Origin of the sequence: Collinsella aerofaciens (assembly GCF_040920445.1) — a bacterium.
Classification (GTDB): Bacteria; Actinomycetota; Coriobacteriia; order Coriobacteriales; family Coriobacteriaceae; genus Collinsella; species Collinsella aerofaciens_BH.
In genome coordinates, this window is sequence record NZ_JBCOTQ010000009.1 from 1 (window position 1) to 54,832 (window position 54,832).

A 54,832-nucleotide genomic window follows, 5' to 3' on the forward strand; every position below is an offset into this window, starting at 1 on the left:
CCCTGCACACACACCACATCCAGGTTGGCGGCGCGACCACCCACGACGGCAACCACCGGTTTGCCATATCGCTTGGCGCGGCGAGCCACACCCACCGGTGCCTTACCGGCGGCGGATTGCTCATCCATATTGCCCTCACCCGTTATGACCAGATCGGCATCGCGCACGCGCTCGTCAAACCCCACGAGATCGAGCACCGTCTCCACACCCGAGCGCAGCTTCGCCCCGAGCGCCAGCAGCGCCGCGCCCAAGCCACCGGCAGCGCCCGCGCCGGGCACGCCGAGCACCGAGCCAAATGTCCGCGCACCCTCGGGCACGCGCAACAACCCCTGAGCCCGCACCCCGATAATCGCCGCATCGAGCAGGCGGCCGTAGCCGACCATCCAGCTGTCGTACTTGCCCAGGGCCTCGGCATCCCCCGTCGGCAGACCCTTCTGTCCACCGAACACTGCCAGCGCACCGCGGCGCCCCACGAGTGGGTTCTCGACATCAGAAAGCACCACGACACGCGCGCCGTTCAGCGCCCGAAGCGCTGGCGCCAAATCAACGCTCGCAACCTGCTCAAGGCCGGCAAGACCGGGGGCGACATCGCAGCCCTGGTCATCGACCACACGCGCGCCCAGCGCCTGCAGCATACCGGCGCCACCGTCGTTGGTGGCGCTGCCGCCCAGACCAATATAGAGTGTCTTTGCGCCCGTGCGAACCGCGCGAAGCATGAGCTCGCCCACGCCATAGGTCGAAGCCGCAAGTGCCGCCGATTCCGTGCAAGGCGAATACCCAATACCCGCCGCCTCGGCCATCTCAATTACAGCCGAGTCGCGCTCGTCGTCCACCAGCATCCGGGCAGACACGCGGTCGCCCAAGGGACCTGCCACCTCGCAGGTCACAATCTCACCGCCGCACGCGGCAACGGCATCGAGCGTTCCCTCGCCACCATCTGCCAGCGGCAATGTACACACCTCGGCATCGGGCCAAACGCGGCGCACGCCTTCGGCAACCGCCGCTTCCGCCTGCGCGCTCGAAACGCTGCCCTTAAAGGAGTCGATCGCCAGCAGCACACGGCGGGGCCGGCGGCACGCAGGACCAAAGTCAACCGCCTCAACGGCGATATCTTCGGCACACGCGAGCGCCTCGGCATGAGCGGTATGCGCCTCAAGATCGGCCCCACAACCGCAGCCAGCACCATCGGTGCCACGCAGCCCACTAAAATAGTCACTCAACACCTCACGACACTCGTCTGCCAGCACGCCGGCATGTACGTTAAACCGATGATTCAAGCGCGAATCGGCATTCAGGTCATACAGCGAACCCAGCGCGCCCGCCTTGGCATCACTCGCGCCATACACGCAGCGCCCCACGCGCGCGTTGACCATAAGGCCCGCGCACATGCAGCAGGGTTCCAACGTCACATAAACCGTACAGTCGAAAAGGCGCCAGCGGCCAAGCGCCTGGGCAGCGGCGCGCACGGCCGCAAACTCTGCATGAGCCGAAGGATCCTGATCGAGCTCGCGCCGATTGTGCGCCCTCGCGACGATCTCGCCGTCGCGCACCACTACGGCCCCGATGGGCACCTCGCCCACCGCCGCGGCGGCTCGCGCCTCGGCCAGCGCCTCGCGCATGAACTTCTCGTCGATTTCGGTGATCGTCATCGTTCGCCTTCCCTGTTGCAAATTCAAAACGATGCTATCATTACGACTCACGGAGAGATGGCAGAGCGGTTGAATGCGGCGGTCTTGAAAACCGTTGAGCGCGAGAGCGTTCCGGGGGTTCGAATCCCCCTCTCTCCGCCACCTTAGTGATTCACCGGCGTCATGGTCCGCTCAAACAGTGCATCGACCACGTCGGCCATCTCGGGTCGACGCTCAAGATCGTGGCCCGATTCCCACCAATTTGTGAACAACCGAATAATGCCACCGGCGATAAACTCAGACGTCGTCTCGAGTGACACGGGGGCCAGGGCATCCTCGGCAAGCACGTTCATCACACGCTCGCGGATGGAGCGGGCAATGCGGTCGCAAATAACGTTGGTCAACATGCCCGACATGCTGCTTGCCAAAATGTTATCCATGAGCCGCTCGTGCGCCAGAATCAAATCCATGGCATCGTCCAAAATCGCGTGCCGAAGCGCGCGCACGTCCTCGGCAGATACCACGCCGGCCTCATCGGGCTGTTTTTGCGGCAAGCCCGACATGAGCTCATCGATATAAAAGGCAAAGTAATCGTTCTTGTCGCGAAAGTGCTTGTAGAACGTCGTGCGGCGAATCATGGCGCGGTCGCACAGCATGGCAACCGTCAGGTCCTCAAAACGATGCTCCTCGAGAAGCTCGGTAAAGGCATCGAACAGGGCGCGGTAGGTTTTCTTGATGCGAAGGTCCACTGGTATCGCCATCCTCAGGGCAAAGACAACACTCGTCAATCTGTCGCATATCTTACACCTGTACCTCGCGCGCTTTGCCCCGGTGCCGACCCCGACGAAAACACAACGCTTACCGGAAAGTTCGGCACGGCAAAACGTTGCGGGTATACTAGTAGCGTTATACCAACGGCAGCTGGCGCATGCCGCCGCGGCCATTCGAAACGGAGACATCATGCTTCCCGTCATCATCGGCATCGTTGTTGTCATTGTGATTGCCTGCGCCATCGCCGGCATCTACAACAACATGGTCACCAAGCGTAACCGCATCGATAACGCCTGGCAGAACATCGATACGCAGCTGCAGCGTCGCAACGACCTGATCCCCAACCTGGTCGAGACCGTCAAGGGCTACGCCAAGCACGAGCAGGAGACGCTCTCCGCCGTGATCAGCGCGCGTAACACCGCCGTCAAGGCCACCACGCCCGAAGCCAAGATGGAAGCCGACAACGTGCTGACCGGTGCGCTGCGCCAGCTCTTCGCCGTAGCCGAGGCCTATCCCGATCTTAAGGCAAACACCAACTTTACGCAGCTGCAGGCATCGCTCGAGGATACCGAGAACAAGATTAGCTATGCACGCCAGAGCTACAACGACTGCGTGCTCAGCTACAACAACGCCATTCAAACGTTCCCGGCTGTCATCTTTGCCGGCATCTTCCAGTTTAAGGAGCGCCAGGGCTTCGAGGCCGCCGAAGCCGCCCGCCAGGCACCGACCGTCAAGTTCTAACAAATCCTCAGCGTATCCTTAATTGCGTATATGCATAAACCGCCCCGTCGAATGCATACTTCGACGGGGCGGTTTCCTTTGTTGTGAAGGTCCCCCTCTAAGCACCGTGCATTTTTAGGAGTATTCAACATAACCAAGGGCTTCGGGCGCCACGGTAAATGCCAAAGACCGCGAATATCCCTGCAAATCAAACGCTGCCAGCCCATACCCCCGCCCATCATTCGTAGGAAACATCGAGAAATCCCGATTTTTCGCCCGAGATCGGTATGCAGGGGCCTTCGATTGCAGAATACTCGCAAAAATGCACGTCGCCACCACCCCCACATGGCGCGAAGCAAAATAAAAGCGCGGCCTAAAAGGCCGCGCACCATCTTTATTCAGATTAATCATTGCCCGTTGTGACATCGCCGAACCCGCAGGGCAGAGAACAAGTTCCCTCCCGGCGCACTCCGCAGGACGCAAGAAGCCCTCGCCGCACGAAGTGCGCAGCGAGGGCTTCTTGCATGTCCGAGGACGCGCCGGGAGGGAACTTGTTCTCTGCCCGGATAGGTAAGACAAATTACGCGACGGTGTAAACCCAGTTGTGCTTATCCTCGACAGCACCGGACTGGATGCCAGTCAGGGTCTCGCGAAGCTTCTTCATCACAGGGCCAATCTCGGTGTAGCCAGCCGGGAAGGTCACAGTCTCGTCGGCGCCGTAAACCTTGTTGTCGATCTCGCCAACCGGGGAGATGACGGCAGCGGTGCCGCACAGGCCGCACTCCACAAAGGTGCCGGCCTTGACCTCGGCCCACTCGACGGGACGCTGGTCAACGGTCATGCCCAGGTCCTGAGCAACCTGAACGAGCGAACGGCGGGTGATGGAAGGCAGAATGGAGTCGGTGTGGGACTGCGGAACGACGAGGGTGCCGTCCTCCTTCACAAACAGGACGTTAGCGCCACCGGTCTCCTCGACATAGGTGCGGGACTCGGAATCGAGATACAGGTTCTCGGCATAGCCCTCGCGGTGAGCCTCCATCGTGGGCTTGAGGGACATGGCGTAGTTCAGGCCGGCCTTGATGTTGCCGGTGCCATGCGGTGCTGCACGGTCATACTCGGAAACGCGCAGCTTGACGGGCTTGAGGCCACCCTTAAAGTACGGACCGACCGGGGTCACGAGAATGCGGAACGTGTACTCAGGAGCGGGAGCCACGCCGATCACGTCACCGGAGCCGATCATAAACGGACGCACGTACAGGGTCGCGCCGGAACCGAAGGGCGGAACCCAGGCGGCGTTGGCAGAAACGACCTGCTTGACGGCCTCAACGAACTTGTCCTTGGGGAACGGGGGCATCTCGAGGCGCTGCGCAGAGTTATACATGCGCTCGGCGTTCATGTCGGGGCGGAAGCAGACGATGCTGCCGTCCTCGGCGGTGTAGGCCTTCAGGCCCTCAAAGACCTCCTGGCAGTAATGGAAGATGCCGCCGCACTCGGAGACATGCAGGGTGTGGTCGGTGGTCAGGCCGCCCTCGTCCCACTCGCCGTCCTTCCAATGGGCCTCGTAGCTGTAATCGGTCTTCATGTAGCCAAAGCCGAGGCTACCCCAATCGATATCCTTCTTCTCGACAGTCATATGTCGCTCCTTACATACACAGTTGCAAACTCGCGAACCCGCACGCAAGGACCGAGGCCGGCCGCGTCGCAACGTCGCACGCCCGGAGCGTAGAGCCGGACGGGACACGCGAACAGCATCAAAGCCGATGGCACGTCGATTCGCATGCACGAGATTGTACTCCGCACGCGCGTCGGATAAAACGCTTTTCTTTAACTAAGTAAAGTATTTTCATTTGACCGAAGCAAAAGGGCCCGCCACCGTAAGCGGTGACGGGCCTCAACTGTACGGTCTGCGCGCTGGCTCGAGCTAGGCGTTCTATTTACCCAGCTTGGCCTTAACCAGACCGACCACGGTCGGGATGATCGACACGGCAACGATGCCGATAATCAGCAGCTCAAAGTGCTCCTGCACAAAGGGAATGCCGCCAAAGAAGTAGCCCAGCAGCGTAAAGACCGTCGACCAGGTAATGCCGCCCAGCACGTTAAAGACGACAAAGTTGCGCCAGTGCATGCCGCCCATGCCAGCGATAAAGGGCACAAAGGTGCGGATAAACGGGAAGAAGCGACCCAGGAAGATGGCCAGGTGACCCCACTTGTCCAAGAAGTCCTCGGACTTTTTGATGCGCTCGGGCGTCATGGCCTTGACCTTGCCCGAAGCGATGATCTTGCGGCCAAAGAAGTGACCGATCATAAAGTTGCACTGATCGCCCAAAATGGCAGCGGCCCATGCGGTGGCCAGAAGCGCCACGATGTTAAAGCCGCCGTTGTGGGCAAAGAAACCCGAGGCGAACAGCAGCGAATCACCGGGAAGGAACGGGAAGAACACCACGCCCGTCTCGATAAAGATGATCAGGAACACGCAGCCGTAGGCCATAAGCGGGCCGGCGGCGATCCAGCTGGCGATCGCGGTGCGCGGGTCCTTAAGCAGCTCGGCAATAAAATTGATGAAACCCATGAAGTAAAACCTCTCAGTTGTGGGCGCGGATACGTCCAAGTTGACCAGTATACGGTTGCGGTGCCCCCTCGTGCGCAACCCCACAAAAGCATGACTCCATTACCAGCAAGTTTGCATAACTGACACTTGTAGCGCAAAGCCGCCAAGATTGTCCTTTTTAATCCCTAGCGAATCGCTATACTTTATTGAATCGCATTGCCATGGCGCTAAGGGAGGGCGGCCGGTGAGCTTTATCAATACCATTCGCGAGGACATCAAGACCGTCCAGGCGCAGGACCCCGCCGCGCAAAACGGTCTGGTCATCTTTCTTTCCTATCCTGGCCTGCACGCCAAGTGGAACCACGTGCCCGAGCACTGGCTGTGGGAGCACGGTCATCGCTCGCTCGCCCGCGTGCTCTCGCAAATCACCCGCCACATCACCGGCGTCGAGATTCACCCTGCCGCGCAGATTGGCAAGCACTTCTTTATCGACCACGCCATGGGCGTCGTCATCGGCGAGACCACCATTGTGGGCGACAACTGTGTGCTCTACCAGGGCGTCACGCTCGGCGGCACCGGCAACGAGACCGGCAAGCGTCACCCCACCCTGGGCAACAATGTCACGGTGGGCACGGGCGCCAAGGTGCTCGGCAACATCCGCATCGGCAACAACGTCAAGATCGGCGGCAACTCGGTCGTCGTTAAGGACGTCCCCGACAACTGCACCGTCGTGGGCGTGCCGGGACGCATCATCAAGCGCAACGGCTGCCGTGTGTTCGAGGAGAGTTTCGACGCCAAGCAGCATCGCGAGTACATGCCCGATGACGCCGCCGAGCAGTCCGCCCTCAACCGCCAGGGCATCACCGAGAATGCCCGCCGCGTCAAGGAACTCGAGCGAGAGGTGGCCGAGCTCAAGGCCCTCGTCGCCAAGCTCGTGGACGAACGCTAGGAACGCAAGCGGCACAAAACGACATCGGCATCAACGCAAAGGCGCGCCAGGGAATTCATCCCCGGCGCGCCTTATTTGTGATGTGGCAAAGAGACTGTCCCTTTGTCACATTATGCGAACTGGCTCAGATAGAGGTCGGCGTAGGCACCCTCGGCAGCCAGCAGCTCCTTATGCGTGCCCTGCTCGATAATGTTGCCGTGATCCATGACCAAGATCAGGTCGGCGTCCACGATCGTCGACAGGCGGTGTGCGATCACAAAGCTCGTGCGCCCGCGCATAAGCGCATCCATGGCACGGCCGATGGCAAGCTCGGTACGCGTGTCCACGCTTGAGGTCGCCTCGTCCAGGATGAGAATCGCCGGGTTGTTGAGCAGCACGCGTGCGATGGTCAGCAGCTGACGCTGGCCCTGGCTGATGCTTTCGGCATCGTTGGCCACGCGCGTGTCGTAGCCCTGCGGCATGGTGCGCACAAAGAAGTCGACCTGCGCGGCACGAGCCGCGGCCACAATTTCGTCGCGCGTTGCCTCGGGGCAGCCGTAGGCGATGTTTTCGGCAATCGTGCCGTCGAACAGCCAGGCGTCCTGCAGCACCATGCCAAACTGCTGCCGTAGCTCGCCGCGATCCATGCGGCTCGTATCCACGCCGTCGAGCGTAATACGCCCGCCGTCAATCTCGTAGAAGCGCATGAGCAGGTTGATGAGCGTCGTCTTGCCTGCGCCCGTGGTTCCCACCACGGCAATCTTCTGGCCCGGCTCGGCGGTAAACGACACGTCGCGCATAAGCGGCTTGTCGGGCGAATAACCAAAGCGCACATGCTCAAAGGAGACGCGGCCCTCCACGCGACCCGGCAGCTTGGCGGCCTTGTCCGGCAGCGGATCGGCCTCCATCTCGGGCTCATCGAGCAGGTCGAACACGCGCTCGGCGCTCGCCAGCGCGCTCTGCAGCGAGTTAAAGGTAAACGACAGCTGCGTCATGGGCTCGGACGCCTCATAGATAAACTGGAAGAACGCCTGGAACACGCCGACGGTCATATGCCCGGCAACCAACATGCTGCAGCCCACAAGCGCAATAACGATCTGCGCCAAACGGCCGATAAAGCGCACTGCGGGGCCGACAGCATTGATCATAAAGTCGGCCTTGGTGCTCACACGAGCCAGTTCCTTCGAAGCCTCGTGCACCTCAGCGGAGCTCTGACGTTCGCGGTTAAACGCGCGGATCACCAGACGGCCCGAATAGCCTTCCTCGACCGCACTCGTAATCTTGGACACCCACTCCTGGCGCTCACCGGTTACGTCATGCGTGCGGCGCGAGACGACCTTCGTCACCAGCAGCGACAGTGCCGTAAAGAACAGAAAGACGAGCGTAAGCTGCACGCTGAACACGAACATCACGCTCACAGCACCAACAACCGTGCCGATCGACACGAGCAGCTGCAGCAATCCGCGCTGCATGCTCTCGGACATCTTGTCCAGGTCGTTGGTCGCGCGGCTGACGACCTCGCCGGGACGATGCGCGTCAAAAAAGGCAAGCGGCAGACGGTTGAGCTTTTGTGCGATGCGGTTGCGTAGGCACAGGTTGAGGCGTTCGGCAACGCTCGACATCAAAAAGCTCTGGAGCGCGTAGAACGAGGCAGCGGCCGTCCAGATCATAAAGTAGATGAAGATGGTCCTGCCGCAGTTCTCCCAGGTGATGTTGAAGGTGGTGTCGTTGGCAAACGCCACCTGAATGTGGCTCCACAGCTCATCGATCACGCGGGCGCTATATGCCGGCGCAGCAGTGTTAAAGATGGCATAGAACACAATGCTCGCGAACACGATATAGAAGCGCCAATGGTCGCCGGCAGCCTCGCTCCACAGGCGGCGCACCGTCGCCCAGGTATCTCGAGGCGTCTCGTCCTCGTCTTCATCGTCCACGTCGCGCATACGCTCTGCCTCGGCGCGGGCGCGCTCGTCCTCGGCACGTTCGTTTTCCTCGTAGAGCGCTTGGCGGCGAGCCTCGCGCTCGGCTGCAGCCTTGGCGGCGTCATCCAGCTCGGGTGCCACGGCAGCCGTTTCCTCGACCAGTACCGCGGCAGCGGCGTCATCAACGCCGCCCTGCTTCTTGAGCTCCTCGGTCATGCTACTCACCTCCCTTCATCTGCGATTCCGCGATGGCGCGGTACACCTCGCAGGTTTCCATAAGCTCGCCATGCGTGCCCAAGCCCACAACCTCGCCATCCTTGAGCACGACGATCTGGTCGGCGTGCAAGATCGTCGAGATGCGCTGCGCGATGATGAGCACCGCAGCGTCACGCGTCTCGTCTTGCAACGCATGACGCAGGGCGGCATCGGTCTTAAAGTCCAGGGCCGAAAAACTGTCATCGAAGATATATAGATCGGCATGCTTCATGAGCGCGCGAGCAATGGCCAGGCGCTGGCGCTGGCCGCCTGAAAAGTTCGTGCCGCCCTGCGCCACCGGGGTATCGAGCCCCTGCGGCTGATCGAGTACAAAGGTGCTCTGGGCAACCTCAAGCGCGTGAAGCATGTCGGTCTCGGTCGCGTCCTCGTTGCCAAAGCGCAGATTACTTGCCACGGTGCCCGAGAACAGCCACGCCTTCTGCGGCACATAGGCGATGTGTCCACGGATCTCATCTTGCGAAAGCTCGCGCAGATCGACACCGTCCAGGCGAATGGCGCCCTTGGTGGCATCGTGGAAGCGCAGCAAGAGCTTGGCCACCGTCGACTTGCCCGAACCCGTCGAGCCGACGATTGCGGTCGTCTGACCGCGACGACAGGCAAAGCTCAGGTCGCACAGGGTGTCCTCGTCGGCATCGTCAAAGCGAAACGACATGTGGTCGAACATGGCCACCGCATCGGCTTCGTCTTGGGGCTCGCGCGCCCCGTCATCCAGCGTGCGCTCGCCATCGACGATGCTCGGCTCAATCTCCAACACCTGCTGCGCACGGTTCAGGCACGCGGCAGCACGCGGAAGCGTCAGCACCACCATCTGGGCCATCATCACAAAGAACAGGATCAGAATTGCATACTCCAGCACCGCCGAGATACTCGCAATCTGCATGGCGTGGGCGCCTACGCGGTTGCCGCCCACCCACAGCACCGCCACCTCGGCGATGTTCATCAAAAAGAAGCTTGAGCTGTCGAGGCCCACAAACAGGTGGTTGACTTTGATGGCGTTGGCGGCGTATTCGCTAAACACCTCGTCCAGACGCCGTTCCTCGTGGCGCTCCTTGTTAAACGCACGGATGACGCGCACGCCCACAATATTCTCGCGCAGTACCACGTTCATGCGGTCGATAAAGCCCTGTAGGCGCATAAAGATCGGAGCCGCGTTGGCAACCGTAAAGACCGCCGCCACCAGCACAATCGCAACGACTACGCCCAGAAGCGTGCCCATGGCGGGATCGATAAACCAGGCGAATATGATGCCCGCCACAGCCAAAAACGGCACGGGCAGCACCAGCTGAATCGTCTGCAGAATCGCCTGCTGAATCACGTTGATGTCGTTGAGCGAGCGCGTGATCATCGATCCGGTGCCAAAGCGCTCAAAATCGCTGGCCGCGAGCTCGAGCGATTTGTCGTACACGGCATTGCGGATATCGCAAGCCACGTTGGCGGCCAGGCGCGCCGAAAGATAGCAGCCCAGCACCGTGCCGCCGCTAGCCATGCTGGTCGCGATAAACATGTATAGGCCGTTGCGTAAAATGTAGTCGACATCGCCCGTGGTAATACCGGTGTTGACCATGTTCGCCAGCATCGTGGGAACCAACAGCGTACCGACGTTATCCACCAGCAGCACCAGCAGCGTCACTGCGACAAGCCCTCGATATGGCTTTAGAAACCTCATTAACAGTCGCACGACTCCCCCTCACCTTGATTCTCGGCTTGGCTCTCGGCAGCGATATGCTGCTTAAAGGCATCGCACTCATCGCCGAGCACCTGAGAGAATTTGCCGATCAAGCGCATAATCTCGCGCTGCTCACATGGCTCAAGCGCGCCAAAGGCTCGCTGTTCGGCCTTGAGTGCCGGCAGCGCATAACGCTCGGCAAATCGCCTGCCCTCTCCGGTCAGGCTCACAACCTTGTTCTTACGACTGCCTTCGGCAAACTCCAACGTTGCGAAGCCCCGCGCCGTCAAGGTTTTAATTGCCGAGTTGATGGTCTGCTTGCTGTAGAACCATTCGCTTGTCAGACGGCTTACGGCAATACTGCCGCCCGCCGTGCTGGTGTCGACGAGCATCCAATAGGCGCAGTCCGAAAGGCCGCAGGCGCGCGAGAACTCCGAATAGATATGGTCGAGTCCATTGAGCAACCGATCGAAGTCGACCAGCGTAACCGCACTATTCATCTATCCCACCATTCGATTGTCCGATTTTTGACCAATTATATGTCTCTAGATTAGTCCGAGTTTTGACTATCGTCAACAGGCTCTCCGCAAATGCGCGCACTTTTATGGCCTATCGGCAGAAAAAGACCGCCGGCGCGGGGGCAGCGCCAGCGGTCACGTGAAAATCGGGTTTTATTGCCTGTTAAGCGGCGACGGCCTCATAGACCGTAGCGCCCGAGAAGCTGTCATGCAGGCTCTTGCCGGCAATCCACGGCAGCTCGACGACCTCGCAGACCGTGTTGACCAACTCAGAGCAGTCAGTAAAGTGGCCCTTGTCGTTGAGGGCCTCGCAATCCTGAACACGCCAATAGCCATCGGTGTGCGTGATGTAGTACTCGTGATCGTTGATCGACACGAAAGCGCGCGTCTTGGAACGCAGCAGCTTCAGAAATCCTTCGAAATCGGTCTCGACGACATCTCCAGCCTGGAACATGATGTTACCTCCTGGCCCGGCGCCACCACGGCGCATTGATAAACGTTGGTACTCCTTTAGTAAAACCTTTATCAAAGGTTATGCGTTCGTCATTTAGGCAAGTGGTAAAAAACCGCAGGGTAGACGGGATAAAACGTTTAACCATCCCATTTGTTTGTCACATTCTGAAGGTACTTTTATGCAAACCTACTTTCCCAATTGGAATCTATCCTTTTGGCCGGGCAATTGACCGTCTATCGTTTGAGCCCGACGGGTATGAACGGGGCATCTGCAACGCCACCGCAAGGAGACACCATGGAGACTATCGAAGCACTCATTCACCGTCGCAGCTGCCGCAACTACAGCGATCGTCCCGTCGAGGCTGAAAAGCTTGCACGTATTATCGAAGCCGGCCAATATGCACCGAGCGGCATGGGGCGCCAGCCGGTGACGTTTGTCGCCGTCACCGGCCCCGCGACCGTCGAGCGTCTCTCGCAGCTCAACGCCCAGGTCATGGGCAGCAACAGCGACCCCTTCTATGGCGCCAAGACCGTTGTGGTGGTGCTGGTCGACCGCAGCGTGCCCACGCATCTGGAAGACGGCTCGCTCGCCATGGGCAACTTGCTCAACGCCGCCTATGCACTGGGTGTCGATTCGTGCTGGATTCACCGCGCGCATGAGGTCTTTGACTCACCCGAGGGCCTGGAGCTGCTGGCCAGCTGGGGCCTGCCCGCCGACGGCAGCCTGCGCGGTGTCGGTAACTGCATTCTTGGCTACGCCGAGGACACGCTACCCGAGGCAAAACCGCGCCGCGACAACGTCGTCTACGTAAGGTAATTAGTTCCGCCGTTCTACCGAACGGCGGGCTCGTTGACGCTGCGCGGGCCGCATTCACGCCAATCTGACGTTCAATTTCGAGGGCGCGACCAGAAGGTCAGCGCCCTCTCATTTCACGTCACCTTGGCGCAAATGCGGCTCGCTCGCTTTTGGCGACTGACATCGAATGAGCCACTGTCTTGGGCAGCTAAAAAAGCCCCGTCCCAAATTAGCTACCCCACTCGTAACTTATATTGACGTCGCCGTTGTCGTCGTTTCGTTCGTCTGGGCCGTTTCGGCGCCATCGCCCTGTTCGTCCTCGTCCTTTTGCGCATCGGCGATGGTGGAGGCCGCCGCAACGATACCGCGCTGGGGCGCGACGCCCGTCTGGGCCTGAGCGCCCTCGACAACTTCTGTACCTACATGCGCGAGCTCGGGCGATTTAAACATTGCGTCCAAGTTGGCGCCACCGCCGGCGTAGCCAAGCGCAGCGAGCGCGATGACGATCACTGCAACGGCGGCCACGATCGGCACGTAGCGATGCCAGCCGGCGGGATTGAGCCCGCTGCGGCGAGCCGCCCCGCGGCTGATGTAGCCGAGCGTTCCGTCGTGCTTGAGCTTTGAGCCCACCACGCGTTTGCGGCCCAACAGCGAGGACTCTGCCTGCATTGCCAAGCGGGCGCTTGCCGAAGGATAGCCGTATTTAGTGCGCTTGAACGAGCCATCAAACCCCGAGGCGTTTTTGCCCCACGTCACCGATGTCGTGCGTCGGTTAACCGGCGCGGCGCTCCGCCTTCTGCGGCTCGGTTTTGAAGTCTCAGCCATATGCCCTCGCACGCCGTAACCAAATCGAAACAATAACGCTTTGGACTGTAGCACACGCGTCGCGCGCGGTCACGGGCGCCTCGCTCAACGGTCATCGTCCTTCAGCAAGCGCCACAGCGTTGTACGGCTTATGCCCAGCACCTCCGCCGCACGGGTTCGGTTGCCGTGGAGATGGTCTACAACCAGATGCGCGATATCTCGCTCGGTATCGGCCAGCGGTCGCAGGATATACAGGTCACTTTCGAGCGTCGGGGCGCCAAAGGTTGCGGTCTTGATCACGTCCTCTTGGGCGAGCACTTCCTCCGCCACAGCGCGGTCCACCGTGCCCGTCCCCGCCAATATATACAGTCGTTCCGAGACCTCGCGGAGCTGCAGATAATTGCGCGGCCAGCGGTAAGCATCGAGCGTCTTCGTCGCCGCGGCAGACAGCGTGGGTGCTGCCGTCTCAAATGCATCAGCGAGATATTCCAAATAGCGCGCAACCTTCGTCGACGCGGCTCCCTGCTCGGCGACTGCCGGCGCCACGCTCACCGCACAGGCGAAGCGCTCGGTCACAAACGCGGCTTGATCACTTTCGCCGCCGCCCGGCATGTCATTCGCCGTCAGCACCACATGGCAGCGCGTCGCCAACGCGGTGTCGGTCATCGTGGAGACCAGCTCGCGGAGGCGCTGGGGGCCAACCGCATTCCAGCCCTCAATGCAAAGGGTCAGCCCCGTTTGGAACAACGGCGATTCGGCGCTTTTGAGCACATGGCGCCAACCGCGCTCGGTGAGTTCATCAAGCGCAAGGGAAACAAAGGGCTGATCGGCAAAAGGACCGTCCAGATAGAGGCGCTTGGCGATCTCGATCTGACCCGCTCCCAGCTCGCCCTCGAGCATAAGGGGCACACCGCGCGCGTAGCTCTCGGCAACCGGCGCAGCCACCGAGGCCGCCCCCTCAACGATGCCGTACGCGCTCGATTCGTAGCGGGCCTCAACCTCGTCGGCGTTGAGCCACTCGATGCCCGCATGCGCCGCGGCGCCGCGCACCTCGCGGACCACGACGACCCAAAGGCCCCCGCCCTCTTTGTCGGTGGGGCGAACGGTCAGGCTCAGGCGCGTACCCGCACGCCCCATAACCAGACGCGCGCCGTCTCCTATACGGTCGAGGCGCTCAGCGACAAAAGCCGCCACATCCCGCTCGAGCGCCGCGTCATTCATGGTCGAGATCGCGACGTCCCCACGCGCATCGATTGCCAATGCCGAGGCCCCGGCAGCAGCCAGGGCCTCGGTCAAGATGTTCAGCTTGGCATCGCTATCCATGATTTGCCCCTGTCCGCAGCGACGTGCAACCGCCGACGGTCGCACGACCGAGTGTTTCAAAATTGAACGATATTGCTCACCAAACACTATAGGGCAGAAAGCGCCGTCCTGCGAGTATAGGTGTTGCCCCGCATCGCCATCCTGGCGGGGCGATAAGAGCTCTTCGGGACTTATAAACCTGCGGACAAGCCATACCCGCAAGAGCTCCTATCGCTCCACCGCAGGCTTGCGCTCACCAGCACGCAGCACGCAGCACGCAAACAAGCTACTTCTCTACCAGATTCCCAGTACGTGTTGCATTCCCAAACTCATGCACGCAATGCCAATCCAGCAGCAAAAGCCCAGCGCGATGGGCTTGCCGCCCTTTTTGACCAGCTCGACGATATCGGTATTAAAACCAATAGCCGCCATGGCCATCACAATAAAGAATTTCGACAGCTCCTTGATGGGCGCCGTGATGGACACGGGAAGCTGAAACACCGTGGTGATCACGCTCGCCAGCACAAAGAACAGCACAAACATGGGAAACGCGCGTTTAAGGGAGAACGTGCTTTTGGCGTCGACGCCGGCCTTGCGTGCCAGATGCATCTGCCAGCATGCGAGGACCAACGTGATGGGAATAATGGCCAGCGTCCTGGTGAGCTTGACCACTGTGGCGCTCTCGAGCACATTGGCGCCGGGATGCATGCTGTCCCAGGCGCTCGCCGCAGCCGTTACCGACGAGGTGTCGTTGATGGCGGTGCCGGCAAACAGGCCAAAGCCCTCGTTGGTCAGCCCGAGCATGCCGCCGAGCGTCGGAAACACGAGCGCCGCGATAACGTTAAACAGGAAGATGACCGAAATAGCCTGGGCAATCTCGCGATCGTCGGCATCGATGACGGGTGCGGTCGCGGCGATGGCAGAACCGCCGCAAATCGACGAACCCACACCCACAAGCGTCGCGATCTTGCCCGGTACGTTCATGACGCGGCAGAGCACAAAGGCGATGACAAGCGAGGTCGAGATTGTCGCCACGATAATCGGCAGCGACTGGGCGCCCTTGGACAGAATCTGGGAGAGGTTCATGCCAAAGCCAAGCAGGATAACCGCGTACTGCAAGACTTTTTTGGACGTATAGGTAACGCCGGCGGCGAGCTGTTCGCGACGATTCTTGGGAAAGACGAGCGCCAGGACCATGCCAAAGAGGATGGCAAATACCGGACCGCCGACCACCTCAATTTGTTTGCCGAGCAACGTCGCGGGAATGGCGATGATCAGGCAGAACAAGACGCCCTTCCAGCGCTCGCGTACGATATTTGCCAGTTGCATATGGGATTCCTTCTTTCTATTTCACGTTTGCGACGGCTTATGATACGGCAACATTGAGCGCAGCCTTGCGCAAACACAGACTAAGATGCCGCAATAGTTCTCAGGCAACAGCCGAATTACCCACCGCGGAGAGCTGATTCGCGGCATAATTAACAACTGACATATGAGTTTGATAGAACAGTTGCGAGGCGCTATGGAAGAATCGATGCACGTCGGCGAGCAGGAAACGAGCCTACAGGACCAGTCCTACCACACCATTCGACGCAAAATCGTCTACCTGGACTACAAGCCGGGCGAAAAGCTGGGCGTCAAGCAGCTTTGCGATGACCTGGACATGGGTCGCACGCCCGTGCGCGAGGCTTTGGTTCGCTTGGCGCAGGAAGGCCTGGTGCGCACCGTGCCCCAAAGCGGCACCTACGTCTCACCCATCAACCTCACCCTTGCCGAGAGTGCCTGTTACATCCGCGAGCATCTGGAAAAGCAGGTGATCGTGGAGTGCTGTGCTCGCGCCACGTCGGCTGGCATCGAGCAGCTCGACCGCGCCATCGTGCTGCAGGAAAAGGCCATGGCCGAAGAGGATCGCATCGGCTTCTTTTTGAGCGACAACCTCATGCATCACATGATTTTTAGCATCGCATGTCGCAGCACCGTGTGGTCGTGGCTCGAAGAGACCAATGCCGACCTGGAGCGCTTCCGCTGGCTGCGCGCCGCCACGCAGGTTCTCGACAATCAGGACATCGTGAACGAGCACAAGCAGATTCGCCGCGCTATCGCCGGTCGCGACCCCATCGAAGCGAGCTTTTTGGTCAGCAAGCACCTGCACATGATGTTCCGCAATCAAACCGAGGTTCTGGACCAGTTCCCCGAGTACTTCGAGACCAGCAAGCTCCGCTAACCTGCCAAAAAGGGACAGGTTCATTTTGGCAGGTTTTATCCGGGCAAATGAAACAAGGCCCGGCTCCGTCTTGATGCGGAGCCGGGCCTTAGTCGCTAGAACGGCGGAACCAACTACTCTACCGTGACGCTCTTGGCCAGGTTGCGGGGCTGGTCAACGTCGCAACCTCGCAGGATGGCTACCTCGCGAGCGAGCAGCTGCAGCGGGACGCTCGCCGTGATGGGGCTGAACACGTCGCGGACTGCTGGTACGCGAATGATGCAGTCGGCGATCTTGTTGATCTCCTCGTCGCCCTCGGTGGCAACGACGATGACCTTGGCGCCGCGCGCCTTGCACTCCATGAGGTTCGACACGGTCTTGTCGTAGGTGGCACTCTTGGTTGCCACGGCGATGACGGGGAAGCCCGGGTCGATCAGGGCGATGGGGCCGTGCTTCATCTCACCGGCGGCGTAGGCCTCGGCGTGCAGGTAGCTGACCTCTTTGAGCTTGAGCGCGCCCTCGTAGGAAATAGCGGCACCCATGCCGCGGCCCACGAACAGCGCCGACTGCGCGTCCTTGCACAGCAGGGCGGCCTCATGCACGGCCTCGGTCTGGGTATCCAAAATCCACTGGATCTGCTCGGCCGTATCGGAAAGCTCGCGGAACAGCATGCGCGCCTGCTTGGTGGTCAGGCGGTACTTGACCTGCGCCAGCAGCAGAGCCAAAAGCGTGAGGCTCACAACCTGGCCGATAAAGCTCTTGGTCGAGGCGACCGCAATCTCCTTGTTGGCCTTGGTGTAGATGACGCCGTCGCTCTCACGCGCCACGGGGCTGCCCACCACGTTGGTGATGCCGAAGACCTTGGCGCCCTTGATGCGCGCGTCGCGAATGGCAGCAAGGGTATCGGCCGTCTCGCCCGACTGGGACACGGCAACGACGAGCGTCGTCGGCGTGATGATGGGGTTGCGATAACGGAACTCGCTGGCCGCCTCCACCTCGGTGGGGATGCGAGCCCAGCCCTCAATGAGATTCTTGGCAATGAGGCCAGCGTGATAGCTGGTGCCGCAAGCGATCACGTAGACGCGGTCGATGTCGTTGAGTTCCTCGAGCGAAAGGCCCAGCTCGTCGATGTCGAGCTCGCCGGCCGGCGTCATACGACCAACCAGCGTGTCGCGCACAACGCGCGGCTGCTCGTGAATCTCCTTGAGCATAAAGTCGGGATAACCGCCCTTTTCTGCCATGTCCAGGTCCCAGTCGATGTGGGTGACCTTGGGCTCGATAACGTTGCCGGCCTCGTCGGTGTACTCGACGCCTGCGGGCGTGAGCTTGGCAAACTGACCGTCCTCGAGCACCACGACATCGCGGGTGGCGTCGATGAGCGCGATGACATCGGAAGCAACATAGGAGCCGGTTTCGCCCACACCGACTACGATCGGGGAATCCTTGCGGGCCACGGCGATCACGCCGGGCTCGTCAGCGCACACGGCGGCCAGACCATAGGCACCGACCACGTGGGTGCAAGCCTCGCGCACGGAGGCCATCAGGTCGTGCGTCTCGGCATAGGCCTCTTCGATCAGATGCGCGAAGACCTCGGTATCGGTCTCGCTCTTAAAGTGGTGGCCGCGACCCTCCAACTCTTCGCGCAGCTCGGCGAAGTTCTCGATGATGCCGTTGTGGACGATGGCGATACGACCGTCGCAGCTGGTGTGGGGATGGGCGTTAACGACCGAAGGCTTGCCGTGGGTGGCCCAACGGGTGTGGCCGATACCGCAGGTAGCGTCGCTGTCGATGTTGGAAAGCTCGCTCTCCAGGCCCGCAACTTTGCCCACGCGGCGAATAACATCGAGGTGCGCCGCGGCGCCCTCGCCCACCTCGAGCGCGACACCCGAGGAGTCATAGCCGCGATACTCCATACGCTTAAGACCCGTGACTAGGATGTTCTTTGCAATATCAGAGCCGGTGTAGCCGACGATTCCGCACATAGGATAAATCCCTTCGTCCGCGTGACTGCAAAACGTCCACGCACATGGGGCGCTGAGACGTATAACGTTCGAGTATTGTACTCACGCGGACGCAAGCTGATATACCAGAAGTGGTATCTCAACTTGAATACCACTCGATACACACACCCCACCACCACAAAGGGGACAGGCACCTTCGTGGTGGTTTGGTCTGGCAGCATCGTTTTCCCAGATAAAACCTGCCAAAATAAACCTGTCCCTAAATGGCAGGTTTTGACACCTCGGGGGCGGGCGATGCTACAATCTGGCTTGTACTTGAAACGCATCAAAGGGGCCGCTATGGCAAAGGTTAAAATCAGCGACGTCGCGCGCGAAGCCGGAGTTTCGTTGGGCACGGTTTCCAACGCGCTCAACCACCCCGAAAAGCTGCGTCCCGAGACCCTCAAGCTCATCAACGAGACCATCAATCGCCTGGGCTACCTGCCCAACCAAAGCGCTCGTCAGCTTGCGGGCGGCGCCACCAAGTCCTTTGGCCTGGTGCTCCCCCGTCTCGATCACGGTTTTTCGCTCCAAATCGCCAGCGGCGCCCACAACGAGGCTCGCAAGCACGGCTACGACCTGCTCATCGCCAACGCCGATAACGACGATATTCTCGAGGACCATTACCTGCGCTACTTTATGGGCACCCAGATGTCCGGCGTCATGGTTCAGCCCATGGCGTCCCCCGACTGGCACCCCGCCATGACCAAGATGCCCGTGCCGATCGTCCATCTGGACATCCATTGCTCCGGGCCCGGCTACTACGTAGCGGCCGACAACGAGGCCCAGGGTCGCATCATTGCCGAACTCGCCATCGCCCGCGGTGCACGCCATATCACCGTTGTGGGTAGAGCAGCATTTATGCAACTCACCCTGCGCGTCCTTGGCATTCATAAGGCGCTCGCCCTACATCCCGACATCAAGATCGAAGTCATTGACGCCGGCGAGTGGAACACGGCGGCCGACGGCTATGGTATCGGCAGCCAAATCGCCGAGCGTCCCGCCGACGAACGCCCCGATTTTGTCGTCGGTCTAACCGACGTGCTGGCCTCGGGTGTCGTTTCGGCACTGGTCGACAAGGGCATCTCTGTCCCCGGGCAAGTACGCGTAGCGGGCTGCGATGGCAACCCGCTCGCTTGGAGCGGATCGGTCCCGCTCACTACGGTAGCGCCCCCGGGCTACGAGATTGGCCGCAAGGGTGTCCAACTGCTCATGGAGCAAATCGAGAACAAGGCCCCGGCAAAGACCAAGCATATCCGCGTCGGCTCTGCAGCGCGCACCGTCACCGCAGTCACCGCCGCCGAGGATATCAACCGCCAAGAACTGGTGCGTCCGTTCCTACTGGAGCGCGCCAGCACCCAGGCGAGCAGCCAAACCGAAGCCACCGCCATCAATCTCGGCGCGTATCTATAGCACGCCCGCGAGTATGCTATGTCGCCGCTTAAGCAAAAGGGGCCCGACCATTGCCGGGCCCCTTTTGCTTAAGCACAAACGTGGGCAATTGCTCGTTTCAACGCCGCAGCGGTCTAGCGCACGGCCTTGACTGCCGCCGCCAGGTCGAACAACGTATCGAGTACGGCCTCGCAGCCATCCACCACGTCCTGCGGCAGCGGCACGATGTCGGGGACGGCAAAGACATGACAGCCGGCCGTAATGCCCGAGACGCAGCCGTTGCGCGAATCCTCGACCACGGCACATTCCTCGGGGACAAAGCCCGCGCGCTCGCAGGCAAGCAGATACATCTCGGGATCGGGCTTGCCATGCACGACGTCCTCGCCGCAAGTCACCGTCTCAAACTTGTCAAAGAGGCCGACCATCTTAAGGTTGCGCTCGGCCGTAACGAGGCGCGACGACGTTGCAAGGCCCACGTGATAGCCCGCAGCCAGCAGCTCGTCTATGCACTCGGCGGCGCCGGCCTTAAGCTCCAGATCGGTCTTGACCATCTCGTCGCGAATCTCCTTGTGGCGATGATAGAGCGCCTCGGCGGTTTCTCTGCTGCCGTAATGTGCCTCAAGGATGTCCATGACGTCGGGCAGCGTGCGGCCAATAAACTGATGGATCAGGGCATCATCAATCGCGAGCCCCAGCTCAGCGGCGCCTGCCTTCCAGGCCTTAATCCCCAAACGCTCGGTATCGACCAGTGTTCCATCCATGTCAAAAATAATAGCCTTGATCATATCGGTCCCCCATCGACTCTCGCTGTCGCATTGCCGCAACTCTACCGCATTTGGCAACTTGTATATAACGTATATACCATATTGCACTTTCGTTACACAGATAGAAGTCTTATGGCAAGTAACGCATTAGGATTATAGTTTTCGATCGAGTACTCAACGATAAGGAACGTTTCATGATTTTAGACACCACGGCACCCGCAGAGGAGCTTCAAGACAAGCTATCGGCGCTCGAACAGCTGCTTTTGGCATACGGGCGCGTGGCTATCGGGTTTTCCGGCGGCGTTGACAGCAGCTTTTTGGCCGCCGTATGCGCCCGCATCATGCCTACCAATACCCTCCTCGTCCATCTCACCACGCCGCTCATCGGCACGCCCGAGCAGGCTTCGTTTGAGCAGTCCGTTGATGGACAAGCCAATGAAGGGGCGCATTTTAAGCTCCCCGTGCTCAATCTTTCGGTCGATCAGTTGCAGCTCCCCCAAGTAGCCTGCAACGATGCCAATCGCTGCTACCACTGCAAGCACGCTGGCTTTACCGCCATCGTCAACCACGCCAAGTCGCTCGGCTTTCCCACCGTCATCGATGGCAGCAATGCAAGCGATCGCGGTGACTACCGCCCCGGCATGCGTGCGGCAGAAGAGCTCGGCGTACGCTCACCCCTTATGGAGGTCGGCTTTACCAAGGACGAAGAGCGCGAGCTGCTGCGCGCATGGGGTTATCCCGTTTGGAACCTGCCGGCGGGAGCATGTCTTGCCACGCGCGTCCCCACGGGCGAGGAGCTTACGCGCGAGAAGGTCTCCCTGATTCGCGCCTGCGAGGATTACCTGCACGATCTTGATCTGGCACAGGTACGCGCGCGCCTGGTCGGCGGCTGCATGCATATCGAGGCCGCACCCGCAGATGTCGCCAAGATTGCCACCCTCGGCGGTGCCGCCGTCGACGACAAGGGCAAGACCCCGCTGCCCGCCGTTATCAAGTCCGCGCTGCGCGAACTGGGCTGCGACCATATCTCCCCCGAGGTCACCCCCTACATTCACGGCAACATGAATCTTTAAGTTACGCCGTTTTACAAACGGCGTAACCGCTCGGCGCTGCGCAGGCCCCGGGCACGGCAATCTGACGCTCAACTTCACGGGCGCGACCAAAAGGTCAGCGCCCGCTTGTTTCACGTCACCTTACCGCACCCGGAGCCCGCTCGCTCGCATATGCTCAACCTGCACTGCGTTAACTGACCTGCCAAAAAGGAACAGGTTTATTTTGGCAGGTTTTATCTGGGGAAATATCGCGAGGCAGTCGCTCCCCTAGCACCCATCAAACTTCGAGAGACGATAGAGGGGCAATTCGGCTGCATCTACTTCTTCCGATAGCGGCGGTTGCGGCTCGTCGATGAACCCATTACTTCGATGAGCCCTTTATCCGTCATTTTTGGCAGATGGTAGCTGACGGACGAATTTTGGCATTCCGTCTCTCTAAAACAAGGCGCTCATCTCTCTAACTTTAGAGAGATGAGCGCCTTGTTTTAGAGAGACATTAAGAGAGATGTATCGAATTCGCTGCTAGATTGCCTAATGCTATCTCTCTAACCAACCTTCTCTTTAGAGAGACATTTAGCGAGATGAGCGCGACCTCTCTAATCATGGGCTCCACTCTTTAAGGTGCACACTTCCTAACCGTGCCCTAAGTTGCGGTGAAATAGTCCCCGATTAACCTGCCAAAAAGGGACAGGTTTATTTTGGCAGGTTTTATCTGGGGAAACGCAAATAGGGCCGTGACACCCATACGGCGTCGCGGCCCTTTTCCTTGGAGAAGGATCAATTGATTGAACGGGATGACCGTTCTAGTCTTCGAGTCCGCTATTGATGAGCTCCGCAATCTCAACGGGATCGGTGCTCGCGCGCACCTTGTCACGGAAGCCGGCGTCCATCAGCATCACGGCAGCCTTGGAGAGCAAGCGCAGGTGCGTGGTTCCTGCCTCGCCGGCAGGCACGTACAGCGCGAGCGCAACATCGACGGGCACACCATCGAAGCTCGGCCATTCAACGGGCTCGACCAGCTTAAGCACGGCAACGCCCGGCGTGTGGATAGCATCGCTTTTGGCATGTGGAACGGCAAAACCGGCGACAAGGCCAGTCTCGGCCTCGTTCTCGCGAGCCATGAAGGCAGTCTCTACGGCAGATGCGTCGTCAGCAAAGCCGAGCTCGACGGCCTGATCGGACAAATAATGCAGGGCATCCTCGCGCGAGGCGGCGGTATACCCTATCGTCACTTGGTTGGCAGATACAAATCCCATGGAAACCTTCCTTACAACACAGACCTGACCGCAGCTTCGATGCCGTCGGCGTCCAAACCGTACTTGTGCAGCAAATCGACCGCAGGGCCGGACTCGCCATACACATCGCGCACGCCGACGCGACGCATCGGCACCGGATACTGCTCCGCTAGCACCGAGGCAACGGCCTCGCCAAGACCGCCGATAATCGAATGCTCCTCGGCAGTGACCACGCGACCGGTCTTCTTGGCGCTGGCTACAACCAGGCGTTCGTCGAGCGGCTTGATCGTATGCATGTTGATGACCTCGGCATCGATGCCATCGGCAGCGAGCGCCTCGGCAGCCTCAAGCGCCTCGGCGACCATAAGGCCACAAGCGATGATGGTCACATCGGACCCCTCGCGCACGACCACGCCGCGACCAATCTTGAACTCATAGTCCTCGCAGTCGTTGATGACCGGTGTTGCCAGGCGGCCGAAGCGCATGTAAACCGGGCCCTCAAACTCATAGGCGGCGCGCACACAGGCACGAGCCTCGACGTCGTCGGCGGGAACGACCACCGTCATACCCGGAATCGTGCGCATGAGTGCGATATCCTCGCAGCACTGGTGCGTGGCGCCGTCCTCGCCCACCGAAATGCCGGCATGAGTAGCGCCAATCTTGACGTTGAGGTGCGGGTAGCCGATGGAATTGCGGACCTGCTCGTAGGCGCGACCGGCGGCAAACATCGCAAAGGTGCTCGCAAAAGCAACGCGGCCCGTGGTCGCGATGCCGGCGGCAAGACCCATCAGGTTGCTCTCGGCAATGCCGGCGTCGTAGAAGCGCTCAGGGTGCGCAGCCTTAAACTTACCGGTCTGCGTGGCGGCGGCCAGGTCGGCATCGAGAACCACAAAGTCATCGCGCTCATTGCCCAGCTCGACAAGTGCCTCGCCATAGCTAACGCGCGTGGCGACTTTCTTGACGTCTGCCATTAGAGCTCCTCCCCTGCTGCTGCGAGCTCGGCCATGGCCTGCTCAAACTGTTCATCGTTGGGTGCCTTGCCGTGCCAGCCCACCTGGTTTTCCATAAAGGAGACGCCCTTGCCCTTCACCGTCTCGGCGATAATGGCCACGGGCGAGTCGCTCACTTTGCGGGCCTCGGCAAAGGCGGCGGCAATCTGCGCCATGTCGTTACCGTCGGCGAGCTCGATCACATGCCACTTAAAGGCGCGGAACTTGTCAGCGAGCGGCATGGCCGAGTTGACTTCATCGATCGTGCCGTCAATCTGCAAGCCGTTGTGGTCGACAACGGCAACAAGATTGTCGAGCGCATGGTTGCCGGCGAACATGGCCGCCTCCCACACCTGGCCTTCCTCGCACTCACCGTCGCCCAGCAACGTGTAGACACGGTAGCCGTCGCCCCAGTGCTTAGCGGCAAGCGCCATTCCAACTGCAGCAGAGATGCCCTGACCGAGCGATCCGGTGGACATATCGATGCCAGGGGCGTCGTTCATGTTGGGATGGCCCTGCAGTCGGCTGCCAATATGACGGAGCGTCTCGAGCTCTTCGACGGGAAAATAGCCGCGATTTGCCAACACCGAATACAGGCCCGGCGCCGCGTGACCCTTGGAGAGCACAAAGCGATCGCGATCGGCCTTGTGAGGGTCGGCAGGATCGATATTCATTTCCTCAAAGTACAGATACGTCATGATGTCGGCAGCACCGAGCGATCCACCCGGGTGTCCCGACTTGGCCGCGTGAACCGCAGTCACGACACCCTTCCTGACCTCATTGGCGACCTTCGCCAGCTCCTGGTTGGTCATACGAATTCCTCTCTTGAGAACAACCCCGGCACCGGATGACGCGATGCCGGGGCAATCCACTCGTTAAGCCTGAGCGACGACCTTCTGCCAGTCAGCCTCAAAAGAGGCGAGGCCCTGGTCGGTCAGCGGATGATGCAGGCACTTCTTGAGAGCGGCCATGGGCACGGTCGCAATATCGGCACCGAGTAGCGCGGCCTGGGTCACGTGGTTGGGCGTACGAACCGAGGCGGTGATGATCTCGACGGTGTCGTCGACGTTCTTGCCCGTCCAGTCGTAGTTCTTAATGCAGGTCACGACGTTGTCGAGCTGCGAGATACCGTCCTCGGCGATGTCATCGAAACGACCGACAAACGGGCTGATGTAGCGAGCACCGGCATTGGCGGCCATAAGGGCCTGCGTCGGCGAGAAGACGAGCGTCATGTTGACGCGCACGCCAGCATCGGCCAGTGCACGGCAGGCGGCAAGGCCGGCCTCGCACACGGGAAGCTTGACCACGATGTTGGGGGCGAGGGCGGCAAGGCGCTTGCCCTCCTCGATCATACCCTCGGCAGTGGTAGCGGTAGACTCGGCGGAAACGGGCAGGCCCTCGCAGAGCTCGGCAATCTTGAGCATATGCGGCTCAAAGTCGGCAAGCTTGCCGCCGGTCTTGGCGTACAGGGACGGGTTGGTGGTAACACCGGCCAGGCAGCCCCAGCTCTTGGCCTCGGCGATCTCGTCCAGATTGGCAGTATCGATAAAGAACTTCATGGTGCAAACTCCTTCGAAGGAATCCAAAACTCAAAAAATAGGACAAAGGGGATGTCCCTTTGTCCTATGTGCCGGGCCTGCGGCTGGGACATGCCCCAGGCCCGGCGTCGTGTAGGAAAAGCTACTTAGTCCTCGAGAGCCTTCTCGATGCGGCTCGTGACGCCCTTGAGGTTAAGACCGACGACGTACTGCTTGATCGGGCGCTTGATGTGCTCGATCACAAAGCGCTTGCCGTCGATGTCCTGGGCAGCGAGGTTGCGATAGAGCTTCTCGACCTGCTCCTTGACCTCGGGATCGTTGAACGCATAGTGGCCGGAGACATCCAGGATCTTCAGGCTGAGCTCATCGTCGGCAAGGATGTCATCGACCTGCAGGTTGACGTCGTCGCCAGTCATCCACTTGCGCCAGCGCTCGGTCTTGATAGCCTTGACCAGCAGCGTGTGATACAGGTCGGAGGGGTCATCGCACAGACCGTTGTCGACCAGGATCTGCTCGGTGGCGCAGAGCTTGAGGTAGGCGCGGGTCTCCTCGGTGCCATACTGCGGAGCGACGTTGGAGGCGGTCACGTGTGCCGGGATGTGCTCGAGCAGCGTCGCGTCGTCCAGATAGTCGGCGTTGTGCTCCTTCAGGCCCACGCCATAGCGCTTGGCCATATCGGCAAGCTCGCGGGCGTTCTTGAAGTTGTAGTGACCGACCTGCTCCGTCCAGCGGGTAAGGGTGCCGGTCTGGCCGACGATAAAGGTGGGCATGGGGCAGCCGCGCTTCTCGAGCTCGGGCTGCAGCTGAGAAATGAACTCCTCGTACTTATCGGTAGAGGTCAAGCCGCCATTGGTCTCCTCGGTACCGACCTCATAGGCGACCTCGGGCAGGTTATGCTCGCGACGGTACTGCTCAAGGTAGTCGATAAGATCGATCGTGCGGCGAAGCACCACGTCGAGCGGAATAACCTTGCCGATCTGATAGGGGTCCTTGGTGGGGTCGACCATCAGCAGGTCAAAGCCCGCCTCCATGTCGGCGACGAAGGACTTGCGGGCGAGCTCCATGGCCTCGTCCTCGGGCAGGTGGGCGTTACGCTCCTCGTCGCGCTGCCACGGACCGCCGTGATCGCGGCACAGGTAGTACGGACCGGTGTAACCCACCTCGTCGGCAACCTTCTTGATGTCGGCGGCAAAGCGCGTCTGGTCCCAACCGTTGACGTAGCCGGCGCCCATCTCGTCCATATCGACCTGGTTGCGGCTGGCGATAAACATGGGCGGGAAATCCTCGTCCTTGGCAAGCTCGAACACGGCCTGAATCAGGTTGGGGCTCATGGGGCCAATGCCGACCATGGTTGCGTGATCGCCGCTATCCTGCAGCTTGAGCATGCCCTGAACGGCCTGACGGATGGTGAGGTTGGACATTTTGTTCTCCTTCTCCAGAGGATTTTTGACAAAAGTTCCCTGGGACCCAGATGTGGGCCCTATCAGTACGGATGGATTTTGTTGTGTAGGGGCGGTTGTGCGGAGTCAAATCCATCCCTCCGCACAACCGGAGTCCTTAAAGGTTTACTTGGCCTGCTTATCGAGCGTGGGCTTCATGGCAATCAGGATTGCAGCGGCGACCACGGCGCCAATCACGATGTCCAGGCAGAACAGCGCGACGTTGTTGGTGGCAAGGGCGACGATAAAGCCACCGTGCGGGACGTAGCAGTCGATGCCCTGGAAGGCGGCAAGTGCCGCACCCACGGCAGAGCCGATGCAAATGCCGGGCAGGGTGTGACCGAGGTCCTTGACCGCGAAGGGGATAGCGCCCTCGGTAATACCGATGCAGCCCATGAACAGCGCGGAGATGCCCATCTGGCGGTCAGCGTCATCGAACTTGTTCTTGGCGATGAGCGCAGCGAGGCCACAGGCGATCGGGGGAACGGCGACGGCGACGCGGAACATACCGTTAGGACCGTAGATACCGGAGGCCATGATGGCCATGGTGAAGGTCGAGGCGGTCTTGTTGATGGGGCCACCCATATCGAAGGCGGTCATAACGCCAATGACCAGACCCAGGACAACTGCGGAACCGCCCTGCAGGCTGCCGAGCACGCCGGTGAGCCAGTCCATCACAAAGCCAAGCGGCGTGGCCAGGATGTAGATATAGGCCATGCCCAGGACAAGCGAGGTCAGAATCGGGATGATCAGGATGGGCATGATGGTCTGGATGGTGTTGTTGACCTTCCAGGTCTTCATCCAGCGGACAAAGTAGCCGCAGATGACCGCCATGATCATGGCGCCCAAGAAGCCGGTCGAAACGCTGTTGCCGTTAGGGGTAACGACTGCGTTATTGACCAGGTAGCCCAGGACAAAACCGGGGGCGAGCGCGGGCTTGCCGGCCATCGAGTAGGAGATGTATGCCGCAAGCACCGGGATCATCATGGAGATGCCGGCCATGCCGATGGTGTTAAGGCTCACCATCAGCGGGTTCGTAACCTCCATGCCGTTGGCGCCGGCGGTACCGGATGCCAGCGAGAAGGCAAGAAACACGCCGCCGATAACGACGATGGGGATAAAATAGGAAACGCCGGTATTGAATGCATTGAGCAGCGTCTTGCCAGGATCGGCAAAGATAGACTGCTTGGACGCCGGTGTCGGGGCCTGCGGGGCAGCGGAGACGGCCTTCTTCTCTGCCTTGGCCTCGGCCTTGGGCGCGTCAACGGCGCCACCCGTCGCCTTGATGATCTCAATGGCCTGGTCGATGATCTTTACCGGATCGGCGATTACATCAGAGGTGCCGACCTTCAGGAACTTGCCCTCGGCCATCTTCTGCTCAAAACGGTCCTCGTTCTCGACACCCACGTCGACGGACTCCAGGACCAGGTCGGCGGAGTCCACGTCTTCCTGCGTGAGCTCATTCTCGATACCCAGGCCACCCTGAGCCTCGACCTTGCACTCGATGCCACGGGCGGCGCATTCATCCTGAATCGCCTTCTGGGCCATATACGTGTGGGCGATACCCACAGTACAGGCGGCAACGCCTACGATCTTCATTGCTTCCCTCTTTTCATAGAGTTGCGTGCGCAAGACACCGTTTGCGGAGGCCTCCGGAGCATCCCCTGCCGTTTGGACTTGCTGTCTTTTCGACAAGAACAATATAGGTGCTCGTTTTTCTTAATGCCAGCTTATTTCGGTAAACGCGCAGGTCAGAGCGTTGGTTATGCGATTTAGTTATGCGTTTAACCAAAAATGAATCCTGCGATTTTGCCCTCGATTTCAAAAGTCAAGAAGTATTTGATTTTCTCGGTAGACGGCAGATGCGCATGCCGGTCACAAATTTCGACCCCACCCGTATGCCGCATTTGTTGCATACTCATATGAAAGGAAAAAGCCGCTCACCGAAGCGTATCCTTCACCAAGACTCAAAGTCATCATGTTGGAAAATGCTCATCTGTCGGAAGGAGTCGCTGTGGCAAAACAGCGCGTTACGATCGCAGACGTCGCTCGAGAGGCGGGAACCTCGACGGCAAGCGTCTCGTATTACCTCAACGACAAACGAGAAAAGCTTAGCGAGAAGACGCAGAACAAAATCGCGCGCGTCATTAAGGAACTCGGATACGTTCCCAACGCCCAAGCGCAGACGCTCACCGGCAAGCAAACCCACGTCATTGCCATCATCATTTTGGATAACACCAACAAATGGGCGGGGCTCGTTCTCAATGGCATGGAGCAGGTCATGCTCCCCGCGGGCTACCAGACGGTCGTTTGCACGAGCAACTTTAACCCCGAGACCGAGCTCATGTACGTCGACAAGATGCTCTCGCTGGGCGTCGATGGCTTTATCATCCAGCCCACGGCAAACTTCAAAGCCGTGCATGACCGCATTAGACGCGCCGGCAAGCCGGTCGTCTTTTTCGATGCGGCCATCTATAGCCCAGGTACCAGCTGGATCAAAACCAACCTTTACGACGGCGTGTACAACGCCACACAGGCACTCCTCGACGCCGGCTACGAAGATTTCTTTTCCATTGCCGCCAACATGACCGAAATGCGCACCCGCATGGAGCGTTTTCAGGGGTATGCCGAGGCGCTGGCAGCGAACGGGCAGCTCTACAAAGCGATTCCCATCGATCACAACAAGCCGTCAATCAACGAGCTCACTGAATACTTTAAATTCAAGTTCAATCCCGCCAAGCGAACCCTTATCTTCGTGCAAAATCAGTGGGCACTTCCCCGTGTCTACAAGGCCCTCCAGCCAATGGCCCATCTGCTTCCGCAGCAAATCGGCCTTTTGGGACTCAACTGCGAAGACTGGACTAATCTCACCACACCGACCGTCTCCACCATCATCGAGCCCGTCGACCAAGAAGGTCGCGAAGCAGCCGAGATGCTGCTCGCCCTACTTGACGGAAGCAGCGAACCCGGCGAGCAGCGCATTCTCGAGTGCAAGCTCAACTGGCTCGACTCCACCTCGATCTAGACCGCGGGACAAATGAATCAGTAACGTCTATCCCAAATCTTAAGTATTTGTTCGACAGAACGGCCCCTGCCGGCTCCTGCTAGACTGGTAGATTCCCAACCGTCCATCCAGGAGCCTCAATGTCGCGCAAGTCCGCCTACAAGCAAGCACTTTCCATCGGCACCGCCGTGGTGCTGGGGTTTGCGTTGTTTACGGGATCGCTCGACGGAGCGCCCAAGCTGTTGTCGCCGCAAAGCGATGAGCAGGCAGCGGCTCTGGCCGAAAAACAAAGCGAGAGTCCCAACCGTACCGACGACGAAGCGGACCTGGTTGCCCGGCTCGAATCGGGAACAGCGAGCTCCTCGGACTCTCAAAATAGCCAAGACTCTAGCGATGGCTCTGAATCCGCCGCAACCGACACCGGTGACACTGCCTCCGCGGATAGTGCCGCAACCCCCATCGACGAGGTCGAAAACCCCGACCTCAACCGCGCCCGCGGTGTTTATCTCAGCAGCATTCCCGACTACGCCGGCAACCCCTACGTTGCCCTTCGCGCCGACAGCACGCACCCGCTGGGTATGCCGTCGTTCACGCTCGACGAGTACGAGCGCGCCACCGAAGAGGGCTGCTTTAAGAAATTCTCCAAGCTCGACAGCCTGGGCCGCACTCGCAAGGCGCTCGCCTGCGTAGGCCCCGAGTCGCTCGGACAGGGAAAGCGCGGCGATATCTCGCGCATCCATCCTGCCGGTTGGCACCAGCAGCGCTACGACTTTATTCCAGGCCAGAGCCTCTACAACCGCTGCCACCTCATCGCCTGGTCGCTCTGCGGCGAGAACGCCAATCGCAAAAATCTCCTCACCGGCACGCGCTACCTCAACGAGACGGGCATGCTGCCGTTTGAAGAGCAGATCCTCGACTACATCCACGACACGGGCAACCACGTGCTCTACCGCGTCACGCCCATGTACAACGAAGAGGAACTCGTCTGTCGTGGCGTTCGTCTGGAAGCACAATCGATCGAGGACCACGGCAAGACCCTGTGCTTCCACGTGTACTGCTACAACCTGCAGCCGCACGTGCAGATTGACTACGCCACCGGCCGCAACCAGGCCACCGGAGAGTAGGTTCAACCGGGGCCACGCCCGCATCGTTTGTCACCGACGCGCACGGGAGGCTAATTCTTGCCTCCTACGGCGCATTTCTATGACATGGGGCCATCTCTCCAAGATATCCGTATTGTCGATGAAGAGTAGAAGGCAGACGCCAGACAGGCAGCCAAAGCAGCGGAAGCCTTACACTAAAACGTGATTTATTCTTTGCAATCACAATCTCGATAAGTTAATCGAAGCAAAACAACGTAAAATGAAGGTAATTTTGCTTCAAAGTAATCAGGAGAGACTGTGACCAATCGCGTCAACAATTCACATATAAAAAAGGATTGTCCCACCCCCATCTATATGCAGGTGGTCGACTATCTGCGCGAGAACATCGCCTCAGGAGCTTGGGAGCAAGCATCCAAAATCCCGTCGGAAGTCGAGCTCATGAGCACGCTCGGCGTCAGCCGCGGCAGCATCAAAAAGGCCATTTCCAGGCTTGTTGATGAGGGCCTGCTTGAGCAAATTCAGGGAAAGGGAACTTACGTTAAGTCAAAAGACATCTCTTTCCCCCTTACAGAGGGTCTTATCTCTTTCTCCGAATCTCTAATCGAGCAAGGTCTTTCTTTCGAAACAAGCATTCTCGATTGCGAAATTCGTAAGTCGGACGAAGATATTTCCAGACATCTCGGTATTGTCGAAGGTTCTGACTACCTTCATCTCGAGCGAGTGCGCAGCGTTGAGGGTGAACCTGTGATGTTCATCGAAAACAACATCAATATGGCACTTGTCCCAGGTATTGAAACAGCCGACTTTGTTAACGAAGGTCTCTTTGCAATAATCGAGCGGCTCTCAGGCCACCAGATCGAATACTCAAAGACCTCCTTTGTGGCAAAGCTCGCGGATACCCAACGCGCGGATGCGCTTGGTCTCTCTACGCAGTCCCCGCTTCTTCAGCAGCTTCAAACAGTCTACTTGGACAATGACTCTGCAATTGAATATGCGCGCGTATGGCTTAAATCCAGCAGGTTCCAGCTTGGCACCGTTTTTCAGCGCCGCCATTAAAGCTCTTGAGAGCGGCGGCATTGCGCTTAACATAATTCCAAAACGCAAAAAGGCGAACCCGTGGGTTCGCCTTTTTGTAAACGGTTTTAGTCCAGCGCGTCAAACAGCTCCGTAAGCAACGCTGCCCTGTCATCCGTAATCGCCAGGGCGCTCGAAATGCCGGTACCTTGCGCGCCAAGTCCAATCAGGCGACGAACGTCGCCTCCGCACCTGATTCCCGCTCCCTCCATGATAACGATGTCGGGATTGATGGACCTTACGGCAGCGATGGTCTCCGCGATGTAATCATCGCCGCTTGTATGGCCGGTTCCCACAAGGCTACTCGGCTCGCAAAGAATCACGTCCGGGTCCATCGCCGCAACCGCTTTGGACTCTGTCACGCTATCGGCTGCAACAATGGTTAGAATCTCAAGCTCACGAGCGCGATCGATCGTTGCCGCCAACTTATCAACGGCCAGGGGGTGTGCCGTGTGATTTAGAAAGACAGCTTGAACTCCCGCGCTCTTAAGCGACTCAAGAGGTGTCAGTCCCATTCCTTTTCCGTCACCGACAAGATCGGCATGCTGCGCTGTGGGAATTGCAAATTTCAAATCCTTCGCAACTGCGCAGAGCTCGGGAACGGGAGCAGTCCAAAAAATCGAATGATCTCGATCTTTTGCGATTTCATCCGTAAGATGAGCCGCTGCAATTGAATCGTCCGCAAGCAAATAGGTCTTAGGACTGACTGTGAAAAGTGGCAGTTTTAAATCGGAACGTTTCATGAGAACACGTCCTTTCCGACTAATACATGGCCTGCCATACCGAGCGATTTAGCCGTTGAAGCTAATCTCGATGCCGGTTTCCAGCTTGGGAAGCACGCTTGGTGTCACGAGAACCGTTCCAGGAAGCAGCTCTCGCTCGCCATCGAACGCAATGGTTAGATGACCGAGCCCTCCCATGTTCTCGTTCGCAGCTTCACCAAACTCCTTAATCGTGTAGACCTGATCGCCGATGGAAATGGTGCCGCCCTCAGCAAGCACGTTATCCTCTGTAGGAGTTCCATCGTGAACGACGCAGATGTCGCGCAACTCTGCAGGAGCGGTCGGGCCAAACAGGACCACCATCTTCTCGTTGAGAAGCTCCTCAACAAACGAGCCGATCTCAGTGACCTTAACCTTGTACATTTGATTTCTCCTATCTTTGTTACGCCGCAGGCGCAGTCATTGACCTGTCGATAACACGAATAGCCTGGGCAAAAGCATCGTGATAGCTTTCGTTGGCCAGATGGTCTAGGGCGGTCTCGATATTCAACCCCAACATCTCGCTCATCTCCGAAAACTCCGGTTTGAGGGAAAGCCCTTTGAGCTCATAGCAACCGTTAATCACGCCGTCATGATCAGTCAGGATCATCACAAACGCCTTTCGGCTAAAACTCACCTTGCACATACCCGTGCCCAAGTATCCCTCATGATCGCGAGCGCGCTCATGGATGAGAACACGCACCCTCTTCCAATAGCGATACTGGGTGAATGTTCCTGCAAGCCATACAAGAATAAAGAAGGCTATTGTAATGAGTGCGTTGAGCATAGCGGGCCTTTCCCTCTTAAAGCATTCAGTTTACAGGCCAAAGGACAGTACGTAGGCGAGAATAATCTGGATCGGGGTGGTAATCAGCTTGCCAAACAGGAATGCAGGGTAACCGATTTCGATCGTCTCGGGCTTTGCCTCCATGAGAGTCATGCCAACGGGAGCAAAGTCAGAACCAACCTGGCAGTTGACGGCAAAGAAGCCGGGAAGGGCAAAGTTAGCGGGAATCGTGCCGTTGGCGATTTGGTCGCCAACAAGAACAGAAAGCACAGAAGCGATGATTGCGCCCGGGCAGATCAATGGCGAAAGGAACGGGATTGAGCAGAACATGCCAATTGCCAGCATACCGGGCAGCGAGCCCGCAAGCGGAGTGAGAACGCCGGCAAGAACGTTCGCGAAACCCGTGTAGTTAATAATGCCGATCAACACCGAGACAAACGCCATAAAGGGGATGATGTTGCGGATAACGTCATTCACGGTATCACGTGCAGCCTGATAGATGATGCTGATGACGCGACCAACGCCGGTGCCGATCTTAGAGACAACGTCCATAAACCCGTTAGACTGTTTGGACGCAATCTCGGCGCGCCCCTCAGCAATCTTTGCGTGAACGTTTTCCTTCGTCGTCTCCTCGTGTGCCTTTTCGGTCTTTACCGGCTCAGCGGGAACATCCGCGGCATCGACAAGAGCGATGCAATCGGGATTGACATCGGACGCAAAGAGATCCTCGGTGATGAACTGTGCCAGAGGGCCAGACGGGGAACCAGGTTTGATGTTCAGCGTCTTAAGACCCATCTTGGGATAAGTGCCGCAGCGGGCCACGCCAGCGCAGTCGATAACAACAGCGCATGCCTGATCGGTCTCGATCGGGTCCTTAAACTGATCGTGCGCCTCGGCGCCGGTAAGCTCCGCGATGCGAAGGGCAACCGGACTGATTCCGCCCAGGGTCACGCTCAGAACATAGGGCTTTTCGGCCGTGGGGGTAATGATAAGGGGTCCGCCCCAACCGTTGCCGCCGTGGGACGCCTTTACGCTTTTAAATTCACTCATGATCTAGACTCTCCTTTTGCGCTGAACCACTAGGCAGCAAGCTTAGCTTCGTTGCGCTTCTTCATGATGAGGTACAGCTTCTCGGTAACGATGCCCTTGATCAGGCAAACGATCAGACCAACGACGAGGAAGCGGATGGCAAGCTCAGAGGAGTTCTTTCCCAGTGCCTCGTAGCCAGCCGAGATGCCAAGCCAAACAAAAAGCTCGGACGAGTTGGCGTGCGGGAAAAGGCCGACGATGGGATGCATCATGGACACGACCGCATCGTAGAATGCAGGTTTGTAGTCCTCCTCGACAAACACACCAAAGGTGTACGCCATCGGGTTGCAGAGGAAGAAGGTACAAAGGAATGGAATGAGGGTATAGCGGAGAACCGCATATTTGGTGCACTTCTTCATGAACCCATAGACGCGCTCCTCGCCAATCAGCTGGATGATTGCCTTGATCGTAAGGATCAGGCAAATCAGCATGGGAATCATGCCCGTGATAAACGAGGCAAACTGCTCGCCCGCAGCATTAAAAAGGCCGGTAAAGCCCTCCGCAAGGAAGATAAGGAAATCGTTTACTGCTCCCATTTTCATTCTCCTTAATTGATGTTCGTTACTGCTATCGTCCTACCTGAGCGCCCGCTCCTCCCCTTTCATTCGGCCATATACGCTCATGGTTGTCTACGGTCGTCTATATATTACAAAGTGACTACCTTCTGAGCTTTGCTCTTGCATTCCTTTCGGTGAATGGTTGGTTTTGTAGGGCAAACGGCTATGCGCTCTTTAGCTCATAGATATTTTCTAATGCCTTAAATATGCGCATGTACCTGTCAAAACGCACATTGTATATCTCGTGGACTTTGTCGTTTTTTTCAACGGAATCTAGCCTTTTGCAGACCCCGGCGGCAATATCGGCCAAATCTTGTCCGCAAGAAGCTGAAAGCGCTAGCAATGCCGCGCCCTGACCGGCACCGGACGATTCCATGCGCACTAAATCGATTCCCAACACGTTTGAGAGCGTTTGCGCCCAAAAATCGTTCTTAGCCCCTCCGCCAACAAGCCTGATACCGAACCACTCTTGCGAATGGTTCACGGATTCCTTGAGTTCCCTGAGGGCATATGCCGTGCCCTCCATAAGTGCCCTCTCAAGCTCCGAACGCGTCGTGTCAAGGTCAAGCCCCAAAAAGGCACCTCGAACCGACGGGCAACCGTGCAAGACCTTTTCCCCCGACAGATGCGGATAGAACATGAGGTCCCTCATTTCGTAGAAAGGATCCTCAACGGCCTTGTCCTCGAGATCGTAGGAGTCGCTGTCTAGAATCTGTCCGTACCACCACTCCTTAGCTCCACCACACGACCTAATACTGAGCTGAACTTGCGTCTTAAGAGTATTACCCCATTTAAACAATACGGGCTTACCAACATCTGGAAGTTCAACCCCTTCGGCCGAATACATCAGCACACCGCTTGTGCCAAGCGAAATGGTGGGAATGCCCTCCAGGAGACAGCCCGTACAAATCGCCGCCGCAGGATTATCGCCCGTCCCCCTTACAATCGAAGCGTCTGCGGGAATTCCCGTCTCAGCCGAAGCCCTTTCGCTAACGACCCCGATAACCTTGTCGGAAGGCTCGACAGCGGGAAGCAACGACTCGGGAACCCCAAAATGCTCGCAAACCTCGTCAATCCAAGTTTGCTTCTTATTATCGAAAAGCCCCGTTGTCGACGCTCCGCAATAGTCCATGCCGGGATGTCCGCCAAACTTGAGAGCGATCCAATCCGAAACCGAAAGGAATACCTCGCTCTTGGAAAGAGCTGCTGGGTTGTTTTTAGCCATCCATGCAAGGTTCATTGCCGGAACCCCAGTTGAAAGGAAGCTGGCAACCTGAGGAAAACCTACAGCTAGCGCCCACTGCTTCTCATCAAAAACAGTGTCAATCGTGCGTTGATCATTCCACATTATCGCCGGACATGTCGGAACCCCAGCAGCATCAACCAGCACCGTCGTATGCATTTGCCCGGTGGCCCCAACGCCCTTAATTAGAGACAGGTCGACCTTCTCCCCAAGCAAGGCGCACGCCGAACAAACGGCATCCCACCATATCCCGGGTTCGATCTCTCTCCAACCGGGATGAGGCTCAGAGCATTCGTAAGCCTCGCTTGCAGTTGCGACAACTTTTCCACTTTCATCAATGCACGTAAGCTTCACCGATGACGTGCCAACATCGACACCAAGGTAGAGCGCGCCCATTATCGCCTCATCCATATCCATAATTCCGATTTACTCAGCGATGCCGTTAATGGCGCGGGTCGTTTTGTAGGCAACGGCCGCGACGGCTTCTCGAGCATCGATTAGCACCTTGGCAAGATTGTGCTCATTGTTGTTTGCCTCATACGCCTTGCCAACAGTTGTGATGTAGGCCTTACGCAGGTCGCTTGCAATATTGATCTTGGACATCTTGTGCGGCTGCATCGCATGGATGGTCTCGTAGGGAATTCCCGAGCCGCCATGAAGAACGAGGGGACACGGAGATACCTCTGCAAGCTTCTCAAGCAGCGGCAAATCGATGCGCGGCTCATCTTCGAGGCCATGAACATTACCGATGGACACGGCCAGCAAATCACAGCCCGTGCGCTCTACGAACTCACAAACCTGATCCGGGTCGGTCTTAAGATCCGCCTCGGAAACATGATCGTCCTCCTTGCCCTTGATGGCGCCAAGCTCCGCCTCGACGGGCACGCCATAGCAATGGCAATAGTCGACCGCCTGGCGCGAGAAGCGAATGTTCTCTTCAAAGGAAAGCGCGGCACCGTCGATCATGACAGAGGTGAAGCCAGCCTGGACCGCCTGGCGTACGTCCTCGAGCGTCTTGCCGTGATCGAGATGCAGACACGTGGGAACGATATAATCCTCCGCCGCGCGCTTTACGATGGATGCGATCATGCCGTAATCGGACAGCTTGACGTTAGTAGGGGCGATCTGAAGAATACCCGGCATCCCGGCCCTCTGTAATCCATCCAGGATACCTAAGGTCATCTCCATGTTCGTCGTGTTATATGCGGGAAGGAGCCATCCGTTCTTGCGTGCAATCTGGATCAGCTCAGTCGAAGTTACAACTGCCATGATTCCTCCAACCGGGTTACGGCAATTCGAGTTGAGTTTTCGTTCCAGATACTTATATAGACGTCTATGTACCTGTTTATAGACGACTATATACCTTTTTGATTTATGCGCAAAGCACTAAATACAGCAAATCGAAAAAAGGGGCTGCCGAGAAGCACTCGACAGCCCCTTTCATTTGACATGCTTACCCCAGCGCCCCATTTGCCAGCATATCGGTAACGTCATTTAGGCTCGGAACTATTGCCGTGGCCAATCTTTCCATCTCATCTGTTGGCTCAGAGAGATCGGGGACCATGACAGTGCAAAATCCTCCTGCAAATCCCGCACGCACCCCGTTATAGGAATCCTCTAAAACGAGGGATTTCTGCGGCGAAGCTCCTAGCTCATCCGCCGCTTTCAAAAAGACGTCTGGATAAGGCTTGGCGTGTTCGACCTCAATACCAGAGACGATCGAATCGAAATAAGGGAGTATTCCTCCCCTTATCAAATTTGCCTCGATCATTTTTCTGCTCGATGATGAAGCAACCGCCATCGGAATTCCCTCAGCCTGAAGATAGTCGAGAAGCCGATCTAATCCGGGTTTCTTCTCTGCGCCCTGAGCCAGCGCTTCATGCGCTATTTCGTAAAAACGGTCAACAAACGCTTGAGAATCGACCTCATCACCATACCACTCGCGAATAATGGACACCGCTTCCGATCCATTGGTGCCACGCATGGCGTCCGCAAGACCCTCTTTGCATTCAACCTCAAACTCAATTGCGGTTTTGGGCCAGCAGGAAGCCCAAATCGGCTCAGTATCGAACATGAGCCCGTCCATATCGAAGATAACCGCCTCGAACATATTGCCTCCTAGTTCAAATAGACGTCTATATACGTTTATTCTATCAAAGGAGATCTATCTTTCGCGACGGCATGAAAGGAGACGGGCCCAGTAAAAGCCGGCAGGCACCTCGCCCACCAAAAACCACCACGATGGGGACTATTCCCATCGTGGTGGTTGCCCTACATCGATCTACTTGGCGTGGCACTTCCAGAGCGGCCCTTGCATCGGCATGTATGTTGCAGGCAAAATCACACGCTACTTGGCGCGACCCTCCTCATAGCGCTCAACCAGCTTGGCCTGAACGTCATAGGGAACCTGCTCATAGCCAGCAGGCTTCATGGTAAAGTCACCCGTGCCGCGCGTGATAGAGCGCAGGCGCGTCGAGTAATCCGTCAACTCGGCGAGAGGTGCCTGGGCAATGACCACGGTATCGCCGCGCTCATCGGTCTCCATACCCGTCACGCGACCGCGCGAGGCCGAGATGTCGCCCATCACGGCGCCGGCGTAGCTCTCGGGGATAGTCACCGTGATTTCCTCGATGGGCTCCAACACCACCGGGTCGGCATCGGCGCATGCCTTGCGCAGGCCGATGCGAGCCGCCGCGCGGAACGCCATCTCGTTGGAGTCGACGCTGTGATACGAGCCGTCGTACACAGCCACGCAAATGCCCGTGAGCGGATAGCCGGCAATGATGCCGTCCTTCATGGTCTCCTGGACGCCCTTGTCCACGGCGGGGATCAGCGAGCGCGGAATGCGGCCGCCCACGACCTCGTCCACAAACTCATAGCCGTCGCTCGTGCCGTCGGGCCCAATGAGCGGCTCCACGCGCAGCCAGCAGTCGCCGTACTGACCGGCGCCGCCGGTCTGCTTCTTATGGCGGCCCTGGGCACTTGCCGTGCGGCGAATAGTCTCGCGATACGGGATGCGGATCGGCACGCTCTTGGCCACGACCTTGGTGCGATCCTCAAGGCGATTGAGCAGGACCGAAACCTGCGCCTCACCCACGGCGGAGATGATAGTCTGGCCGGTCTCCTCGTCACGATCGATGCTCATGGTCGGATCGGCCTTGCAGGCCTTCTCAATAAACGTGTAGAGCTTCTCTTCGTCCCCGCGATTCTCGGCCTCGATGGCAATGCGGTACTGCGAGTTGGGGAACTTAAACGCCGCAGCCTCGACCTTGCCGGTAATCGAGAGCGTATCGCCCGTCTCGGCCGCCAGCTTGGGTGCCACGATAATGTCGCCGGCATAAGCGTGGCCAACCTCGGTCATATCGCGGCCGCACATCACATACAGGTGAGCCAGACGATCGCTCTTGCGGGTACGCGCATTGATCAGCTCAAGGCCCGGCTCAAGCGTACCCGTCAGCACCTTGATAAAGCTGATGCGACCCTGCTGCGGATCAGCCAGGGTCTTAAACACAAAGGCCACCGGGCGGTCATCGTCACTCGAGATTTTGAGCGAATCGCCGTCGATAAGCGGCATCTCGCCGTAGTCGGTCGGCGCCGGGAAGTACGTCGCGATGTCGTCCATCAGCGAGTTGACGCCCTGCTCCTTAATGCAATCGCCCGCAAAGACCGGCACAAAGATGCGCTCGGCAATCGCCTTCGACAGCAAGCCCTCAAGCTCCTCCTGCGTCAGCGTCTCCTCGCCTTCCAGGTACTTCATCATCAGCTCATCGTCGGCCTCGGCCACCAACTCGCACAGATGGTCATGGGCCTCCTCGGCCTGGGCACGATACTCCTCGGGAATCTCCGACTCAACGGCTTCGGTGCCGTTGCAATGGCGCGCCTTCATGCGCACCAGGTCGATGATGCCGTCAAAGTCCTCGCCCTCGCCCCAGGGAAGGGTCACGGCGCCCAGGCGCGTGCCAAAGCGCTCCTGCAGCAGGTCCATCGTGGTCGCAAAGCTGGCCTCGGAGCGCGACAGGCGGTTTACGAACACCGCACGCGCCAGGCGCAGGTCCTCGGCGGCATACCAGAGCTTAACCGTCGTAGGCTGCGGGCCGGCCTCGGCGTCGACCACAAACAGAGCCGTCTCGCAGACGCTCATCGCGGCAAAGGCGTCGCCGATAAAATCGGGGTAGCACGGGGCATCGAGCACATTGATGCGCGCGCCCTTCCAGTCGATCGGCGCGATGGTCGTCGAGATGGAGAATGAACGCTTGACCTCTTCAGGGTCATAGTCGAGCGTGGGCTTGGTGCCGTCGTGGCCGCCCAGGCGGGCAGTCTTGCCGGAAAGGTGGAGCATGGCCTCGGCGAGTGAAGTCTTGCCCACCCCGCCTTGGCCTACGAGCACCACGTTCCTTACATTGCCGGTCTTGGGAGCACCCATGATGACCTCCTTGCAGGGCCGCGCGCAATGCGCGACGCCAACGGGGAGAGTTCGCGGTCGGTGCCATCCCGGGAGCAGCATGGTCGGCAGCCGAGCCGACTCACCCTCCAAATGTCCTATGCCACCACCCTACCCTCACGGGCGACCATCCATGCACACCTTTCGGCGCACGTATGAATACAGGCGGCGAGAGGAAGAGACGAGCTTATGAAGCGGTTATTGAACCCCGTCGATGCAAACAAAAAGCCGCCACAGACCGTAAGACCTGCGGCGGCTTCGCCTCAATTAATAGTTGAGTAGATACCTGAGCCTATCCCTCGATACGGCTCAAGAACTCACGGGTACGTTGCTCACGCGGGTGATTGATAACCTGCTCGGCCGGACCCTCCTCGACAATGCGGCCTCCGTCCATAAAGACCACGCGATCGGCAACATCGCGCGCAAACTGCATCGCGTGGGTCACGATCACCATCGTCATATTCTGCGCGGCAAGGTCTTTAATGACACGCAGCACCTCGGCCGTTAGCTCGGGATCGAGCGCCGAGGTCGGCTCGTCAAAGAACAAGATCTCCGGGTCGAGCGCCAAGGCGCGGGCGATACTCACGCGCTGTTGCTGACCGCCCGAAAGCTCACACGGAACCTTGTTCTCGTTGCCCACAAGCCCCATCTGAGCAATCAATTCATGCGCACGAGCTTCCGCCTGCTCGCGCGGGCGCTTAAGCACGCGGATCGGCGCGTCGATGATGTTTTTCATCACGGTATAGTGCGGGAACAGGTTGTAATTTTGGAACACCAGGCCGAATCGCGAGCGCGCCTGCTTGGGCACATCGCCCTTCGCATAGACCGCGCCCGAACCCGCATCCGTCGCAACGGCAAGGTCGCCAAACGAGAGCGAGCCTCCGTCGAGTGTCTCGAGCAGCGTGGCACACCGCAGCAGCGTGGACTTGCCGCCACCCGAAGGCCCGATAATCGCCACGACCTCGCCACGCTTCACCTCAAGCGAGATATCCTTGAGCACCTCATTGCCGCCAAACGCCTTACGCGCGTTCGCTATATTCATTACCGAATTAATCATGGTAGTAATCCAATTTTTTCTCGGCGGCGCCCAGCAGCATCTCGACGACGAAATTAAAGACCCAGTAAATCAGCGCCGCGATCGCAAACGGCACCATGCTCACCTGCGAGGCGACCAGCGCCTTGGCCGTCGAGAACATCTCACCCACGCCAATGGCAAACGCCAGCGACGTGTCCTTGACCAGCGTGATGATCTCGTTGCCCATCGCCGGCAGAATACGCTTGGCGACCTGCGGCATCACGATATACAGAAACGTCTGCATGCGCGAATAGCCCAGCACCTCCGCTGCCTCGTATTGACCGCGCGGAATGGACTGCAGGCCCGAGCGATAGATCTCGGCAAAGTAACCGGCGTAGTTGATGATGAACGCCACGACGCACGCCGTCCACTTGGAATCGGGCGTGAGCGAAATGCCGAACACGTAGTACGGGGCAAAGTAGATGGCAAACATCTGCAGCATGAGCGGCGTACCGCGCATGACCGAAATGTAGATGCGCGCAATCCAGCGAAGCGGCGCGATTTTGCTCATGCGCATAAACGCCACGGGGATTCCCAGCGGAATCGACCCCAGCAGTGTCAGCACAAACAACTGCAAACTGACCAAGAATCCCTGGCCAAGCATCTGCATCATGACCTGAATAGACAACCTAAGCTCTCTTTCGCGACAACAGAACAGCAAACCCAATGCTAAAGCGGGTTTTCCAGGTGCTCGAGTTTGCCGTGAAAGAGGAGCGCCGCGTACTAAATGTACGCAAGCGACGGTTTGAACGGCAAAATCGGGTGCCTGGGAAAGCCGCTATTTCAGAACCCAGTTGTCGAAGGAAAGACCGTAATCCGCATACTTGTCGCACAGGTCCTTGACCGTGCCGTCCTCGCAGAGTGCCTTGAGCGACTCGGTCACGGCGTCGGCCGACTTGGTGTCGCCCTTCTTAAAGCCGACGGCGTAGTGCTCGCTGGACAGCGGCTCATCAAGCTGCGTATAAGCATCGGGCTTGGCGGCAAGCTGATACTGGGCAATCGAAAGGTCGCAAGCCACGGCATCGACCGCGCCGCTCTCGAGCTGCATAAACGCCGTGTTGTACTCACCGATGGTGTCGAGCGTGGCAAACGTCGCCGCCAGATCCTTCTGGTCACCCTCAAGCACATCCTGCGCAGCGGAATCGGTCTGGGTAATCACGGTCTTGCCGGCAAGATCGTCCCAGCTCTTGATGCCTGCATCCTTCTTTACCACCAGCACCTGCTCGTTGAGCATGTACGGCTCGGAGAACGTGTAGTCGTCCTCGCGGCCCTCCATGGTAAAGCCGTTCCAGATGCAGTTGATGGCGCCCGAGTTAAGCAGCGTATCCTTGGCATCCCAGTCGATGGCCTCGTATTTGACCTCCCAGCCCTGCTTATCGGCAACAGCCTTGGCCAGATCGAGATCAAAGCCGGTGTACTCGCCATCGTCGCCCACAAAGCCGTACGGAGGATAGGACTTATCAAAGCCCACCACGAGCTTCTTGGACTCCGCAGCGCCCTTCACATCCTTGGCCGCGGCAGAGCCAGCAGCGGAGCCCTTGCCGGCACCACCGCCGCAGCCGACAAGACCAAGGCCAAGCACCGTGGCAAACGAGCCGGCTAGACCAACAAACTGACGACGAGACATATCGGTATTCATGGTATTCCCCCTTGATGGCACTTTAGTTAAGTAAAGTGAGTCATGTAACGTCCAGAATCATACACTTTAGCGTGATAGAGCACAAGGCGAGTTTGCCCGCCGCGTGAGGGGTGTGGGGGTTAAGTTTCCTGCTCTACAGTCCTGCTCACGACGGAGGCCACATTAAGTGGCCTCCTGTTCGTGCGGAACTCGCGATAAACTTAACCCCCACACCCCTCACGCGGCGGGCAACCGTCGTTGGGCTTATCACCGACACGATTAAACTGCTTGCATATCGTCTGCTGGCTTGGCACGGTACAATACTTGCAGCTTTAATTCATGAATTAGTGGAGTTATTGATGGCAGAATCTCGTGCGGAGCGTAAGGCTCGTCGTGCTTTGATCGAGGCGGCTGAGGGGTCGAAGGAGGAGAAATCTTCTACGAAATCCAAGTCTTCTAAAGCTGCAAAAAGCAAATCGACCAAGAACAGGGCTAAGAGCAAGCGTTCTGACTCTCGTCGGAGCGAGGTCAAGGCATCTCAGACTCGCTCCAAGCGCTCGCATAAAGATCCGGTTTCGTCTGCGCGTAAGGCTGTGGACCCCAAGTCTCCCTGTTCGATCATGAAAGCTTGCGGTGGGTGCACGGCGCTCAATCGTCCTTATAAGAAGCAGCTCGCCGCCAAGCAGGCTGCCATGGAGGAGCTTTTTGCTGCTCTTTGCGAGCGCGAGGGTATTAGCGTCGACCCCATTCGCGGTGTGGGCGTCACCCTGGGCGACCCGGGCAAATATCCTGCGCCGCGCAGTTTTCGCCATAAGGCCGCCACTCCCTTTGCCCCCGGCAAAGAGGGCGCTGTCCGCTGCGGCTTTTTTGAACGTGGCACGCACAGAATCGTTGCTGTTCCTAAATGCCCCGTCGAGGCACCGGGTGCCCGGCAGATTCTTAACGGCATCGCGCGTGAGGCCGAGCGCCTGCACATTCCCGCCTTTAACGAAGACAAGCATCTGGGCTTACTTCGCTATGCTGTCGTTCGCTGCGGCTGGCGCACCGACCAGATCATGGTCACCCTCGTGACCGCCCAGCGCGACCTGCCGCATGCACAGGAATTCTTTGAGGCCGTCGCGGCACTCGATCCGCACATCGTCACCGTCGCCCAAAACATCAACGGACGTCCCGGCAACGCCATCCTCGGCGAGGAAACCCGCATTGTCTATGGCGCCGAGTGCATGCGCGACCAGCTGCTCGGTTGCGAATTCGATATCTCCCCTACCGCGTTCTACCAGACCAACCCGCAGCAGACCGAGCTGCTCTACCAGCTCGCTATCGACGGCATGGATCTGCACCAGGGCGATGTGCTTATGGATGCTTACTGCGGTAGCGGTACCATCGGTCTTTGCGCAGCTAAAGATGCCCAGAACAAGGGGATCGGCATCATACTGCTCGGCGTGGAGCGCAATCCGGCGGGCATTGCCGACGCACGCCGCAATGCCGAGCTCAACGGTCTTACCCGCAGCGCTTGGTTTATGGCCGACGACGCCACCGATTACATCCTGGATGCCGCCGATAACAACGAGCGGGTCGATGTCCTTTCCATCGATCCGCCGCGCGCCGGCTCCACGCCCGAGTTCCTCGAAGCTGCCTGCGCGCTTAAGCCGCGCCGCATCACCTATATCAGCTGCAACCCCGTAACTCAAGAGCGCGACCTGCATCAGCTCCTCGACGGAGGCTATTGCCTGCTCAAGATCACGCCCGTCGACATGTTCCCTCACACCGACCACACCGAAACCGTAGCGGTCCTCGAACGCCGCTAACCAACCTCAGTAGATTTTTGGGACAAGAAAGGGGGCGACCCGCCTGGGCCGCCCCCTTCGCTTGGTTTATAAACTCCGCTACATCCCATTGCGCAGATCGCACACGCCGGCTGCCGCCATCTCGCGCAGCAGCGTCTCGCGGTCGCGCGTCACGATCAAATCCAGCGGGAAGTGAATCTCGTCGAGCATCTTGCGCGCGTGATCGAGCTTGCCAATGGCCATGCCAATGTGGGCATCGGTTGACACGCCAATGCCCACGCCCAGCTCGGCGCAGCGCTCGGCGATCTTGCGGCATACGGCCCAATGCTCAGTGTCGACACCGTGTTCAAGACTATGGTTGTTGATCTCGATAATCTTGTGCTTGGCCTTAGCTGCCAACAGCACCTCGTCGATATCGAACGGCACGCCCGAACGCCCCGTGTGACCCAGCATGAACACCTTGGGGTGCTCCAGGGCATTGATATACATCTCGGTCGTCTGGGCCAGCGTCGCGCCTTCAGCAATCTGCGGATTATGCACGCTCGCAACCAAATAATCCAAATTTCGCGTAACCAAATCGAACAGCGAATGCTGACGGCTGTACGAATCGCCGGCAATATCGAGCGTGACAGGAGTGTCCTCGCCAAACAGGCTTCCGTCCAGCGAAACGATATCGGCCTCGGCACCACGCAGCACCAGCACGCCGCTCCAAATGCGCGGCCAGATATCCTGGTTGATAAAGAACTGGTAACTGCGCAGGTCATTGGGGCAAGCCGTAACCATAGAGCTCAGATGGTCGGCAGATCCGAGCACCTGCAGGCCACGCTCTGCCGCCCAGTACACATTCTCCTCAATGGTCGAATATGCATGCGCAGAGAACATCGTATGGGTATGAATGTCACAAGAAAGCAGGTAGGGCATCAGGTCTCCTTATCTGGCACGGCCGTCGCTTATATTCATTGTACGCATAGCCTTCGATAGTCGTAAAACCACTCCATCGCAAAGACACAACGTTCATGACAACGGGGTCCGGCTTAACACCAAACCCCGTTTCACGTAAAACATTGTAGGCAGAGCGCTTTACTTTTAACGATACTCGTCCGCCAACTGTTTCCAAGCGGGTAGCGAATTGACAATCGTTTCGTAACTCACGCAATAGCCCAGGCGGAACCAACCCGGCATACCAAAGCTGTCCGAGGGAACCGCAAGCAACTCATACTTCTTTGCGCGCTTGCAAAACGCATTCGCATCGGGCTCGAGTGCCTTCACCCACAGGTAGAATGCACCATCCGGCTCAACATAGGTGTAGCCGTACTCCGTTAGTGCGTCGGTAAGCGCGGTGCGGTTGCGCGCATAGGCCTCAACGTCACTCGGCTCATCGATGCAGTCGATAATTACGCGCTGAAAGAGCGCCGGCGCGCACACGAAGCCCAGCGTACGGGCAGCACCCGCAACAGCCGGCATCAGACGGGCAGCCTGCGGATTGGTGTTGGGAACCAAGATCCACCCCACGCGCTCGCCCGGCAGCGACAGCGACTTGGAATACGAGTAGCACACGATGGTGTGCTCGTAGATCGAGGGCACCCAAGGCACCTCGGCACCGTACACAATCTCGCGGTACGGCTCATCCGAGATGAGCATAATCGGATTCTCGGGATCGCGCTGAGCGTTGGCCTCGCGCAGAACATTGGCCAGTCGCGTCAGCGTGTCGCATGTATATACGGCACCGGTCGGATTGTTGGGAGAGTCAATGATGACGGCCGCCGTCTTATCGCTGATCGCCTTGAGCACGTTGTCCACGCTCAGCTGGAACGTATCTTCATCGGCGAGCGCCTCAACACACGTACAGCCGGCCTTCTCAATCCAAACGCGATACTCCGGAAAGTACGGGGCGATAACAATAACCTCGTCGCCCGGGTTCGTAACGGCGTTGAGCGTGCAGGTGAGCGAAGCCGCGGCACCCACCGTCATAAATACGTCTTTGCCCTCATAGCTCGTGCCAAAGCGGCGGTTGAGCGATTCGGCCACAGCGGCACGACATTGCGGCAGGCCCGGTGCGGGCGTGTAGCCGTGCAGCTGGTCGCTCGGCAGCTCCAGGGCCTTCTTAATCGACTCAGCCACAGCAGCGGGCGCCGGAACGCTCGGATTGCCCAGCGAAAAATCGAATACGTTTTCCGCACCGATCTGCGCCTTGCGCTCAAGGCCATAGCTAAAAATCTCACGGATGATGGAGCTTTCCGCGCCGCGAGCATACATAGTTTCGTTGATCATCTGTTCCCCTTTCGCATAGGCGCTATTGTACGCTTTAGCTGAGCAAAGTGCCGCAGCAATGTTGATTGGGGACAGACGGCCCCATATCGCTCAAAAGAAAAGCCTCCGCAGGTTTCCCCGCGGAGGCTTTCGCCACAAAGACTATTTGTCGGCGTCGGCATCGGCATCGGCATCGGCATCGGCATCGACGACGGCATGGTCATCGTCAGCACCATCGGATGCGGCTTCGGCATCCTCCTGCATGGCCGCCTGCGCAAAGGCCGCGGCATCAGCCGCCAGCTCCTCCTCGCTCATACGAGGCGCGCGCTTCTTGGTCGGCATGCCGGCCGCCTTGGCATTGCGCTCCTCCTTGGCCGCCAGGATATCGCCCTCGCACTCAAGGTAGGCGTCCCACTCGTTATCGAGCAGGGCATTCACGGCATCGCCCTCGACAGTCTCGCGCTCAAGCAGCACCTTCGCCATCAGATCGAGCTGATCGCGACGGGCATCCAAGATCTCGACAGCACGACGATGGGCCTCGCGCATGATGCGCTGAACCTCGATATCAATGCGGCGCGCCGTCTCCTCGGAGTAATCCTGATGATCGGCATAGTCGCGGCCCAGGAATACCTGATGCTGCGCCTCGCCAAAGACCTGAGTGCCCAGCTCCTCGCTCATGCCCAAACGTGTGACCATCTCGCGCGCCATCTTGGTTGCGCGCTCCAGATCGTTGCTCGCGCCCGACGTGATGTCATCGCACATGAGCTCCTCGGCAACGCGGCCGCCCAAGAACACGGCGAGCTCGTCGAGCATCTCGTTCTTGGTCTTGAGGAAGTGGTCCTCCTGCGGAAGCTGCAGCGTGTAGCCCAGAGCCTGACCGCGGCTGACGATCGAGATCTTGTGGACCGGATCGGAGTGCTCCAGGATGTGGCCCACCAAAGCGTGACCGCTCTCGTGGTAGGCAATCGTGGTGCGCTCGGCCTCGGTCATCATGCGACCCTTGCGCTGCGGTCCGGCAATCACACGCTCCATCGATTCCTCGACCTCGTCCATCGAGATCACGGAACGATGACGGCGAGCAGCCAGCAGCGCAGACTCGTTGAGCAGGTTCGCCAAATCGGCGCCAGTAAAGCCAACGGTCATCTGGGCGAGCTTCTCAAACTTAACGTCCTCGTCCATCGGCTTGTTCTCGGCATGCACGCGCAAAATCTGCTCGCGGCCCTTCACATCCGGACGGTCGACCGTAACCTGACGGTCAAAACGGCCGGGACGCAGCAATGCCGGATCCAGGATGTCAGGACGGTTGGTCGCAGCGATCAGGATGACCGACTCGCTTTCCTCAAAGCCGTCCATCTCGACTAGCAGCTGGTTGAGCGTCTGCTCGCGCTCGTCGTGACCGCCGCCCAAGCCAGCTCCGCGCTGACGTCCCACGGCATCGATCTCATCGATGAAGATGATCGACGGGGCCTGGGACTTGGCCTCCTTAAAGAGGTCACGCACACGGCTGGCGCCGACACCTACGAACATCTCGACAAAGTCGGAACCCGAGATGCTAAAGAACGGCACGCCCGCCTCGCCGGCAACGGCCTTGGCCAGCAGCGTTTTACCGGTGCCCGGAGGGCCAACCAGCAACACGCCACGCGCGATCTTGGCGCCCAGCTTGCGATAGCGATCCGGATCGCTCAAAAAGTCACGGATCTCCTCGAGCTCCTCGACTGCCTCGTCCACTCCGGCAACGTCTTCAAACTTGACCTTGGGGCGTGTGGCCTCGTTGGTCTTGGCGTTGGTCTTGCCAAACTGCATGTTCCTGTTGTTGGCGCCCATCATCTGGCGCATAAAGTAGAACATGATGGCGATAAGGGCAATCGTCGGAAGCACACTCATCGCCAAGTCGCCCCAAAAATCGGGATCGTTGGTGTTGACGATGTACTTGGTATCGGGGTGCTCCGCCATGAGCTCGGCAAGCGAATCGGAGCCGACATAGGTCGAAGAGAAGCTCTTGAGCTCGCTCGTATCGCCCTTGTCCTTTTTTGTCTTCCAGTAATGACCCGTCACGCTTCCGTCTTGAACCGTATAGGTCAGATCTTCGACGCGATCCTGCTTGATGGCGCTGACCATCTCGCTCGTCGCGAGCTTAACGGTATTGCTGGAGCTGGCAAAGCCGGAACCCATATTAAAGAAGGCATAGCCCAGAAGCGCGCAAGCCAAAAGAAAATACAGCCAGCCCGTACGCGTGGGCTTCTTGCCTCCGGACATCCCCGGGATCTTTGGGTCCCGGGGAGTCAGGGAATTGTTGTCGTTACGGTCGTCGGGCATCTTACGAATAAACCTCCGGTTTCAAAATGCCCAGATACGGAAGGTTGCGATAGCGCTCGGCATAGTCGAGGCCGTAGCCCACCACAAAGGCATCGGGGCAATGGGTTCCAACATACTTGGGCGTGATGGCCGAGACGCGGTCCTCAACGTCCTTCCACAGGAAGGCGGCGACCTCCAGAGAAGCGGGCTTGCGGCTCTCGAGGTTCTTCATCAGATACTTGAGCGTCAGGCCCGAGTCCAGAATGTCCTCGACGATCAGCACGTCGCGACCGCGGATGTCGATATCCAGGTCCTTAATGATACGCACGATACCCGAGGACTTCACACCGTCGCCGTAGCTCGAAACAGCCATGAAATCGATGTTGGTCGGCAGCTCGATCTTACGCATCAGGTCGCCCATAAAGACCACGGCGCCGCGCAGGACCGCAATCAGCACCAGATCCTTACCCGCGTAGTCGCGCGTAATCTCCTCGCCCAGGCGAGAGACGATACCGTCGATATCCTCCTGCGTGAACAGAACCTTCTCGATATCCGGATGTTGAGAAGCCATGACAACCCTTTCTTGTGCTTATCGCCCACACACCGCCGTATGGACGCGAACTACACATTCTAGCAGCGCACGGGGTAAATTTACCAGCCCGTGCGCCATCAGCGCGGGAATACCGTCAACGTCGCACAGAATAGCAGGCGTGGGACGCTATTCCGCATCGACCACGCGGAGCAGATATGCCACGCGCGTTGCGGGCGTGCACTTAAAACGCTCGTCCGCGCGAACTCCGGCGACCCACACCACGGCACCCCCCGGCGCCGTCCTCACCATGGGCACGCCGGCGCGCTCGGAAACGGGAATGCGAGCCTCACCTAGCAAATCGGATACTTTCTTGCTTCGGCCACTCATCCCTAACGGGCACATCACGTCTCCCGGCGCGGGACCGTCCACCCACAGGCGCGCCAATCGCGCCTCGACAGGGATCTCGCCACGCGAGCCCGCCAGGATCCGCTCACTATCGCTGTCGGCAAAACCCAGGGCAGCCGCGTCTACCAAAGCTGTCACTTCCCCGGCAGCCGCGAGCTCACGGGCGCGGCGCACGATATCGCATCCCGGCTCAACGGCCATCGGTTCTGTGACCAGCATACGTCCCCCGCCCAACGGCAAACGACCGGGTACGGTAACCCAGTCCGCGACCAGGCCCTCGCGAGCCGCCGGCGCCTTAAACGCCAGCATGCCAAACTCAATGCGTGCGTCAATCCCCGCCGGAAGCGTGACCGAGCCGGCACCCTCGGCAACGCAGGAAAGGACTCGCTCCACATGTCGCATCTCGGGGCGAGCATCCGGATCGATGCGTTTGATCGCCAGTCGCACGATGCGCCGCGCGATTACCACCTCGGCCGCAGCAAGGCGCCTGGCATCGAGCACCAGCGCGCCCGCTGCCTCTTTGCGCAAACAGCTTCGAAACGCCTGTGCCGAAAGCTGAGACAAAAACGCGTCCTCATCGCCTAAGATCTCGCAGGCGGCGCCAATCGTCTTGCAGACGCTCGCGTTGCGCTGCGCCACCACCGGCATCACTCGATGGCGCACGTAGTTTCGCAGATACGAGATATCCTCATTGCTCTCGTCTTCACGCCACGGCTGACCATGTACCTGTAGATAGCCCACGAGCTCGCCATGAGTTAGGTCGAGCAAGGGACGCACCACGATATTCCTCCGGCGAGGAATGCTCGATAGGCCAGCAGGCCCTGAACCCTTAATCGCGTTCATCAAAAACGTTTCCGCGCGATCCGAAGACGTGTGCGCGGTGCAGATACGAGCCGCCGTTCGCGGTGCCCCCGTCTGGGCGCAGAGCTCGCGAACATACCTCCGCGCCGCGGCATAGCGCACTTCGCGGGCCGCGGCCTCAATATTGCCCGACTCCCCATCAAAATAAGCGTGCTCCACGCACAGCGGTAAACCATATTTCGCGCAGAGCTCACGCACAAAGGCCTCGTCGCCATCGGACGCCTTGCCGCGCAGATGATGGTTTACATGCAGCACATGCAGGCGCTCGCGAGCAATGGGGGCAACACCGCGCCCGTCTTGGATATCCAGCTTTGATGTGCACGCCATAAGAAGCAGTGCCGTCGAGTCCGCGCCGCCTGATACCATGAGCACGACAGGAGCAGCCTGCTGCCTCGTTCGGGTCTCATCGACTGCCCCGGGCACGGCATGGTGTCCGTAATGCTGTGATACCGTAGGCATTTGCTTCCTCCTCTATTCGTCCGCACCCATTGTATCCTTTGGAATCTTATGTCTCGTCTGCACCTTCATATCCTTGGCAGCGGCTCAAAAGGCAACTGCGCGCTCATCGAAGGCCCCCGGGGGCTCATTATGGTCGATGACGGACTGTCTCGCCGCGTGACATTAAAGCGCATGGCAGAACTGGGGCTCTCGACAGACAACGTCTCGGCTCTTCTCATTACTCATGAGCATAGCGATCACATCAAGGGCCTCGATGTCTGGTGCAAGCACTGGCACGGCCCCCTCTTTGCCAGCAGGGGCACTCTTTCGAGCAAAGAAAATCTTTCGCATCTGCCTGTCGAGGAATTCGATCCCGGTGACACCCTATCCATTGCCGGCATCCACGTGCAAACCTACTCAACGTCACACGATGTCATCAATCCAGTCGGCTATCGATTCGACACCCTCGATGATTCCATCGGCTTTGCCACCGACACCGGAGAGCTATCGAGCCAAGCCATGAACACCCTCAAAGATTGTCGAGTCCTCGCACTCGAAAGCAACCACGATGTGACCATGCTGCGCGAGGGAGAATATCCCCGCTTTCTTCAGGAACGCATCCTGTCTGCAAGGGGACACCTCTCCAATGGCCAAGCCGCCGAAGCCGCGCGCGAACTTGTTACCGATCGCACCGAACAGCTCATTGCCATGCATATCAGCCAAGATAACAATCGTCCGAGCCTTACCGTCAAAAGCTATGCCAAAGCTCTGGCCGCAACCCTGGATGACGAGGTCGGCAGCTCCGCAACCCTTCTCCAAGGATCGCGAAAACTCTCGATACGCCCCGCAAGCCAGTATCGGCCAGCAACCATTCAATAGACTGTCCTAAACAGCAAAAGGGGCCGGGAATCGCTTCCCAGCCCCTTTTGTTGTCTTTTAATAGCGAAGAACACCAACGAAGTTATTCGATGGAGATCTTCGTAACGTTCTTCTTCTCGACAATCTTAGGAACCGTAACGGTAAGGATGCCGTCGGCGTACTTTGCAGAAAGGCCCTCGCTCGAAGCATCCTTCAGGTACACACCGCGCGTCGCACTGTACGAGCTAAACTCCTTCTGCAGGAAGTTCTTGCCCTCGTTCTCTTCGCTCTCCTCGACATTCACGCTAATGGAAAGACGACCCTCATTGAGCTCAACGTCGATGTCATCCTTGGCGACGCCAGTCAAATAAGCCTTGACCTCGTAACCGTCGCCCTTGTCCTCAACATCGACGGGAAACGCCTTAGAGGCGATAGAGTTATTTGCCAGGTCGGTCATATCATCAAAGAGATCAAACAACGAGCTAGCAGAGGGACGAACTCCAAAAACCGAACGATAAGGAACCATGCTTGCCATGACTACCACTCCTTTAAAGGACTGCCGAGCCATCTTCTAGGTGGCAGGGACTTCTTTTGACGCTCTAATATATGCCCACCCAATTCGTATATATACACTTTGATATAAAGTTTTTTAAGTCTCTTTCTATAAGCATATCTAAGTCTTAGTGACTAAGGTTTTAACGAGGTTAAGGTTCTTTGAACAGAGCCTTGAATACCGAATACGCGCCTGTCAAAACGAAGCAGGGGGCTTACAATGAGCCCATACTCATTGCTAATGACAACCTAAGGGCATCATGGACGATCAGACCTCCGACAATTCGTATGAGCCGCTACAGAATGATAGTTCTGCCTATTCACAGCCCATACGCTACCATCGTCCCCATATTTCCCAAGAGCCCATTAACGATGCAGAGCCTGAGTATGTAACTCGCAATCGATATCAAACCCTTGAAGAATCTCAATCAGCTCGTAGACACATGGGTGTCGCCTCGAGCGATCCGGTGTATCTAAAAGATGCCCCCTTATCCAAAAACAGCGTATGCAGCCAGGAGCAATCACAAACACCCACCAAGCAGCATCGCAGAGGACCCCGTCCCAAGCAAACTCTAACGCATTCCGCACGCTATCTTGAGACGCCTAAGCAGGGGAAATCGATATTTACATCGTCAAACAGACGGCGCAAACAGCACCGCCTCCAAATCGCGCTCTTGATCATTGCCGTCGTGGCAATCGCGCTGGTCATTCATTTTATTTTCTTCAAATAGAGAAAGCTATTAAAGCATAGAGGCGTTTAGCCCATATCGACCAAACGCAAAATAGGGGGAGGCCGCGAGGCCTCCCCCTTCTCAGTTCAAGCGTACGGCTCGGTGCCGTCCACCGGTCAGCGGCGCCCTGGCCTCCCACGGGCTGACCCCGCAGTACTCTCGGCGCGATGGGGCTTAGCTTCCGGGTTCGGAACGGGACCGGGCGTGCCCCCCATGCTCTGGCCGCTGACCGGTGGGCGGCGCCCACCGTTACGGTGTCCTGGGTCGTCCGGCGTGCCCTGAGGGCCGCATGGCGCATAGGGGAGGTGACTCGGGGGCATCCTCGTGCCCGGACCGCGCATGAGCGCTCAGTCCCGCGGGCCGCGAGGTGCGGTTCCGGAAGAGCTCGGGCGATTAGTGCGGCTCGGCTGAGGACGTCGCCGTCCTT

49 protein-coding genes, 1 tRNA gene and 1 rRNA gene are annotated in these 54,832 nt (G+C 58.6%); 13 read left to right on the forward strand and 38 right to left on the reverse strand.

The window, feature by feature from the left end:
• On the reverse strand, positions 1 to 1,649 hold a 1,649-nt coding region (tadA, locus tag AB5405_RS02440; RefSeq protein WP_368137489.1), incomplete at its 3' end, for a tRNA adenosine(34) deaminase TadA.
• A gap of 51 nt (positions 1,650 to 1,700) precedes the next feature.
• Between tadA and AB5405_RS02445 the strand changes: the two genes are divergently transcribed.
• A tRNA-Ser gene (locus tag AB5405_RS02445) sits at positions 1,701 to 1,790 on the forward strand.
• A 2-nt stretch (positions 1,791 to 1,792) separates the two neighbouring features.
• Here the strand turns inward: AB5405_RS02445 and AB5405_RS02450 are convergent.
• Entirely contained in the window at positions 1,793 to 2,377 is a 585-nt protein-coding gene (locus AB5405_RS02450) for a TetR/AcrR family transcriptional regulator (RefSeq protein ID WP_215692636.1), read from the reverse strand.
• A gap of 211 nt (positions 2,378 to 2,588) precedes the next feature.
• Here AB5405_RS02450 and AB5405_RS02455 point away from each other — a divergent pair, with 211 nt between their 5' ends.
• Positions 2,589 to 3,140, forward strand: a complete 552-nt coding sequence (locus tag AB5405_RS02455; RefSeq protein ID WP_171021549.1) for a LemA family protein — start codon at positions 2,589 to 2,591, stop codon at positions 3,138 to 3,140.
• Between the two features lie 559 nt (positions 3,141 to 3,699).
• On the opposite strand, the gene AB5405_RS02460 is transcribed toward AB5405_RS02455, so the two are convergent.
• On the reverse strand, positions 3,700 to 4,752 hold the full coding sequence (locus tag AB5405_RS02460; RefSeq protein ID WP_035138743.1) for a branched-chain amino acid aminotransferase: 1,053 nt from the start codon (positions 4,750 to 4,752) through the stop codon (positions 3,700 to 3,702).
• A 297-nt stretch (positions 4,753 to 5,049) separates the two neighbouring features.
• The gene (locus AB5405_RS02465) at positions 5,050 to 5,688 is read right to left on the reverse strand and encodes a DedA family protein (RefSeq protein ID WP_138113555.1); all 639 of its coding nucleotides are present in this window, start codon (positions 5,686 to 5,688) and stop codon (positions 5,050 to 5,052) included.
• Positions 5,689 to 5,911: 223 nt separating this feature from the next.
• Here AB5405_RS02465 and cysE point away from each other — a divergent pair, with 223 nt between their 5' ends.
• Positions 5,912 to 6,616: a serine O-acetyltransferase gene (gene cysE / locus AB5405_RS02470; RefSeq protein WP_035138740.1), complete on the forward strand. Its 705-nt coding sequence runs from the start codon at positions 5,912 to 5,914 to the stop codon at positions 6,614 to 6,616.
• A 110-nt stretch (positions 6,617 to 6,726) separates the two neighbouring features.
• Here cysE and AB5405_RS02475 read toward each other — a convergent pair whose 3' ends face one another.
• From AB5405_RS02475 to AB5405_RS02490, 4 genes are all read right to left on the reverse strand, one after another.
• Entirely contained in the window at positions 6,727 to 8,733 is a 2,007-nt protein-coding gene (locus AB5405_RS02475) for an ABC transporter ATP-binding protein (RefSeq protein ID WP_368137491.1), read from the reverse strand.
• Between the two features lies 1 nt (position 8,734).
• On the reverse strand, positions 8,735 to 10,459 hold the full coding sequence (locus AB5405_RS02480; RefSeq protein WP_195568822.1) for an ABC transporter ATP-binding protein: 1,725 nt from the start codon (positions 10,457 to 10,459) through the stop codon (positions 8,735 to 8,737).
• Positions 10,459 to 10,959, reverse strand: coding sequence for a MarR family winged helix-turn-helix transcriptional regulator (locus AB5405_RS02485; protein WP_346982062.1), 501 nt, complete (start codon positions 10,957 to 10,959; stop codon positions 10,459 to 10,461). The genes AB5405_RS02480 and AB5405_RS02485 overlap by 1 nt, the downstream gene beginning before the upstream one ends.
• A gap of 181 nt (positions 10,960 to 11,140) precedes the next feature.
• On the reverse strand, positions 11,141 to 11,431 hold the full coding sequence (locus AB5405_RS02490) for a hypothetical protein (protein WP_006235631.1): 291 nt from the start codon (positions 11,429 to 11,431) through the stop codon (positions 11,141 to 11,143).
• Positions 11,432 to 11,725: 294 nt separating this feature from the next.
• Here AB5405_RS02490 and AB5405_RS02495 point away from each other — a divergent pair, with 294 nt between their 5' ends.
• Positions 11,726 to 12,247 (forward strand): nitroreductase family protein, encoded by a 522-nt coding sequence (locus AB5405_RS02495; RefSeq protein ID WP_368137494.1) that lies wholly within the window; start codon positions 11,726 to 11,728, stop codon positions 12,245 to 12,247.
• A 228-nt stretch (positions 12,248 to 12,475) separates the two neighbouring features.
• Here the strand turns inward: AB5405_RS02495 and AB5405_RS02500 are convergent, their stop codons facing one another.
• From AB5405_RS02500 to AB5405_RS02510, 3 genes are all read right to left on the reverse strand, one after another.
• Positions 12,476 to 13,051: a hypothetical protein gene (locus tag AB5405_RS02500; RefSeq protein WP_349117133.1), complete on the reverse strand. Its 576-nt coding sequence runs from the start codon at positions 13,049 to 13,051 to the stop codon at positions 12,476 to 12,478.
• A gap of 84 nt (positions 13,052 to 13,135) precedes the next feature.
• Positions 13,136 to 14,353, reverse strand: coding sequence for a helix-turn-helix domain-containing protein (locus AB5405_RS02505; protein WP_368137496.1), 1,218 nt, complete (start codon positions 14,351 to 14,353; stop codon positions 13,136 to 13,138).
• A gap of 273 nt (positions 14,354 to 14,626) precedes the next feature.
• On the reverse strand, positions 14,627 to 15,661 hold the full coding sequence (locus AB5405_RS02510) for a YeiH family protein (RefSeq protein ID WP_368137498.1): 1,035 nt from the start codon (positions 15,659 to 15,661) through the stop codon (positions 14,627 to 14,629).
• Between the two features lie 193 nt (positions 15,662 to 15,854).
• On the opposite strand from AB5405_RS02510, the gene AB5405_RS02515 reads away from it, so the two are divergent.
• The gene (locus AB5405_RS02515) at positions 15,855 to 16,556 is read left to right on the forward strand and encodes a GntR family transcriptional regulator (RefSeq protein WP_050766156.1); all 702 of its coding nucleotides are present in this window, start codon (positions 15,855 to 15,857) and stop codon (positions 16,554 to 16,556) included.
• Between the two features lie 113 nt (positions 16,557 to 16,669).
• On the opposite strand, the gene glmS is transcribed toward AB5405_RS02515, so the two are convergent.
• On the reverse strand, positions 16,670 to 18,517 hold the full coding sequence (gene glmS / locus AB5405_RS02520; protein WP_117582939.1) for a glutamine--fructose-6-phosphate transaminase (isomerizing): 1,848 nt from the start codon (positions 18,515 to 18,517) through the stop codon (positions 16,670 to 16,672).
• Between the two features lie 318 nt (positions 18,518 to 18,835).
• Between glmS and AB5405_RS02525 the strand changes: the two genes are divergently transcribed.
• A complete protein-coding gene (locus AB5405_RS02525; protein WP_368137500.1) occupies positions 18,836 to 19,948 on the forward strand; it encodes a LacI family DNA-binding transcriptional regulator in 1,113 nt (370 codons plus the stop codon).
• A 113-nt stretch (positions 19,949 to 20,061) separates the two neighbouring features.
• On the opposite strand, the gene AB5405_RS02530 is transcribed toward AB5405_RS02525, so the two are convergent.
• On the reverse strand, positions 20,062 to 20,712 hold the full coding sequence (locus tag AB5405_RS02530) for an HAD family hydrolase (RefSeq protein ID WP_368137501.1): 651 nt from the start codon (positions 20,710 to 20,712) through the stop codon (positions 20,062 to 20,064).
• Positions 20,713 to 20,885: 173 nt separating this feature from the next.
• Between AB5405_RS02530 and larE the strand changes: the two genes are divergently transcribed.
• The gene (gene larE / locus AB5405_RS02535; RefSeq protein ID WP_138113575.1) at positions 20,886 to 21,764 is read left to right on the forward strand and encodes an ATP-dependent sacrificial sulfur transferase LarE; all 879 of its coding nucleotides are present in this window, start codon (positions 20,886 to 20,888) and stop codon (positions 21,762 to 21,764) included.
• 782 nt (positions 21,765 to 22,546) lie between these two features.
• On the opposite strand, the gene AB5405_RS02540 is transcribed toward larE, so the two are convergent.
• The 6 genes from AB5405_RS02540 to AB5405_RS02565 all read right to left on the reverse strand — a co-directional run bounded on the left by AB5405_RS02540 (position 22,547) and on the right by AB5405_RS02565 (position 28,543).
• Positions 22,547 to 22,999: a PTS sugar transporter subunit IIA gene (locus tag AB5405_RS02540; RefSeq protein WP_117746490.1), complete on the reverse strand. Its 453-nt coding sequence runs from the start codon at positions 22,997 to 22,999 to the stop codon at positions 22,547 to 22,549.
• A gap of 11 nt (positions 23,000 to 23,010) precedes the next feature.
• Positions 23,011 to 23,949: a transketolase family protein gene (locus tag AB5405_RS02545; RefSeq protein ID WP_006235618.1), complete on the reverse strand. Its 939-nt coding sequence runs from the start codon at positions 23,947 to 23,949 to the stop codon at positions 23,011 to 23,013.
• A complete protein-coding gene (locus AB5405_RS02550) occupies positions 23,949 to 24,779 on the reverse strand; it encodes a transketolase (protein WP_117746489.1) in 831 nt (276 codons plus the stop codon). The genes AB5405_RS02545 and AB5405_RS02550 overlap by 1 nt, the downstream gene beginning before the upstream one ends.
• A gap of 63 nt (positions 24,780 to 24,842) precedes the next feature.
• Positions 24,843 to 25,526, reverse strand: coding sequence for a fructose-6-phosphate aldolase (gene fsa, locus AB5405_RS02555; RefSeq protein ID WP_006235616.1), 684 nt, complete (start codon positions 25,524 to 25,526; stop codon positions 24,843 to 24,845).
• A 125-nt stretch (positions 25,527 to 25,651) separates the two neighbouring features.
• On the reverse strand, positions 25,652 to 26,926 hold the full coding sequence (locus tag AB5405_RS02560; RefSeq protein ID WP_006235615.1) for a class II D-tagatose-bisphosphate aldolase non-catalytic subunit: 1,275 nt from the start codon (positions 26,924 to 26,926) through the stop codon (positions 25,652 to 25,654).
• 144 nt (positions 26,927 to 27,070) lie between these two features.
• Positions 27,071 to 28,543, reverse strand: a complete 1,473-nt coding sequence (locus AB5405_RS02565; RefSeq protein WP_006235614.1) for a PTS fructose transporter subunit IIC — start codon at positions 28,541 to 28,543, stop codon at positions 27,071 to 27,073.
• Between the two features lie 415 nt (positions 28,544 to 28,958).
• Here AB5405_RS02565 and AB5405_RS02570 point away from each other — a divergent pair, with 415 nt between their 5' ends.
• The 3 genes from AB5405_RS02570 (at position 28,959) to AB5405_RS02580 (ending at position 32,107) form a co-directional block, all read left to right on the forward strand.
• Positions 28,959 to 29,969, forward strand: a complete 1,011-nt coding sequence (locus AB5405_RS02570; RefSeq protein ID WP_040359542.1) for a LacI family DNA-binding transcriptional regulator — start codon at positions 28,959 to 28,961, stop codon at positions 29,967 to 29,969.
• 119 nt (positions 29,970 to 30,088) lie between these two features.
• Positions 30,089 to 31,072, forward strand: coding sequence for a DNA/RNA non-specific endonuclease (locus AB5405_RS02575; RefSeq protein WP_368137503.1), 984 nt, complete (start codon positions 30,089 to 30,091; stop codon positions 31,070 to 31,072).
• A gap of 276 nt (positions 31,073 to 31,348) precedes the next feature.
• Positions 31,349 to 32,107, forward strand: coding sequence for a GntR family transcriptional regulator (locus AB5405_RS02580; protein ID WP_368137505.1), 759 nt, complete (start codon positions 31,349 to 31,351; stop codon positions 32,105 to 32,107).
• Between the two features lie 86 nt (positions 32,108 to 32,193).
• On the opposite strand, the gene AB5405_RS02585 is transcribed toward AB5405_RS02580, so the two are convergent.
• From AB5405_RS02585 to AB5405_RS02640, 12 genes are all read right to left on the reverse strand, one after another.
• On the reverse strand, positions 32,194 to 32,868 hold the full coding sequence (locus tag AB5405_RS02585; protein ID WP_368137506.1) for a triose-phosphate isomerase: 675 nt from the start codon (positions 32,866 to 32,868) through the stop codon (positions 32,194 to 32,196).
• A 48-nt stretch (positions 32,869 to 32,916) separates the two neighbouring features.
• Positions 32,917 to 33,270: a PTS glucitol/sorbitol transporter subunit IIA gene (locus AB5405_RS02590; protein ID WP_152076182.1), complete on the reverse strand. Its 354-nt coding sequence runs from the start codon at positions 33,268 to 33,270 to the stop codon at positions 32,917 to 32,919.
• 19 nt (positions 33,271 to 33,289) lie between these two features.
• Positions 33,290 to 33,673 carry a transcriptional regulator GutM gene (locus AB5405_RS02595; protein WP_156599813.1) on the reverse strand — a complete coding sequence of 128 codons (384 nt, stop codon included), beginning with the start codon at positions 33,671 to 33,673 and terminating at the stop codon, positions 33,290 to 33,292.
• Between the two features lie 30 nt (positions 33,674 to 33,703).
• Complete coding sequence (locus tag AB5405_RS02600) at positions 33,704 to 34,723, reverse strand: PTS glucitol/sorbitol transporter subunit IIB (protein WP_368137507.1); 1,020 nt, start codon at positions 34,721 to 34,723, stop codon at positions 33,704 to 33,706.
• A 29-nt stretch (positions 34,724 to 34,752) separates the two neighbouring features.
• On the reverse strand, positions 34,753 to 35,298 hold the full coding sequence (gene srlA, locus AB5405_RS02605; RefSeq protein WP_152076179.1) for a PTS glucitol/sorbitol transporter subunit IIC: 546 nt from the start codon (positions 35,296 to 35,298) through the stop codon (positions 34,753 to 34,755).
• A gap of 184 nt (positions 35,299 to 35,482) precedes the next feature.
• Positions 35,483 to 36,973 carry a xylulokinase gene (locus AB5405_RS02610; RefSeq protein ID WP_368137508.1) on the reverse strand — a complete coding sequence of 497 codons (1,491 nt, stop codon included), beginning with the start codon at positions 36,971 to 36,973 and terminating at the stop codon, positions 35,483 to 35,485.
• 15 nt (positions 36,974 to 36,988) lie between these two features.
• Positions 36,989 to 37,831: a class II aldolase gene (locus AB5405_RS02615; protein WP_156599803.1), complete on the reverse strand. Its 843-nt coding sequence runs from the start codon at positions 37,829 to 37,831 to the stop codon at positions 36,989 to 36,991.
• Positions 37,832 to 38,015: 184 nt separating this feature from the next.
• Entirely contained in the window at positions 38,016 to 38,672 is a 657-nt protein-coding gene (locus tag AB5405_RS02620; RefSeq protein WP_368137509.1) for an HAD family hydrolase, read from the reverse strand.
• Positions 38,673 to 38,909: 237 nt separating this feature from the next.
• Positions 38,910 to 40,985 (reverse strand): elongation factor G, encoded by a 2,076-nt coding sequence (locus AB5405_RS02625; protein ID WP_368137510.1) that lies wholly within the window; start codon positions 40,983 to 40,985, stop codon positions 38,910 to 38,912.
• A gap of 310 nt (positions 40,986 to 41,295) precedes the next feature.
• Complete coding sequence (locus tag AB5405_RS02630; protein WP_368137511.1) at positions 41,296 to 42,060, reverse strand: amino acid ABC transporter ATP-binding protein; 765 nt, start codon at positions 42,058 to 42,060, stop codon at positions 41,296 to 41,298.
• Positions 42,053 to 42,706 (reverse strand): amino acid ABC transporter permease, encoded by a 654-nt coding sequence (locus tag AB5405_RS02635; RefSeq protein WP_117806870.1) that lies wholly within the window; start codon positions 42,704 to 42,706, stop codon positions 42,053 to 42,055. The genes AB5405_RS02630 and AB5405_RS02635 overlap by 8 nt, the downstream gene beginning before the upstream one ends.
• A gap of 150 nt (positions 42,707 to 42,856) precedes the next feature.
• On the reverse strand, positions 42,857 to 43,717 hold the full coding sequence (locus tag AB5405_RS02640; RefSeq protein WP_368137512.1) for a transporter substrate-binding domain-containing protein: 861 nt from the start codon (positions 43,715 to 43,717) through the stop codon (positions 42,857 to 42,859).
• Positions 43,718 to 44,055: 338 nt separating this feature from the next.
• Between AB5405_RS02640 and rlmD the strand changes: the two genes are divergently transcribed.
• Entirely contained in the window at positions 44,056 to 45,504 is a 1,449-nt protein-coding gene (rlmD, locus tag AB5405_RS02645) for a 23S rRNA (uracil(1939)-C(5))-methyltransferase RlmD (RefSeq protein ID WP_368137513.1), read from the forward strand.
• Between the two features lie 78 nt (positions 45,505 to 45,582).
• Here rlmD and AB5405_RS02650 read toward each other — a convergent pair whose 3' ends face one another.
• From AB5405_RS02650 to tilS, 5 genes are all read right to left on the reverse strand, one after another.
• Positions 45,583 to 46,404 carry a phosphatase gene (locus AB5405_RS02650; RefSeq protein WP_349117146.1) on the reverse strand — a complete coding sequence of 274 codons (822 nt, stop codon included), beginning with the start codon at positions 46,402 to 46,404 and terminating at the stop codon, positions 45,583 to 45,585.
• A gap of 165 nt (positions 46,405 to 46,569) precedes the next feature.
• A complete protein-coding gene (locus AB5405_RS02655) occupies positions 46,570 to 47,754 on the reverse strand; it encodes a pyridoxal phosphate-dependent aminotransferase (protein WP_368137514.1) in 1,185 nt (394 codons plus the stop codon).
• A 141-nt stretch (positions 47,755 to 47,895) separates the two neighbouring features.
• Entirely contained in the window at positions 47,896 to 49,989 is a 2,094-nt protein-coding gene (gene ftsH / locus AB5405_RS02660; RefSeq protein ID WP_368137515.1) for an ATP-dependent zinc metalloprotease FtsH, read from the reverse strand.
• A gap of 61 nt (positions 49,990 to 50,050) precedes the next feature.
• On the reverse strand, positions 50,051 to 50,599 hold the full coding sequence (hpt, locus tag AB5405_RS02665; RefSeq protein WP_022093938.1) for a hypoxanthine phosphoribosyltransferase: 549 nt from the start codon (positions 50,597 to 50,599) through the stop codon (positions 50,051 to 50,053).
• Positions 50,600 to 50,746: 147 nt separating this feature from the next.
• Complete coding sequence (gene tilS, locus AB5405_RS02670) at positions 50,747 to 52,285, reverse strand: tRNA lysidine(34) synthetase TilS (RefSeq protein ID WP_368137516.1); 1,539 nt, start codon at positions 52,283 to 52,285, stop codon at positions 50,747 to 50,749.
• A 48-nt stretch (positions 52,286 to 52,333) separates the two neighbouring features.
• Here tilS and AB5405_RS02675 point away from each other — a divergent pair, with 48 nt between their 5' ends.
• Positions 52,334 to 53,143 (forward strand): MBL fold metallo-hydrolase, encoded by an 810-nt coding sequence (locus AB5405_RS02675; protein WP_368137517.1) that lies wholly within the window; start codon positions 52,334 to 52,336, stop codon positions 53,141 to 53,143.
• Between the two features lie 82 nt (positions 53,144 to 53,225).
• Here AB5405_RS02675 and AB5405_RS02680 read toward each other — a convergent pair whose 3' ends face one another.
• Positions 53,226 to 53,657 carry an Hsp20/alpha crystallin family protein gene (locus AB5405_RS02680; RefSeq protein ID WP_368137518.1) on the reverse strand — a complete coding sequence of 144 codons (432 nt, stop codon included), beginning with the start codon at positions 53,655 to 53,657 and terminating at the stop codon, positions 53,226 to 53,228.
• 277 nt (positions 53,658 to 53,934) lie between these two features.
• Between AB5405_RS02680 and AB5405_RS02685 the strand changes: the two genes are divergently transcribed.
• Positions 53,935 to 54,405 (forward strand): hypothetical protein, encoded by a 471-nt coding sequence (locus AB5405_RS02685; RefSeq protein ID WP_368137519.1) that lies wholly within the window; start codon positions 53,935 to 53,937, stop codon positions 54,403 to 54,405.
• A gap of 114 nt (positions 54,406 to 54,519) precedes the next feature.
• On the opposite strand, the gene rrf is transcribed toward AB5405_RS02685, so the two are convergent.
• A 5S ribosomal RNA gene (gene rrf, locus AB5405_RS02690) occupies positions 54,520 to 54,635 on the reverse strand.
• Positions 54,636 to 54,832: the final 197 nt, after the last annotated feature.

Excerpts from the sequence above, each read along its gene's own strand:
- AB5405_RS02455 (WP_171021549.1), top strand. The coding sequence starts at position 2,589 with ATGCTTCCCGTCATCATCGGCATCGTTGTTGTCATTGTGATTGCCTGC.
- AB5405_RS02460 (WP_035138743.1), bottom strand. The coding sequence starts at position 4,752 with ATGACTGTCGAGAAGAAGGATATCGATTGGGGTAGCCTCGGCTTTGGC.
- AB5405_RS02465 (WP_138113555.1), bottom strand. The coding sequence starts at position 5,688 with ATGGGTTTCATCAATTTTATTGCCGAGCTGCTTAAGGACCCGCGCACC.
- AB5405_RS02475 (WP_368137491.1), bottom strand. The coding sequence starts at position 8,733 with ATGACCGAGGAGCTCAAGAAGCAGGGCGGCGTTGATGACGCCGCTGCC.
- AB5405_RS02480 (WP_195568822.1), bottom strand. The coding sequence starts at position 10,459 with ATGAGGTTTCTAAAGCCATATCGAGGGCTTGTCGCAGTGACGCTGCTG.
- AB5405_RS02485 (WP_346982062.1), bottom strand. The coding sequence starts at position 10,959 with ATGAATAGTGCGGTTACGCTGGTCGACTTCGATCGGTTGCTCAATGGA.
- AB5405_RS02490 (WP_006235631.1), bottom strand. The coding sequence starts at position 11,431 with ATGTTCCAGGCTGGAGATGTCGTCGAGACCGATTTCGAAGGATTTCTG.
- AB5405_RS02495 (WP_368137494.1), top strand. The coding sequence starts at position 11,726 with ATGGAGACTATCGAAGCACTCATTCACCGTCGCAGCTGCCGCAACTAC.
- AB5405_RS02500 (WP_349117133.1), bottom strand. The coding sequence starts at position 13,051 with ATGGCTGAGACTTCAAAACCGAGCCGCAGAAGGCGGAGCGCCGCGCCG.
- AB5405_RS02505 (WP_368137496.1), bottom strand. The coding sequence starts at position 14,353 with ATGGATAGCGATGCCAAGCTGAACATCTTGACCGAGGCCCTGGCTGCT.
- AB5405_RS02510 (WP_368137498.1), bottom strand. The coding sequence starts at position 15,661 with ATGCAACTGGCAAATATCGTACGCGAGCGCTGGAAGGGCGTCTTGTTC.
- AB5405_RS02515 (WP_050766156.1), top strand. The coding sequence starts at position 15,855 with ATGGAAGAATCGATGCACGTCGGCGAGCAGGAAACGAGCCTACAGGAC.
- glmS (WP_117582939.1), bottom strand. The coding sequence starts at position 18,517 with ATGTGCGGAATCGTCGGCTACACCGGCTCTGATATTGCAAAGAACATC.
- AB5405_RS02525 (WP_368137500.1), top strand. The coding sequence starts at position 18,836 with ATGGCAAAGGTTAAAATCAGCGACGTCGCGCGCGAAGCCGGAGTTTCG.
- AB5405_RS02530 (WP_368137501.1), bottom strand. The coding sequence starts at position 20,712 with ATGATCAAGGCTATTATTTTTGACATGGATGGAACACTGGTCGATACC.
- larE (WP_138113575.1), top strand. The coding sequence starts at position 20,886 with ATGATTTTAGACACCACGGCACCCGCAGAGGAGCTTCAAGACAAGCTA.
- AB5405_RS02540 (WP_117746490.1), bottom strand. The coding sequence starts at position 22,999 with ATGGGATTTGTATCTGCCAACCAAGTGACGATAGGGTATACCGCCGCC.
- AB5405_RS02545 (WP_006235618.1), bottom strand. The coding sequence starts at position 23,949 with ATGGCAGACGTCAAGAAAGTCGCCACGCGCGTTAGCTATGGCGAGGCA.
- AB5405_RS02550 (WP_117746489.1), bottom strand. The coding sequence starts at position 24,779 with ATGACCAACCAGGAGCTGGCGAAGGTCGCCAATGAGGTCAGGAAGGGT.
- fsa (WP_006235616.1), bottom strand. The coding sequence starts at position 25,526 with ATGAAGTTCTTTATCGATACTGCCAATCTGGACGAGATCGCCGAGGCC.
- AB5405_RS02560 (WP_006235615.1), bottom strand. The coding sequence starts at position 26,926 with ATGTCCAACCTCACCATCCGTCAGGCCGTTCAGGGCATGCTCAAGCTG.
- AB5405_RS02565 (WP_006235614.1), bottom strand. The coding sequence starts at position 28,543 with ATGAAGATCGTAGGCGTTGCCGCCTGTACTGTGGGTATCGCCCACACG.
- AB5405_RS02575 (WP_368137503.1), top strand. The coding sequence starts at position 30,089 with ATGTCGCGCAAGTCCGCCTACAAGCAAGCACTTTCCATCGGCACCGCC.
- AB5405_RS02585 (WP_368137506.1), bottom strand. The coding sequence starts at position 32,868 with ATGAAACGTTCCGATTTAAAACTGCCACTTTTCACAGTCAGTCCTAAG.
- AB5405_RS02590 (WP_152076182.1), bottom strand. The coding sequence starts at position 33,270 with ATGTACAAGGTTAAGGTCACTGAGATCGGCTCGTTTGTTGAGGAGCTT.
- AB5405_RS02595 (WP_156599813.1), bottom strand. The coding sequence starts at position 33,673 with ATGCTCAACGCACTCATTACAATAGCCTTCTTTATTCTTGTATGGCTT.
- AB5405_RS02600 (WP_368137507.1), bottom strand. The coding sequence starts at position 34,723 with ATGAGTGAATTTAAAAGCGTAAAGGCGTCCCACGGCGGCAACGGTTGG.
- srlA (WP_152076179.1), bottom strand. The coding sequence starts at position 35,298 with ATGGGAGCAGTAAACGATTTCCTTATCTTCCTTGCGGAGGGCTTTACC.
- AB5405_RS02610 (WP_368137508.1), bottom strand. The coding sequence starts at position 36,973 with ATGGATGAGGCGATAATGGGCGCGCTCTACCTTGGTGTCGATGTTGGC.
- AB5405_RS02615 (WP_156599803.1), bottom strand. The coding sequence starts at position 37,831 with ATGGCAGTTGTAACTTCGACTGAGCTGATCCAGATTGCACGCAAGAAC.
- AB5405_RS02620 (WP_368137509.1), bottom strand. The coding sequence starts at position 38,672 with ATGTTCGAGGCGGTTATCTTCGATATGGACGGGCTCATGTTCGATACT.
- AB5405_RS02625 (WP_368137510.1), bottom strand. The coding sequence starts at position 40,985 with ATGGGTGCTCCCAAGACCGGCAATGTAAGGAACGTGGTGCTCGTAGGC.
- AB5405_RS02630 (WP_368137511.1), bottom strand. The coding sequence starts at position 42,060 with ATGATTAATTCGGTAATGAATATAGCGAACGCGCGTAAGGCGTTTGGC.
- AB5405_RS02640 (WP_368137512.1), bottom strand. The coding sequence starts at position 43,717 with ATGAATACCGATATGTCTCGTCGTCAGTTTGTTGGTCTAGCCGGCTCG.
- rlmD (WP_368137513.1), top strand. The coding sequence starts at position 44,056 with ATGGCAGAATCTCGTGCGGAGCGTAAGGCTCGTCGTGCTTTGATCGAG.
- AB5405_RS02650 (WP_349117146.1), bottom strand. The coding sequence starts at position 46,404 with ATGCCCTACCTGCTTTCTTGTGACATTCATACCCATACGATGTTCTCT.
- AB5405_RS02655 (WP_368137514.1), bottom strand. The coding sequence starts at position 47,754 with ATGATCAACGAAACTATGTATGCTCGCGGCGCGGAAAGCTCCATCATC.
- ftsH (WP_368137515.1), bottom strand. The coding sequence starts at position 49,989 with ATGTCCGGAGGCAAGAAGCCCACGCGTACGGGCTGGCTGTATTTTCTT.
- hpt (WP_022093938.1), bottom strand. The coding sequence starts at position 50,599 with ATGGCTTCTCAACATCCGGATATCGAGAAGGTTCTGTTCACGCAGGAG.
- tilS (WP_368137516.1), bottom strand. The coding sequence starts at position 52,285 with ATGCCTACGGTATCACAGCATTACGGACACCATGCCGTGCCCGGGGCA.
- AB5405_RS02675 (WP_368137517.1), top strand. The coding sequence starts at position 52,334 with ATGTCTCGTCTGCACCTTCATATCCTTGGCAGCGGCTCAAAAGGCAAC.
- AB5405_RS02680 (WP_368137518.1), bottom strand. The coding sequence starts at position 53,657 with ATGGCAAGCATGGTTCCTTATCGTTCGGTTTTTGGAGTTCGTCCCTCT.
- AB5405_RS02685 (WP_368137519.1), top strand. The coding sequence starts at position 53,935 with ATGGACGATCAGACCTCCGACAATTCGTATGAGCCGCTACAGAATGAT.